Raw genomic sequence first — 57,671 nt, 5'->3', positions numbered from 1 at the left:
CGGAGAGCTCCATCTGGGCGTCGTCGGCCTTCGCTGCCGGGCGGCGCTCGGCCTTGACGGTGAGCATGTTCCGCTCGACGTCGATATCGATCGCGTCCTTCGCCACGCCGGGCAGGTCGAGGGCGATCACATACTCCTCGCCCTCCCTGTAGGCGTCCATCGGCATGGCCGAGGGCCTGGACCAGGTGCCGGTCACACCTGTCAGCTGCTGGGCGAGCCGGTCGAGTTCGCGGAACGGGTCGGTGCGCATCAACATCGCGAATACACCTCCACAGGTCTGGCAGGAACTGCCAATGCGCTTCGTCTGACACCGTTGTAACATGTCATCCAAACGATGACAACCCAGGTGTCGTCCAAACGGTGACACCCCCGGTGAGGATCTCCATGAACGCTTCCCCCACTCCCCGCGACCCCACGTCGTTCTTCGCCGCGGCGGCGGCGCTGAACGCGATCGACGAAGCCGTCCGCACCGCCCGGACCCCGCAGAGCGGCCCCCTCCCCGAGGACGGGCAGGAGGCCGGCGCGGACCAGGCCCTGGCAGCGCTCCTGCTGCTGCGTGAGCTGCGCGACCAGCTCGCTGCCTGGGAGCCCGGACTGATCGAGGCGGCCCGGGCCGCCGGTTCCAGCTGGGCGGATCTGGCCCACCCCCTGGGCGTCGCCAGCCGCCAGGCCGCCGAGCGGCGCTATCTGCGCGTACGCCCGGGGTCGCCCGGCACCACCGGCGAGCAGCGCGTCCAGGCCACCCGCAGCCGCCGTGCCGCCGACCGCAGCGTCACGGCCTGGGCCCGGACCAATGCCGCGGTCCTGCGCCAGCTGGCCGGGCAGATCACCGCACTCACCGACCTCCCCGTCCAGGCCGACACCCCCGTGGCCCGGCTGGCCGAGGCGCTGGCCGACGACGACGCGTCCGGTCTCGTCGGACGGCTCGCGGACACCCGCGTCCATCTGGAGGCCGGCCACCCCGACCTCGCGGCCCGCGTCGACTCCGTCAGCGACACCACAGCCCGCCTGCGCGCGGGAGGCGGCGACGAGGGCGAGGCCGGCTGACGTGTACGGGCCCCGGCGATCGGGTCCGCGTGAGTCCGGCCGGTCCGCCGGGTCCGCGTCAGGCCGGCCGGTCCGCCGGTTCCGGGGAGTCCGGCACGGCTCGCTGGGCCGGGGCCGCGTCGGCCGGGTCCGGCGCGGGGCCGGGATGGTCCGGCGAGGCGGCGGGCGGTCCGGCCGCCCAGCGGGTGCCGGCCAGGGCGAGGCAGCCGCCCGCGATCAGCCCGAACCCCTGTGCGGTCAGGAGCGGGATGATGCCCAGCGTCCCGGCGCAGGTGGCGCCGATCGCGATGCCCGCGAGCATCGAGGCGGCCTCGGCCGCACCCAGCACGCCGAAGACGCGCCCGCGCACCGCGTCGTCCGTCGCGTCCTGGATGGCGGTCATCAGTCCGGTGAACATCAGCGAGGCGGGCAGGCCGACCAGGACCACGCAGACGATCGCGGGCCCGACTCCGGCACCGTCGAGGACCAGCGGGTAGCAGAAGATGACCAGATCGATCGCGCCCGTCAGCAGCGCGCCGCAGATCCAGAGGCGGACGGCGCGGAAGCGTCCGCCGATCACGGCCGTCGCCAGGCCGCCCGCGATGCCGCCGACCGCCTGCGCGGACACGACCGTTCCGTAGGCGGCGCCGCTGCCGTGCAGCACATCGACCACGAACGGCGCGAACAGCGTGCTCATGATGCCCTGTCCGATGCCGGTGATCACGATGAACCCGAGGACGACGCGCAGCGGCCGGTGGTGCCAGGTGGGGCCGAGGGCGGCGGAGCCCAGGGCCCGCAGCCGGCGGACGGGGCCCGTGACGGTGCGCCGGGGAACCGCGGCGGACGGGCGTGCCTGCTTGTCGTGGCGGGCGGCCACCCGGGTCAGGAGGAACGCCGACAGGGCGAAGGTCGCCACATTGACCAGCGTGACCGCGCCGATGCCGCCCCACGCGGCGGTGGCTCCGCCGACCGCGCCGCCGATCAGCCGCGCCACGTCCGCGTTCTGGGCGTTGAGGGCGTTGGCCGTGATCAGCTGACGGGGGTCCACCAGCAGGGGGACCAGGGCCTTCTCGGCGGGTTCGAAGAAGATCTGGACGGTGCCTTCCCAGAACATCACCGTGTACACGATCCAGATGCGGCCCGGCCCGTCCACCAGCAGCAGGGGCAGCAGTCCGGCCGCCAGCAGCACGTTCGCGGCGATCATCGTGCGGAGCCGGTCCCACCGGTCGACCAGCGCGCCGGCCAGTGAGCCGAGCAGCACCTGCGGCAGGAACGACGCCAGCAGCATGCCGCCGGAGGCGAGCGTGGAACCGGTCAGCGCGAAGACCTGGTACGCGAGCCCCGTGCGCAGGATCCAGTCCCCGGTGAGGGAGATCAGTCCGGCGGACAGGACGAGGCGGTAGTCACGGTGCTGGAGCAGGAGTTGCCGTAAGGCACCCATGTCACCCTTCCGGGGGTTCGTCGGCGTCTGCCGAGGGGGGTTCCACCGAGACCAGATACGTCAGATCGACGAGCCTGCCGCCCTCGGGGCGCGTGGCCGGGTCGTCGGCCGGTCGCGCCTCGACGTACGGCTTGATCAGCGCGTCGATCGCGCCGACGAGGCCTTCGAGCTCTTCGGTGGTCAGATACACGCTGTTGAAGCCGACGCCTGCCGTGTCGCGCCAGCCCGGCTCCGCCTCCCCGCGCGCCTGCTGCCAGGCGAGGTAGCGGTTGACGGCGGATTCGAGGAAGACCTGTTCCAGGAGGTCCGCGGCCGCGGCGCCCTCCCGGGTCGACCCGGCGCCCCGCCAGCTCATGGAATGCGACGCGGCCTGCCAGGGGTGCTCCCGGTTGTCGCGGCCGGGGGCGCGGGTGAGGAAGCCGTGCCGGGCCAGCTGGCGGATGTGGTGGGAGGCCAGGGCCTGGCTGATGCCGAGCCTGCGCCCGGCCTCGGCCGAAGTGAGCGGCCCCGCCCGGCCGATGAGCGCGTACAGCTCCACCCGCAGGGGGTGGGCCAGGGCGCGGATGGCGCTGGGGTCGCTCAGGACCCGCGTCCTCGGATCCGGCGTGGGACCGGGCGTCGGTTCGGGCGGCGTCGGTTCAAAGGACATGCTTTGAACATGGCGGGCGGCCCCGCCCGATGTCAAGCGTCTGCTTTGGATCCGTACGGCGAGCGGGCCCGCGCACCCGGGGCGATAGGGGCGGGAAGCCCGGCCGATAGCAGCCGGGGGGATGGTCACGCCACATCAACTGCGCACCGAGGGAGGTCCTGGTGGACGTAGGCCGTGACACGACGGACGGGCCTCGAAGGCACCGCGCCGTGCCCGGGGAACAGGGCGGCGTCGGCGCCCTGTTCGAGGCATGGGCGCGGCGGACCCCCGAGGCCGTGGCGCTCGTACGGGAGCGGCGCTCGCTCACGTACCGCGAACTCAACGCCCTGGCCAACCGGTTGGCGCACCTCCTGATCGACCGGGGCATCGGTCCCGGCGACCGGGTGGGGCTCGCCGTGCCCCGGTCCGTGGAGTTCGTGGTGGCGATGCTCGCCGTCGCGAAGACGGGCGCGGCGTACGTACCGCTGGACGCCGGGCAGGCACCGGACCGGCTGCGCCTGATGGCCGCCGAGAACCGGATCGCGCTCGTGCTCGCACCCCCGTCCGGCACCGGAGCCCACGGGAGTGCCGGCCTGTCCGGCCTTCCCGTACTCGACGCGCGGGCGGCCGAGTCGGGCGCCTGGCCCAGCGAGAACCCCGGCATCCCGGTCGGCTCCGAGGACGTCCTGTACGTGCCCTACACCTCCGGGTCCACCGGCGCGCCCAAGGGGACCGAGGTCCCGCACCGGGCGGTCACCGGCTTCTTCGCCGGTGAGGACTACGCCTACTGGGGCCCGGGCGCCGTCGCCGTGCACCACTCGGCCCTCTCCTGGGACGGCCACATCCTGGACCTCCTGCCCGCCCTGCTGAGCGGCGGAACGGTCGTCGTCTTCGCGGGCGACGCGGGCGACCCCTGGGCCGTCGCCCGGGACGCCGCGGCCCACGGAGCCACCGTGCTCTGGCTGACGGCCGCCGCCTTCAACACGATCGTCGACATCGACGCCGAGCCGCTGCGCGGGCTGAAACACCTGCTGACCGGCGGGGAGGCGCTGTCCCCCGAACACGTGGCCCGCGCGCTGCGGGCCCTGCCCGGGACCCGGATCGTCAACGGCTACGGGCCCTCGGAATGCACGGTCTTCAGCACGGTGCACCCGGTCACCGCCCAGGACACCGAACGCCCGGACGGCATCCCGATCGGGCGCCCGGTCGGCGACCGCACGGTCCATCTGCTGGACGAGGACGGCGTCCCGGTCCCCGACGGCACGCCGGGGGAGCTGTACGTCGGCGGGCCGGGCGTGGCGCACGGCTATCTGGCCCGCCCGGCGCTCACCGCCGAGAAGTTCGTACCGGACCCCTTCAGCGGGGTTCCCGGGGCGCGCCTGTACCGGACCGGCGACCTGGCGGCGAAGGGGCCGGACGGGCTGCTCGCCTTCGCCGGACGCATCGACGACCAGGTGAAGATCCGCGGCTTCCGCGTCGAACCGGGCGAGGTGGCCCAGCGGTTGCGCCGCCACCCCGAGGTCCGGGACGCGGTCGTGGTGCCGCGCCGGGACGGCCGGGGCCAGTGCCTCGGGCTCACCGCGTACGCCGTGCCGCTCACCCCGGACGCCCCGCCGTCGCCGGCCGGACTGCGCGCGTCCCTGCGGCGCGAACTGCCGTCCGTCATGGTGCCCGACGCCGTCGTCCTGCTGGAGCGCCTGCCGCTGACGCCGAACGGCAAGGTCGACAAGAAGGCGCTGCCCGCCCCCGCCGGAGCCGGCCACGACCCCGACCGCGCCCACGCCGCGCCGGAGACCGAGACGGAACGCTTCCTCGCCGCCGTCTGGGAGGAGCTGCTGGACACCGAGCAAGTCGGCCGGGACCACGGCTTCTTCGATCTGGGCGGGCAGTCCCTCCTGGCCACCCGGATGACCGCCCGCATCCGGGGCCGCTGGGGCGTCGAACTCCCGCTCCCCTTCCTCTACCAGCGCTCGTCCACGCTCGCCGGGGTCGCGGCCGAGGTGGACCGCATCAGAGCCGAGGAACCCGCGGCCGCGCCGGTGCAGGCCATCACCCGGGTGCGCCGCGTCGCCCGCACCCCGCGCACCGGCCCCTCCGCGACCCGCTGACCCGACCGTCCCCAAGGAGGCACCATGCCCACCCAGACGCAGCCCGACGCACCCGAGACCCACACCGCACTCCCCGACGAGGACGCCGCGCTGGACCGGATCCGGGCGTACTACAGGAGCGTCGACGCGGGCGACGTCGACGGTCTGCTCGCCCTGTTCGCGCCGGACGCCCGCTATCGGCGCCCCGGCTACGAGCCCCTGGTGGGCCACGGCGATCTGCGGCGCTTCTACCAGGGCGAGCGGATCATCGCCGAGGGCGCCCACACCCTGACCGAGACCGTGGTGGACGGCGAACGCGTCGCCGTGCACGGCGAGTTCCACGGGCTGCTGCGCACGGGGGAGCGGGTGGGGCTGCGGTTCGCCGACTTCTTCACGCTGACGCCCGAACTCACCTTCGCCACCCGGGACACGTTCTTCTTCACCCCGCTCGTCTAGGGCGTGTCGTCCGTCCACCCGCCCGCATCCCCGCGGCCCGGCCGCCGAACCGAGGAGTCGCCATGACCACCGAGTCCGCCGTGGAGCCCGCCGGGAGCCCGACCGCCCGGCCGGCCCCGGGACCCGCCCGCTTCGCCTTCGGCGAGACCTTCACCGACCACATGGTCACCGCCGCCTGGGCCGCGGACCGGGGCTGGGAGCAGGGCGCCCTCGAAAAGCGCGGCCCGCTGGCCATGGACCCGGCGATGGTGGGCCTGCACTACGGGCAGGTGGTCTTCGAAGGGCTGAAGGCGTACCGCCAGGCCGACGGCAGCGTCGGCGTCTTCCGGCCGGTGGACCACGCGCTGCGTTTCCAGCGCTCGGCCCGCCGGCTGGCGATGCCCGAGATGCCGGTGGCGACCTTCCTGCGGGCGGTGGACGACCTCGTGGCCGCCGACGCGGACCTGCTGCCCGACGACCCCGCGCTCAGCCTGTATCTGCGCCCGGTGCTCTACGCCTCCGAACCGGTGCTGGCCCTGCGCCCGGCCCGGGAGTACCGGTTCGTGCTGATCGCCTTCCTGACCGGAGGGTTCTTCGCCGACCGCCCCGACCCGGTCTCCGTGTGGATCAGCCGGGACCGCAGCCGGGCCGCACCCGGCGGCACCGGCGACGTCAAGTGCGCCGGCAACTACGCCCCCGGATACCTGGCCCAGCAGCAGGCCGCGCTCGCCGGCTGCCACCAGGTCATCTGGCTCGACGCGGCCGAACGGCGGTGGGTGGAGGAGATGGGCGGCATGAACATCTTCTTCGTACGGGGCACCGGCCCGGCCGCCCGTCTCGTCACCCCGCCGCGCGGCGGCACGATCCTGCCCGGCGTCACCCGGGACAGCGTCTTCGGCCTGGCGGAGCGGCACGGGCTGCACACGGGCGAGGAGCGGCTGTCCGTCGACGCCTGGCGCGAGGCCTGCCGCAGCGGCGACCTCACCGAGGCCTTCGCCTGCGGGACCGCGGCGGGGATCACCCCCATCGGCACGGTGCACGACGGCGACGACCGCTGGAGCGTCGGCACCGGCGAGCCCGGACCGGTGACCCTGGCCCTGCGCACCGCGCTGACCGCCGCCCAGCAGGGCAGGAGCCCCCACTTCGCCCCCTGGATCCGGCGCGTGGCCGGTACCGCCCGAGCCCACTGACCCCGCCAACGCCGAACAGGAGACCTCACATGACCACCGTCAACGCCGCCGTGCCGTCGCCCGCACCCACCGAGCCCGCCGGGGCGCCCGCGCCGGCCGGCGGGGAGGAGTTCGTCGCCGCGGCATCCTTCGCCCAGCAGCGGCTGTGGGTCATGGAGCAGATGGAGGACGGCGCCGCGACGTACAACATCCAGATGGGTCTGCGCCTCCAGGGAGCCCTGGACGTCCCGGTGCTGCGCCGCGTCCTCACCGAGATCCTGCGGCGCCACGAGGTGCTGCGCACCCGGCTGGCCCTGGAGGACGGTGAGCTGGTCCAGCTCATCTCCGCCGAGGCGACGCTGCCCCTGCGCGAGGTGGACCTGCGCGGCAGCGCCGACCCGGAGGGCGCCTGGCAGGTCGAGGCCGAACGCGACCTGCACGCCCCGTTCGACGTGTCGGTGCAACTGCCGCTGCGCGCCGTGCTGTTCCGGCCCGCCGACGACGGATACGTCCTGCTGCTCACCCTCGACCACCTGGTCTGCGACGCCCGCTCCCTCCAGGTCCTGCACACCGAACTGATCTCGCTGTACCCGGCCCTCGCCGCCGGATCGGCCTCGCCGCTGCCCGAACTTCCGGTGCAGTACGCGGACTACGCCGACTGGCAGCGCGAGTGGCTGGAGGGCGAGGCGCAGCGCCGCCAACTCGCCTACTGGCGGGGCCGGCTCGGGGGCGAGACGCCCCGGCTCACCTTCCACCGCCGCCAGGACGCCGAGGGCGCCCCCGCCAACGACTCCCGGTCGCACCCGCTTCCCGACGGGCTGGTCCGCGAACTGGAGGAGCTGGCCCGGCGCGAGGGCGCGTCGCTGTTCTCCGTGCTCCTGTCGGCCTTCGGCGTCCTGATCGGCCGCTACGGGCGCCAGGACGACTTCGTGGTCGGATCGCTGCTGTCGGGCCGCACCCGGCCCGAGCTGGAGGACCTGATCGGGTTCTTCGTCAACACCGTGGGCCTGCGCCTCGACCTGACCGGGCGTCCGTCCTTCGGTGAACTGCTCGCCCGGGTCCACGAGACGACCCTGGAGGCGTACGCGCACCAGGACGTGCCGTTCGAGCAGGTCGCCCGGGACCTGGCCCCGGACTACGAACAGGGCCGCGGCCAGCCGTTCTTCGACGTGATGTTCCAGCTCGCGGACCTGAACCGGCAGTCGCTGCGGACGCCGGACCTGGCGTTCGAGCCGCTGGTCATGGCCAGCGCGCCGGCGCCGGTCGACCTCGTGGTGGCGGTCCTGCGCGAGGAGGACGCGTACACCTGTGTCTGGGACTTCCGCACCGACCTCTTCGGGCCCGCCGGGATCGAACGGATGCAGCGCCAGTACATCGACCTGCTGCACGCCGTCGTGGCCGACCCGGACCGCGCCGTCGCCGAACTGGCCAGGACCGCGCCGCCCGGGACCGACGGCGCCCGTGAAGCCGCTCCCGCCCCCGCACCGGGGGACGGCGACGACTGGAACTTCGTCCGCCACTTCGACGCCGTGGCCCGCCGCACCCCGGACGCCCCGGCTCTGGCGGCCGGGGGAGAGACCCTGACATACCGCGAACTCGCCGGGCGCGCGGACCGGTTGGCCCACGTCCTCGCCGCCCGGGGAATCGGTCCCGAGAGCATCGTCGGCATCCACCTCGAACGCGGCGTCGACCAGATCGTCTCCGTGCTCGCCACCCTCAAGGCGGGCGGCGCCTACCTGCCCCTCGACCCGTCCTACCCCGCCGAGCGGATCGGCTACATGGTCGACGACGCCGCCCCCGGGCTGGTCATCACCTCCCGCGCCCTGCCCGGCCCCGCCGCGCAGTGGCAGGACACGGCCGTTCCGGTCGAGGAGCTGACCGCCGAGGCGGAGAAGGCACCCGGCACCCCGCCGGCGGCCCCGGAGACGCGGGACGGCCACCTCGCCTACGTCATCTACACCTCCGGCTCCACCGGCCGGCCCAAGGGCACCGGCGTACCCCACCGGGGCCTGCGCGTCGTCCTCGACGCGATGGACTCGGTGCTCGGACTGACCGCCGGCGACCGGGTGCTGCACTTCGCCTCCGCGAGCTTCGACGCGTCCGTCTTCGAGATGCTGATGGCCTTCGGCGCCGGAGCGGCCCTGCACCTGGCCCCCATGGACCGGGGCGTGCCCGTGGACCTGACCGCCTTCCTCCGGGAGCGGGCGATCACCGCGCTGGTGCTCCCGCCGTCCGCGCTGGCCGCCCTCGTCGAGGACGCCGGACTGCCGGCGCTGCGGACGGTCTCGGTCGCCGGCGAGGCGTGCCCGCCCGCCCTGGCCGCCCGCTGGGCCGGAGGCGACCGGCGCTTCTTCAACCTGTACGGGCCGACCGAGGCGACCATCTGGTCGGCCTGGCACCGGGTCACCCCGCAGGACACGGCGGGCGTGCCCATCGGCCGCCCGGTGCCCGGCACGGCGGTGTACGTCCTCGACGAGGAGCTGCGCCCCGTGCCCGAAGGGGCGCCCGGCGAACTGTGCGTCGCGGGACCGACGGTCGTACGCGGCTACCTCGGCCGGCCCGCGCTGACCGCCGAACGCTTCGTCCCCGACCCCTTCGGCGGGGCGCCGGGCGGGCGGCTCTACCGGACCGGGGACCTGGCCCGCCGGAACGGGACGGGCGGCCTGGAGTTCCTGGGCCGCCTGGACGACCAGGTCAAGGTCCGCGGGTTCCGGATCGAGCTCGGCGAGATCGAGAGGACAGTCGCCGCGCACCCCGGGGTCCGGGAAGCGGTGGCCCTCGTCCGGGAGGACACCCCCGGAGCACCGGCCGTCGTCGCCTACGCGGTCGCCCGGCCCGGTGCGGCACCCGGCCCGGAGGAACTGCGCGAGCTGTGCGGGCGCACCCTGCCGCACTACATGGTGCCGTCCCAGGTGGTGCTGCTCGACCGGCTGCCGGTGTCCGGGGCGGGCAAGGTCGACCGCAAGGCGCTGCCCGCGCCGGAGCGGGCCGGCACCACCGACGCGGCGCAGGCCCCGGACGGGCCCCTGGAAGAGGCGATCGCCGAGATCTGGGCCGAGGTGCTGGGTGCCGGCTCCATCGCCAGGAGCGACGACTTCTTCGCGCTCGGCGGCAATTCGCTGAGCGCCACCCAGGTGATCGTCCGCCTCCGCCAGGACTTCGACCTCGCGCTGCCCGTCCGGGCGCTCTTCGACAGCACCCGGCTCGGCGACTTCACCGAGGCGGTACGGGTCGCCGCGGCCGCCCAGGACTGAGCGCCCGCCCGGGCCCACTGCCGGTCGTGCGGCTGTGGGCCCGGGCCCATCGCATCTTTCCCTGGAGGGTGGGTAGGGTCTCGCTGGTTCACTCTGACCTCAGGGGAACCAGGCAAGTGGGTGCCGGGCTGAGATCCAGCCCGGTCCGAACTCCTGCCGCTGTCCCATCGGCCGGGCAGGAGAGCGAGTCGCGGTGCGGGGGGAACTTTGTCTGCCTTGGTCAACGAGGGTGACGGGGAAGCGCCGTCGGTCCGGTTCCGTGTTCTGGGGCCCGTCGAGATCCTGATCGGGGACCGTCCGGTCCCCTTACGGGCGGGGCGCCAGCAGACCGTCCTGTCGATGCTGCTCCTGGAGGCCAATCACGTCGTCGGCACGGACCGCCTGATCGACGCGATCTGGGGGGACGACCCGCCGACGACGGCGGGCAGCCAGATCCAGATATGCGTGTCGGCGTTACGCCGCATCCTGGCCGACGCCGGCGGGATCATCGAGACCCGCGCGCCGGGCTATCTGATCCGGGTCCGGCCGGACCAGCTCGACATGCAGGTCTTCGAGGACACGGTGGCCGAGGCCGGCCGGGTCTTCCGCGCCGGCTCCGTCGCGGAGGCCGCCGCCCTGCTGCGCGACGCACTCGCGCTCTGGTCGGGCAACGCGCTGGCCAGCGTCACCAGCCGGCTCGTCCGGGCGAAGGCGGCCCGGCTCGACCAGACCCGCCTGAGCGTCTACGAGGAGTGCGTCGACCGCGAACTCCAGCTGGGCCGGCACCGCGAGCTGGTCAGCGAGCTGATGACCCTCGTCTCCCAGAACCCCCTGCGCGAGCGGCTGTGCGGCCAGCTCATGCTGGCCCTCTACCGCTCCGGCCGACAGGCCGAGGCTCTGGAGGCGTACCGCACCGCCCGCTCCGAACTCGTCGACCAGCTGGGCATCGAACCGGGCGAGGAGCTGCGGCGGCTGGAAAGCGCCATCCTGACCCAGGAACCCGGCCTCGACTGGTCCGGCGCCGCCGAGCCCGCCGCGAACGCGGGCGGACCCCGCCAGCTCATCGCGGCCACCAGCGACTTCACCGGACGCGCGGAACACGTCGAGGCCATGGAGCGCGCGCTGACGCCCTCCGACCTCGCGGCCGGACCCTGCGGCGTGGTGCCCATCGTCGTCGTCGCGGGCAAGAACGGGGTGGGCAAGAGCGCCCTGGCCATCCATGTGGCGCACCGGCTCGCCGCCACCCACTTCCCCGACACACAGCTCTACGCCGACTTACGGGGGACCAGGTCCGACCCGCTGTCCAGCGAGGACCTGCTGATGTCCTTCCTGCGGGCCCTGAGCCCGCCCGGCACCAAGTTCCCCGACACCGTGGAGGAGCGCGCCCGGCTCTACCGCAGCCGCCTCGCCGCCCGGAAGGCACTGATCGTCCTCGACGACGTCGCCGACGAGGCCCAGGTACGGATGCTGCTGCCGGGGAGCGCGGGCTGCGCCGTGATCATCACCAGCAGGGTGCGGCTGACCGGCTTCCCCGGCTGCCGGCTCGTCAACCTCGGGCAGTTCGACCAGAGCGAGGCCATCGAACTGCTCGGCCGGGTCGTCGGCGAGGACCGGGTGCGCGCCGAGCCGGCCGCCGCCCGTACCCTCTCCGAGCTGGTGGGCGGCCTGCCGCTGGCGCTGCGCGTCGCCGGGGCCCGGCTCGCCGCACGCCCGCACTGGACGCTGGAGACCATGGTGCGGCGGCTCGCCGACGAGCACCGCCGGCTGGACGAACTGGTCCACGGCGACCTCGCGGTGCGCGCCAGCATCTCGCTGACGTACGGCAGCCTGCCGCCCCGGGTGCGGCTGCTCTTCCGGGCCCTGAGCGACCTGCCGTGGGACACCTTCCCCAGCTGGGTGGCGGCCGCCGTGCTCGACATCCCGGTCCGGGAGGCGGAGGACCTGCTCGACGAACTGGTCGACGCCCACCTCCTCGACTACATCGCCGGCGGCGCCTCCGGCAGCATCTCCTACCGGTTCCATGTGCTGATCCGTATCTTCGCGCGGGAGCAGTCCCCCGAGGGCCCCGAGCGCGAGGCCGACTCCCGGCGCCTCCTCGAACGGGTCTGCGGCGGCTGGCTGTTCCTCGCCGAGCATGCCCACGGACTGCTCTACGGCGGCCAGTTCACCCTGCTGCACGGCTCGGCCCCGCGCTGGGAACCCCGCGGCGGGTTCCACGAGACCCCGCTGCGCGACGCCCTGGGCTGGCTGGAGAGCGAACGCCTCAACCTGACGGCCGCGGTGCGCCACAGCGCCGGCGCGGGTCTGGACGAGCTGTGCTGGGACCTCGCCAGCACCCTGGTGACCCTTTTCGAGGCCAGGGGCTACTACGACGACTGGACCGAGACGCACAAGTTCGCGCTGGCCGCCGTCCGTGAGAGCGGCAACCGCCGGGGCACCGCCGCGATCCTGTCCTCCCTCGGCTCCCTGCACGTCACCCGCCGCCAGACCGGCACGGCGCCGGCACTGCTCGACGGGGCCATGGAGCTCTTCGAGGAGCTGGACGACCGCCACGGACGGGCCCTCGTCCTGCGCAGCCAGGCCTCCCTGGACTACCACATGGGCGAGACACGGCTCTCGCTGGCGCGGTACGAGGCGGCCCTGAACGAACTCCGGCAGGTCGGCGACCGGATCGGCGTGGCCCACGTCCTCGTCAACATCGCCCAGCACCAGCTGGACGCCGACGCGCCGGACGAAGCGGTCAAGCAGCTGGACGAGGCGCTCGACATCTGCCGGTCCGTCGGCAGCCGGCGCACCGAGGCCCAGGTCCTGTACCGCCTCGGCCTCGCCCAGCTGGAGCAGGACCGGGTCGACGCGGCCCGCGAGGCGTTCACCACGGTGCTGCTGCTGGTGCGCCAGAACGACGACCTTGCGGGCGAGAGCTACGCCCGGCTCGGGATGAGCGCGGTGCATCTGAGGCTAGGCAACTTCCAGACGGCCGAGACCATGCTGCGCCGGACCCTGGAGATCAGCGAGGAGCTGGCCGACACCGTCGGCCAGGGCCGGGCCCTGTTCGAACTCGGCAGCCTGCTCACCAAGGGGTCCGACCTGGCCGGAGCCCGCCGGCATCTGGAACGGGCCCTGGCCATCTTCCGGGAGCAGAGCCTGCGCCTGTGGGAGGACCGGACTCTGGAGGCCCTGGACGCACTGCCCGGCTGAGCCGGACGGACGGGCCGGGCCGGCCCCGGTCAGGTCCAGGGGGTGTCCTCGTCCGGGTGCTCGGACGGCGGCGGGGTCGCGCCGTTGTCCGGACCCCCGGCCACGTGCCGCGTCACCGCGGTGGCCGGCGCGACCGCGGCGGCCACCGCCGGGGCACCCGCCGCCAGGACGGTCGCGGCCAGCAGAACGGACAGAATGCGCGGGGTACCAGGCATCGTTCGATCCCCTCCAGGTCAGTCAGGTCGGTGGTACGCGTCGATCGGATGCCCCGGACGCTAGGCGGCCGCCGTATCGCGGCCGTATTCATGCCCTGTCGCCCGCCCATCGCCCAGGGCCCCCGGCGGCGATCGGCCACCGATAGGGGAGCGATAGCCGCACCCGAAGAATCGGAGAGTCAATCACTGGGATTCACGACAGGGGACACCGTGGACACTGCTCTTTCGGATCCTTCTGCGGCGGCGCGGAAGACGGAACGCCTCTCGGTCTGCGTGTTCTGCGGAGCGCGCCCGGGGACGTCGCCCGAGGCCGCCCGGCTGGCCCGTGAGGCCGGCGCCACACTGGGACTGCACGGACACGACCTGATCTACGGCTCCGGCGGCGCCGGCCTGATGGGCGAGGTGGCGCGCGCCGCGAGGTCTGCCGGATCGCGGGTCACCGGCATCGCGCCGCGCTTCCTCTACGAGCTGGAACGCGCCGACCAGGCCGACGTCGACGAGATGCTCGTCACCGAGGACATGTTCGACCGGAAGCGGGAGATGATCCGCCGCTCGGACGCCTTCATCGCCCTGCCCGGCGGCTACGGGACCCTCGACGAGATCCTGGAGGTCGTCTCGCTGAACTACCTCGGTCAGAGCCCCAAGCCGCTCGTGCTCGTCGACCACGACGGCATCTGGGCGCCGCTGACCGCGCTGTTCGACGCGATCCACGCCGGCGGCTTCACCCGGCGGACCACCCGGGCGCCCTTCCACCTGGCCGGCTCGGCCGCCGAGGCCGTCGCGTTCGTGGAGCACCACGCGCGGTCCGCCGCGGACCCGGTGCGGGTGGGCGCATGACACCCCCGCGGCCGGCCGCACACCCCGCTCCGGGGGCCGTAGACAGGAAGGCGGACCAGTGACCACCACCGCGCAGATCGGGACCGAGGCGTCCCGCGCCCTGCGGATCGACGGGGCGCGGCTGCTGCGCCGGATCGACGAACTCGGCAGGATCGGGGCCGACCCGCTGGGCGGGGTCACCCGCCCGGCGTTCAGCGCCGAGGACCGCCAGGCCCAGCAGTACGTACGGGCCGAGGCCGCCGGTGCCGGACTGCGCACCGAGGTCGACCAGGCGGGCAACGTGATCATCCGGCGGGCGCACGGCACGGTCCCCGGACCCGTGGTCCTCATGGGGTCGCACCTGGACACCGTTCTCAACGGCGGTCGGCTGGACGGGGCGTACGGCGTGCTGGCCGCGCTGGAGGTGATGCAGACCGTCGCCGAGGCGGGCATCGTGCTCGTCCACGAGCCCGTGGCGGTGGCCTTCGCCAACGAGGAGGGCGCCCTGTTCCCCCAGCCCTTCTGGGGGTCCATGGCGCTGACCGGCCAGACCGGCCGGCTCCCCGACGACCCCCGCGACCGGCACGGCAACGCGCTGGCCGGCCCGCTGCGCCAGGCCGGCGGCGACCTCGCGCAGCTGGCCCGGGCCGCCTGGCCGCCCCGCTCGGTCCGGGCCTATCTCGAACTGCACATCGAACAGGGCCCGGTCCTGGAGGAGTCGAACCTGCCGATCGGCGTGGTCACGGACATCGTCGGCCGGGTGGTCTACGACGTCCGGGTGCACGGCCGGGCGGGGCACGCCGGCACCACCCCGATGGGCCGGCGCCGGGACGCGGCGGTCGCGATGAGCCATGTCGTCATCGCGGCCGAGCGGACCGCGACCACCGCAGGCCGGTGCCGGGTGGCGACCGCGGGATGTGTGACGGTGTCGCCCGGTGCCACCAACGTGATCCCCAGCGAGGCCTGTATCTCCGTGGAGTTCCGCGACGAGTCGTCGGCCCGGCTCGCCGACGCCGCGGCGTCCTTCGTCGCCGAGCTCCGGGCGGTCTCCGAGCTCACCGGCTGCGAGATCCGGGCCGAGGAGACCCTGCGCACCGTGCCGGTGCCCACGGACCCCGGGCTGCGCGACCTCATCGCCGCCTGCGCGGACGACCTCGGCCATGGCCACACCCGGCTGCCGAGCGGCGCGGGCCACGACGCGCAGATCGTCGCGGCCGTCGCCCCGACCGGGATGATCTTCGTGCCGAGCCTGAAGGGGCTCAGCCACACCCCTGAGGAGGACACCGCCCCGGCCGACCTCGTGGCCGGCGCGGACGTCCTCCTCCAGGCCGCCCTGGCCCTCGGGACGGGGGACCGGTGAGAGCGGCAGCCGCCTCCGAACTGCTCCATGTCCCGCTGCCGTTGCCGGACGCCCCCGTACGGCTGATCGCCGTGCCCTACGCGGGCGGCGGGGCGAGCGTCTTCCGGGGGTGGCACACCGGCCTCCCGGACATCGAGATCGCGGCGGTCCGGCTGCCGGGGCGCGAGTCCCGCTTCACCGATCCGCCCCACACGCGCATGGAGCCGCTCGTGGCCGAGCTCGCGGACAAGATCGCGGCGACCGCCGACCGCCCGTACGCCCTGTTCGGCCACAGCATGGGCGCACGCGTCGCCTTCGAGACCGCGCGCCGGCTGCGTACCCTCGGCGGCCCGCAGCCCCGGCACCTCTTCGTCTCCGGCTGCCGGGCGCCCCACCTGCCCCTGCGGCCGCCGACCGGTCATCTGACGGACCCGCAGTTCGTCCGGGAGCTGCGGGAACTGGGCGGGGCGCCACCGGAGTTCTTCGCCGAACCGGAGCTCGTCGCGCTGCTGCTGCCCATGCTGCGCGCCGACTTCGCCGTCCTGGAGTCGTACACGTACACCCCCGCGCCGGCCCTGGACCTCCCGGTCCGGGCGTTCTGCGGGGACGCCGACCCGCACATCTCGCCGGCCCAGGCCGACGCCTGGCGTGAGCACACGTCCGCGCGTTTCGCGCTCACCACCGTGACGGGCGGCCACTTCTATCTCGACGAGCGGCGCGCCGAACTCCTCGCCGCGATCCGCGACGACCTCCTGCCCTGATAGCCCACCGAAGGAGCGGCGATAGACACCCCCGCCACGCTCCCACCACACACAGGCTCCCCGCCCCATCGCTGACTGGAGGGACATGCCCAGCTCTGCGGAAACCGCCGACGAACGGCGCCGGTCCCTGGACGCGCGGCTGCTGCGCCGCCGGTCCGAACGGGCCGCCGGCGCCCAGCCCGTCCGCACCATCCCGCGCGCCCCGCGCACCGGACCGCTGCCCGCCTCCTCGGGACAGCGCCGCTTCCTGCTGCTGAACGACCTCGACACCGCCGCCGACAGTGCCGCAGGCACCGGGAACTTCGCCTTCTGGCTCCGGCTGCGCGGCGCTCTGGACCGGGAGGCGCTGGAGGGCGCCCTGAACGAGCTGTGCCACCGCCACGAGGTGCTGCGCACCGTCTTCGCCACAAAGGACGGCGCACCCGTGCAGATCGTGCGGGACCATGTGCCCGCGCCCCTGCCCCTGCACGACCTCGGCGGTGCGGACGACCCGGCCGGCCGGGCGCGGACCCTCGCGGCGGCCTGGGCGCGGGAGGTGTTCCGGCTCGACACCGACGCGCCCTTCCGCAGGGACCTGATCCGGCTGGGCGAGCGGGACCACGTCCTGCTGCTGCGGATCCACCACATCGCCGCCGACGGCTGGTCCGAGAGCGTGCTCAACCGCGAACTCTCCGCGCTCTACGGGGCGTTCCGCCGGGGCGAGCCCTCCCCGCTGCCGCCGCTCCCCATCCAGTACGCCGACTTCGCGGCCTGGCAGCAGGAGCAGCTCACCGGCGGGGTGCTCGACCGGGAGACCGGCCACTGGGCCCGGCTGCTGGAGCGCCCGCCCGCCGCCACCGAACTGCCCTTCGACCGGCCGCCGGCCGCCGGCACCGGTACGGCCGGCGCGGTGCTGCGGATCCCCGTCGACCGGTCCGCGCACGAGCGGATCGCCGCCCTGTGCACGGCCCACGGCGTCTCGCTGTTCCACGCGCTGCTCGGCGGCTACGCGGCCCTGCTCACCCGCTACTCGGGCCGCACCGACCTCGTGATCGGCGCCCCCGTCGCCAACCGCCGGCACGCCGAGACCGCCGGCCTGATCGGCTTCTTCGTCAACACCGTCGCCCTGCGGATCGACACGTCCGGCAACCCGGTCTTCGGCGAGCTGCTGCGCCGGGTCAAGGACGTCGCCCTCGACGCCGCCGACCACGAGACCGCACCCTTCGACCAGGTCGTCCAGCGGGTCGCCCCGCCCCGCGAGCCGGGCCGCCAGCCCCTGGTGCAGACGATGCTCCAGGTGCACAACACCCCGCAGGAGACCGTCGAACTCGACGGCCTGCACGTCGAGTACGAGCAGCTGTTCACCGACAGCACCTCCTCGGACCTGGCCGTGAGCTTCGTCGAGACGGACGGGGAACTTGAGGCGCTGTGGGAGTACCGGTCGGAGCTGTTCGACCCCGCGACCGTACGCCGCGTCCACCAGGACCTCTTCGCACTGATCGACGCTGCCGCGGCCCAACCCGCGCGGGGCGTCGCCGAGCTGGACCTGCTGCCGGAGGCGGAGCGGGAGTGGCTGCGCCGCCGGTCCAGGGGCCCGCGCAGGCCCGCGCCGGACGGCGTCCTGGAGCTGTTCGCGGCCCAGGCGCTGCGCACCCCGAAGGACCCGGCCGTGCTCTGCGGGACCGACAGCCTCGACTACGCCGGACTGGCGGACCGGTCCGACGCCCTGGCCCACCACCTGGGCACCCTCGGTGTCGCCGCCGGCGACCTCGTCGGGATCTGCCTGGAGCGCGGTGCCGACATGGTGGTCGCGGTCCTGGCCGTCCTCAAGGCCGGGGCCGCCTATCTGCCGCTCGACCCCGGATATCCGGCCGGCCGGCTGCGGCTCATGGTCGAGGACGCGGCGCCGGCGCTGGTCCTCACCCACGCCGCCACGGCGCACGCCCTCGGCCCGCACCCGGCCCGCACCGTACGGCTGGACCTGGCCCGGGAAACGCTCGCGGCCCTGTCCGGCCGCACGCCGCAGGGCACGCCGCCCGGCCCGCAGGACCTGGCCTACGTCATCTACACCTCCGGCTCGACCGGCCGGCCCAAGGGCGTCGCCGTCCCGCACGGCGGCCTCGCCAACTACCTCGCCTGGGCCGGGGACCTCTACCGCGCCTCCGGCGGGGGCTCGGTCCTGCACTCCTCGCTGAGCTTCGACCTCACGGTCACCTCGCTGTTCCTGCCGCTCCTGTCGGGCGAACCCGTCCTCGCGGTCCCCGACGAGCAGCCCCTGCCCCGACTCGCCGCTCTCCTGACCGACCCTCGCCGGGAGCCGGCCATGGTCAAACTGACGCCTTCCCATCTGCGTGCCCTGCGCGGCGAGGCCGCCGAGGGCGGTCCGGCCGATGCTGTCGCCGCCTTCGTGATCGGCGGGGAGGTGCTGCCCGCCGACCTGGTCGCGGTGTGGCGCCTGCTCGCCCCGCGCGCCCGGTTCTTCAACGAGTACGGGCCGACGGAGGCCGTGGTCGGCTGCTGTGTGCACGAGGCGGCGGCCGGGGACGCGGACACCGGCGGGGCCGTGCCGATCGGCGTCCCCGTCGACAACACCGAGCTCTATGTGCTGGACCGGGCCGGGAACCAGGTCCGTCCCGGCACCCTGGGCGAGCTGTACATCGGCGGTTCGCAGGTGGTGCGCGGCTACCTCAACCGGCCCGCGCTCACCGCCGAGCGCTTCGTCCCCGACCCCTTCAGCGGCGTACCCGGCAGCCGCCTCTACCGCACCGGGGACCTCGTCCGGTATCTGCCGGACGGGGCCCTGGAGCTGATCGGGCGTTCCGACGACCAGGTCAAGATCCGCGGCCGGCGGGTGGAGACCGGCGAGGTCGAGTTCGCCCTGCGGCGCTGCGAGGGCGTGGCCGACGCGGTCGTGGTCGCCGGCGGCGCCCCCGGCTCGGCCACCCTCGTCGGCTACTACGTCGCCGAGGCCGAACCCGGCCCGTCCCCCGAGGAACTGCGCGACGCCCTTGCCGAGACCCTGCCCCGGCACATGGTCCCGGCGGTCCTCATGCCGCTCGGCACCATGCCGCTGACGGAGAACGGGAAGGTGGACCGGGCCGCGCTGCCCGACCCGGGCGCCGTCACCGGGCCGGAGCCGGAGACCCGCACCGCCCCCGCCGACCCGGTCGAGGAGCGGCTCGCGGAGATCTGGGCCCGGACCCTGGGCCGTCAACGGGTCGGCGTCCTCGACGACTTCTTCGACATCGGCGGGCACTCCCTGCTCGCCGCCGAGGTGATCGAGGCGATCGGCCGGGCCTGGCCCGGACTGCCCGTCCGGGGCCTGCTGCGCGAGATCTTCCTGCGCCCGACGGTCCGCGGTCTCGCCCCCGCGGTCAGGACGGCACTCGCCGCCCCGGCCGCCGCGCCCGGCCCCGTACCGTACGAGCGCCCCGCGCGGCCCGGACCGCTGCCGCTGTCACCCGCCCAGGAGAGCCTGCTCGTCCAGGTCGAGCTGTCCGGGAGCCCGCACGAATACCTCGTCCCGCAGGCCCTGCGCCTGCACGGCCCGCTCGACGTCCCCGCGCTCCGGGCGGCCCTGACCGCCATCGTGGACCGGCACGAGGTACTGCGCTGTCGCTTCCTCCGGGACGCCTCGGACCACTGCCACGCGCTGCCGCCCGGTACGGAACCCGTGCTGGAGGAGCACGACCTGCGCCCCCTGCCGGCCGGCGAACATCCGGCGGCGGTCTCGGCGCTGCTGCACACCGAGGTCACCACCCCGCTGGACCTCGCGGCCGGCCCGCTGCTGCGGGCCCTGCTGGTCCGCGAGGCCGACGAGCGGCACCTGCTCTGCCTGACCACCCATCACCTCGTCTTCGACGGCCGGTCGCAGCAGATCCTCTTCACCGCCCTCACCGCCGAGTACACCCGGGCACTGGGCGGCGGCCGGCCCGCGCCGCACGACCCGGCCCCGCAGTACGCCGACCTCGTCGGGGCCCTGCGCCGGCAGGCCGAGAACCCGGCGGAGGAGGACCTGGCGTACTGGCGCGACACCCTCGCCGGGACGCCCGTCCTCGCCCTGCCCACCGACCGGCCGCGCGGGACCTCCCGCGCCGGGGCCGGGCGGGCCGTCGAGTTCACCGTGTCCGCCGCCACCGTCACCGCGCTGCGGCGCCTGGCGAAGGACCGCTCGGCCACGCTCTTCATGACCCTGCTCGCCGGACTGCAGTGCCTGCTCTCCCGGCACACCGGACAGCGGGACTTCGCCGTCGGCACCTCCGTCGCGGGACGGGGCGTGCCCGGCAGCGGCGATCTGATCGGTCTGTTCATCAACCAGGTCGCCCTGCGCGCCGACCTCGCCGGCGACCCCGGCTTCGACGACGTCGTGGGACGCGTCCGGCAGCGCTGCGCGGACGCGTTCGACCGCGCCGACGTCCCGTTCGACCGGGTGGTCCGCGAGGTGGGCCCCGCCCGCGTCGCGGGCGCCAACCCGCTGTTCCAGGTGGCCTTCGAGCTGGCCGACGGCCCGTGGAGCGGCGCGACGGAGAGCGGACTGCGGCTGCGGGAGCACCCCGTGCCGGTGACCGTATCCAAGTTCGACCTGACGGTGGCATTCCGCCCCGACGGAGACCGGCTCCTTGGCGAAGTGGAGTACGACATGGCGCTCTTCGACGAACAGCGGGTGCGCGGCCTGGCCGACGGCCTGGTCCAGGTCCTGGACGCGGCGGCGGCCGATCCGGCGGCCCCGGTCAGCGCCCTGCCGGTCCCCCTGCCCGACGCGGCGGACGAACGGACGCACCCCGACGCGGACACCCCGGCGCAGACCGCGCCCGCCGAGGAGCCCACCCACGCCGAACTGCTGGTGGCCGACGCCTACCGCGCCGTGCTGCCGACGGCCGAATTCGGGCCCGACGACGACTTCTTCGCGCTCGGCGGCCACTCGGTGCTCGCCCTGCGCGTCGTCTCACGGCTGCGCAAGGCCCTCGACCTGGACATCCCGCTCGACCTGATGTTCCACCATCCGACCGTACGGACACTGGCCGAGCAGCTGGAGATCCTGCTGCTCGCCGAGATCGAGGCCCTGCCCGAGCACGAGGCTGCCGAGACCCTGGCGGACGGCCGGCCCTGACCGGTGTCCTGCCCGACCCATCCGAGAACTCAAGGAGGCGACCATGTCCGAGACCGGCCCCGTCGAGCACTACAAGGTGGTCCTCAACCATGAGGAGCAGTACTCCATCTGGTCCGCCACCCGGCCCAACCCGGCGGGGTGGACCGACGAAGGCACGAGCGGATCCCGCCAGGAGTGCCTGGACCGGATCGAGAAGATCTGGGTCGACATGCGGCCGCTGAGCATCCGTACCCGCGGCGGGCGATGAGATGACGACACTGCGGGACGCGGAGACCGTCCGGGACCTGTCGGACCCGGAGCTGTACCGCACCGGAGACCCCGAGGCGGTCTGGGCGCGGCTGCGCGCCCGCACCCCGGTCTGCTGGACCGAGCGGGCCCACGCACCCGGCTACTGGTCGGTGACCAGCCACGCCCTGGTGTCGCAGGTCCTCAAGAACGCCGCCGTGTACAGCTCCGAGAAGGGCATGCGGCTGGACGCCGACCCGGCGGCGACGGCGGCCAGCGCCGGCAAGATGCTGATCGTCACCGACCCGCCCCGGCACGGGGCGATCCGGCGGATCATCAACTCCAGCTTCACCCCGGCGATGGTGCGCCGGCTGACGGACACCATGCGCGAGACCGCGCGCGGTGTGGTGACCGGGGCCGTCGAGGCGGGGGAGTGCGACCTCGTCGACCTGGCGTCCCGGCTCCCGCTGTCCGTCATCTGCGACATGCTCGGCGTGCCGAAGGCCGACTGGAACCAGATGCTCGCCCTCACCCGCACCGCCTTCGGCACCAGCGACACCGAGGGCGACGCCCTGCGCCGCAGCGAGGCCCACACCGAGATCCTCGTGTACTACTTTGAGCTCATCAGGCGCCGCCGCAAGGAGCCCGGTGAGGACATCGTCTCCGCCCTGGTGAACGGCACCGTCGACGGCCGGCCCCTGACCGACACCGAGGTCTACCTCAACTGCGACGGGCTCATCTCCGGCGGCAACGAGACCACCCGGCACGCCACGGTGGGCGGGGTGCTGGCCCTGATGGCCGACCCGGGCGAGTTCGGCCGGCTCCGCGCCCGCCCCGAACTCGTCGACAGCGCGGTGCAGGAGATCCTGCGCTTCACCAGCCCCGCCCTGCACGTGCTGCGTACCGCCACCCGGGACACCGAGCTGGGCGGGCAGCACATCCGCGAGGGCGACCGGCTCGCCCTGTGGCTGCCGTCGGCCAACCGTGACGAGCAGGTCTTCCCCGACAGCGCCCGCTTCGACGTGGGCCGCACCCCCAACCGGCACCTGGCCTTCGCCGCCGGCACCCACTTCTGCCTCGGCGCGGCCCTGGCCGGACAGGAACTGCGGGTGCTGTTCGAGGAGATCGTCCGATCCGTCGGCCAGGTCGAGCCGGCCGGCCCGGTCCGCCGGCTGGCATCCAACCTCGTCTGGGGATACGAGTCCGTACCCGTGCGCATGGAAGGGAAGCAATGAGCGACATCGCCCCGCCGGCCGACCGCACCGGCCGGCTGTCCCCGGCCAAGAGGGCGCTGCTCCAGCGCCGGCTGGCCGGCGGCCGCAGCCGTGCCGACGCGGACCTGAACGCCATCGAGCAGGTGGATCCCGCGCTGCCCGTGCCCGTCTCGCCCGCACAGCGCGGCCTGTGGATCCAGGACCGCTACCTGGAGGGCAACGCCCTCTACAGCGCCAACGAGGCCATGTGGCTGCACGGCCCGCTCCACCTCCCGGCCCTGCGCACCGCCGTGGACCGCCTGGTGGAACGGCACGAGGCCCTGCGCACGATCTTCCCCGGCACCTCCGAGCCGCTGCAGATGGTCCGGCCCCCGAGGCCCGGCAGCCTGAAGCTCCTCACCCTGGGCGGCAAGGACCGCGCCGCGTGCCGCGAGAGCGCGCTGGAACTGGCCAGGCAGGAGGTGGCGACCCCGTTCGACCTGGCCGCCGGGCCCCTGTTCCGGGTGCTGCTGGTCACCGTCGCCGACGACGAACACCTGCTGGTGCTCAACATGCACCACATCGTCACCGACGGCTGGTCCTTCGACGTCCTCGCCCGCGACCTCGCCGAGTTCTACACCGCAGCCGCCGAGCGGCGCGAGGCCGTCCTGCCCGACCTGCGCGTCAACTACCGCAGCTTCAGCAGCTGGCAGCTCGCCCGGCAGGACCCGGCCCGGCTGGCCGGCCAACTGGACCACTGGCGCCGCGCGCTCCAGGACATCGCGCCGGTGCTCGACCTGCCCACCGACCGGCCCCGGCCGCCCCGGCAGTCCCACCGGGGCGCGGCCGTCACCGGACGGATCGCGCCGGAGACGGCCGAGGGGATACGCGCCCTCGCGGCGGCCCAGGGGACGACCGTCTTCGCCACTTTGCTGGCCGCCTTCCAGGTCCTGCTGTACCGCTACACCGGTCAGGACAGGTTCGCCGTCGGGACGCTGCTGCACGGCCGGGACCACGCGGACCCCGGCGAACTGGACGACATGGTGGGCCTGTTCGCCTCCACCGCGGCCCTGCCGGCCGACCTCGGCGACCGCCCCCGCTTCGACGCCTTCCTGGCCCGGACGCGCCGCACCGTCATCGAGGCCATCGCCCACCAGGACGTGCCCTTCGACCGGGTCGTCGAGGAGCTGGCACCCCCGCGCGACCTCAGCCGCAACCCGCTCTTCCAGACGCTCTACCAGCACCTGGAACCCGGCGAGAAGCCGTGGACGCTGAGCGGACTGACCGTCGAGCCGACCCACCTCGGGACCGCCACCTCCAAGGTCGACCTGGGCCTGTTCACCACGGACCGGGGCGCGGACGGCATGCGCGTCGACCTGGTCTTCGCCACGGACCTCTTCGACACCGCGACGGCCGAGCGGATGCTGGGCCACTTCCTCCACCTCGTGACCGGCATCGTCGCCGACCCGCACGCCCCGGTGGACACCCTGGACCTCCTGCCCGCCGACGAGTCGCGCACGATCCTGCGGGAGTGGAACGCCACCGAGGCCGACTACCCCACCGACCGCTGCCTGCACGAACTCTTCGAGGAGCAGGTGGCCCGCACCCCGGACGCGACCGCCGTCGTCGCCCCGGACGGGAACGTCAGCTACGCCCGGCTGAACGCACGGGCCAACCAGGTCGCCCACCTGCTGCGCGAACTGGGTGTGGGACCCGATGTGTTCGTCGGCCTGTGCGTCCGGCACAGCGTGGAGATGTTCGTCGGCATCCTCGGCATCCTCAAGGCGGGCGGCGCCTACGTACCGCTGGATCCCGACCATCCGGCCGACCGCCTCGCGTACGTCCTGGAGGACTCCGCGGCCCCGATCGTCCTGACCCAGCGGGCCGTCCGCGACCGGCTGCCCGAGACGGCCGCGCAGGTCGTCCTCCTCGACGGCGGCCGGCCGGCGGAACAGCCGGAGCACAACCCGGGACGCACCGCGCAGCCCGGCGACCTCGTCTACGCCATCTACACCTCCGGCTCCACCGGGCGCCCCAAGGGCGTCCTCATCACCCACCGGGGGCTGAACAACTACCTGGTCTGGGCGGTGCGCGGCTACGGCCTCGACGGCAGCTCCGGCGCGCCGATGCTGGGCTCGATCGCCTTCGACCTGTCCGTTCCCAACTTCCTGCTGCCGTTCATCGGAGGCCGCGACGTCACCCTGCTGCCCGAGGACCGCAGCCTCGAAGGGCTCGCCGAACTGCTGCGCCGGCCGGGCGACTTCAGCCTGCTGAAGATCACCCCCGCCCACCTCGACGTGCTGCGGGCCCAGCTCGACGGCGCGCACCGCGCCGAGGACCCGGTCACCTCCGTACGGACCTTCGTGGTCGGTGCCGACGAGGTGAAGCCGGAGACGGCGGCGGCCTGGCAGCGGATAGCCCCGGGCGCCCGGATGATCAACGAGTACGGCCCCACCGAGACGGTCGTCGGCTGCTCCGTCTACGAGATCCCGGCCGACGGCGCCCCGCGCTCGGTCGTGCCGATCGGGAAGCCGATCGCCAACACCCAGATGTACGTCCTGGACGACCACCTCAACCCCGTACCCCCCGGCGTGACCGGCGAGCTGTACATCGGCGGCGACGGCGTGGCCCGGGGCTATCTGAACCGCCCGGCGCTCACCGCCGAGAAGTTCCTGCCCGACCCGTACAGCGCCACCCCCGGCGCCCGCTTCTACCGGACCGGCGACCGGGCGCGCTTCCGCCCCGACGGAAATCTGGAGTTCCTCGGCCGGTTCGACCACCAGGTCAAGATCCGCGGCTACCGGATCGAACCGGGCGAGGTGGAGACCGCGCTGCTGCTGCACCCCTCGATCGCCGAAGCCGTCGTGGCCGTCCGGGAGGACAACCCGGGCGAGCGGCGGCTCGTGGGCTATGTCGTACCGGCCGGAAACGACCGGCCCGACCCCGCCGCGCTGCGGGACTTCCTGCGCCGGTCGCTGCCCGGCTACCTGGTGCCCGCCGTCATCGTGATCCTCGACGAACTCCCGCTGAGCAACGGCGGAAAGGTCGACCGGCGCCTCCTGCCGCCGCCCTCCGGCCTCCGCGCCGAGACGGCCGCGCCCGCCGTGGCACCGAGGGAGGGACCGGAACGGATCCTCGCCGGGATCTGGGCCGATGTCCTCGGCCTGGACCACGTCGGCGCGCACGACAACTTCTTCGACGCCGGCGGTGACTCGCTGCTGGCCCTGCGGGTCGTCGCCCGCGCCAGGGAGGCCGGCCTCGCCCTGCGGCCCCGGACCCTCTTCGAGTGTCAGACCCTCGCCCGGCTGGCGGAGGCCGCCACCCCCTGCGACCCGGCCGAGCCCCTGTCCGGGACGGGCGACGCCGCCTCTGCGGAGAGCGGCGAGACGGGTTTCACCCCGCTGCAACGCTGGTTCCTCGAAGCACCGCTCGACCACGCCGCCCATGTGGCCACCGAACTCGTCGAGCTCGACCGGACCCCGCCGGCGGCGGACCTGGAAGCCCTGCTCCACCGGATCACCGCCCACCACGAGGCCCTGCGCCTGCGGCTGGACCACGGACCGGACGGCGCGCCGCGCCTGCGCACGGCGGCGCGCGAAGAGGCCCCCCTGCTGCGGGAGACCGACCTGACCGGGACCGCCCCCGAGGAGTGGACCGCCGCGACCCGCCGGACGGCCGCCGAACTGGCCGCCGCCATCGACCCCGCCCACGGCCCCCTGCTCCAGGCGGCGCTGCTGCGCACCGGCACGGGCACCGACCGGCTGCTCCTGGCCGTCCACCACCTGGGCACCGACGGGATGTCGTGGCGGATCCTCATGGACGACCTGTCCGACGGATGGCAGCGGCTGTGCGACGGGGCACCGCCCGAACCTCCGGCACCCGCCGTGCCCGTGTCCGTGTGGACCCGCGCCCTGGCCGGACTCGCGGCCTGCGACGCCGTCGCCGCCGAGGCGGAGTTCTGGGAACGGCAGGACGCCGGACCCGTACTGCCGCCCGACGTGCCCCGCGGCCCGCTCGGACCGAACAGCACCGCCTCGTCCCGGACCGTCACCCACCGCCTGCCGGTCGAGCGGACCGAGACCCTGGTCGCCCGCACTGGACGGGGCGAGGGCACCGTGGCCCAGCAGCTGCTGGCCGCGCTGGCCCTGGCGGTAGCCGAGGAGGGCACCGGCGACGACGTCCTCGTCGAGGTCAACGGGCACGGCCGGGACGGAGACCACACCGGCCTCGACCTGTCCCGCACGGTGGGCTGGCTCGCCGTCCGCCACCCGCTGCGTCTGACCGTGCCGCCGGGACCGGGCAGCCCGGACGCGCGGCGCGCGGCCCTGGTCGCCCAGGCGGCCCGCGTCCCCGGTGACGGACTCGGTTACGGGCTGCTGCGGTACCTCGGTCCCGACGCCGCCGTCCGGGAGCGGCTGGCCCGCGCCCGGCGCCCGGAGATCGCCTTCAACTACCTGGGGCGGTACCGCTCGGAGAGCGCGGCCGCCCCTGGCTGGCGCTGGCTGACGGACACCCCGGAGCTGACGGACGCCGACGAGGAGCGCGCCCACCTGCTGGAGCTCGTCGCCGCCGTGGTGGACGGGGAACTGCGGCTGAACTGGACCTACTCGGCCCACCACCACCAGGAGTCCACGGTCCGCCGGATCGCCCGCGCCCAGCTGCGCCACCTGTTCGGCTCGGCCACCGACTGACCACGACCGATCACACCGGCGAAAGGCGGCGTCATCATGGAGAGGGACCCGGGCGGCGGACGGCACCAGGTGCTCGCGCTGGAATTCACCGGACTGCCGGAGGACCAGAAGCTCGACCGCCTCACCAAGGAGACGGACTGCGTACGCGTCGACCCCCTGACCGTGGACCGCACCGGCTCCCTCGGCCTGCCGGCACTGGCGGCCCGGGTCCGGGACGGCCTCGCGGACGGTCCGCCCGGATTCGTGCTGGCGTACTGCACGGCCGCCCCGCTGGCGCTGCATCTGGCCGAGGCCTGCCGGCAGCGGTTCGGGGCGGCCCCGCACGCCGTGCTGTTCGACCCGGACCCCGGCTCGTCGGCGTATCTCCTCCAGGAGTTCGCCGTGCTCTGCGGGAACCTCGGCGTCGACCCGGGCGCGGCGACGGCCCGTGCCGCCGGACTGCGGGGCGACGCCCTGCTGACCGCGCTGCGGGCCGAACTCCTGGCGCTGAAGGACGATCTGACGGAGGCGTACGGCGGTGACGAGGACGCCGAGGAGCTCGTCGAGCACCTCCTCACCCGCTACTGCGTCTGGCTGGCCTTCCTCGCCGCGGGGCCGGCGGCCGGCCCGGTGCCCGCCGCCGGACCCGTCTCGGTGATCACCGGCAGGGACGCCGTCGACCTCGCCGCACTGGTGAGCGACCCGTCCCGGGTGACCGTCCACCGCTGCGAGACGGCCGGCCGGCCGCTGCTGCTGAGCGAGGCGGCGGACACCACCCTGCGCGCCGTCCTGGCCGAAGCGCTGTAGTACGCGAACCACAGGAAGGGGGCTGCCGGCCGGCAGCCCCCTTCCTGTGCGCGCCACGGATCAGAGCGGGGCCGCCGCGCAGCGGGCCGCCAGCCCGGCCACCGTCGGGGACTCGAAGACGGTCGCGGGATCCAGCCGGATCCCCTGGCTGCGCAGCCTCTTGACCATCGTCATGGCCAGCAGCGATGTGCCGCCGATGGTGAAGAAGTCCTCCTCGGCGCCGATGTGCGTCAGCCCCAGCACCGACGCCCACACCTCCGCGAGCTGCTTCTCCACCGGCGACTCGGGCAGCCGTCCGGCCGGCACCCGGCCGCCGAGCCGCTCCTCGGCCAGGGCGGCGAGGCCGGCGCGGTCGAGCTTGCCGTTGCGGGTCAGCGGAAAGCCGTCCAGCCGCAGGTAGAGGTTGGGCACCTGGTACGCGGCGAGCAGCCGGGCCACATGGGCCCTGACCGCCGCCGGATCGGGGTCGCCGTCCGCGACGAAGCAGCACACCAGCTGGTCGGGCGGGGTGCCGCGCACGAGCACGGCGGCGTCGCGCACCTGCGGACAGCTCTTCGCGGCGCCCTCCACCTCCTCCAGCTCGATGCGGAACCCGCGTATCTTCACCTGGCTGTCGACCCGCCCCTGGAACTCCAGCATCCAGCCGTGCGACGGTACGTCGATGAGCCGGGCCAGGTCCCCGGACCGGTACACCCGCTCCACCGTGCCGTCGGGCAGGGTCAGTTCGGCGAACGCCCGCTCGGTGGCGGCGGCCGACTGGTAGCGCTGGGCCAGCCCGTCCCCAGCGATCAGCAGCTCACCCGTGACGCCCGGTGCGCACAGCGCGCCCTCGCCGTCGACGACGTACATCCGGTAGTTGGGCAGCGGCACACCGATGGGGATCTGGCCGGAGTCCGCCGCCGGGTCGACCACGACCTCCGTGGCGTTGACGGTGGCCTCCGTCGGTCCGTAGATGTTGTTGAGCAGCGCGGGGGAGCGCACGATCCGGTGCCAGTGGCGGGTGTGGTGGTAATGCAGTGTCTCGCCGCCGATGATGATCCACCGCAGGTCCGGCAGCTCGCGCAGGGCCGGCTCCTGGTCGGCGGCCTCCCGCAGGTGGTGCCAGTGGGCGGTGACCACGTCCAGGTGCGTGATCCGCTCCCGGCGCAGCCACGCCATCATCGCGAACGGGTCCTGCAACTCCGCCGGGGGCACGGGCAGCAGACAGGCACCGGTCACCCAGGCGGGGAAGATCTGCTGCACCGACGGGTCGAAGGTGAGCGGCGCGTTCTGGCAGAGCCGGTCCGAGGCCAGCACCTCGTGCCGGGAGACGAACCAGTGCACGAAGTTCAGCAGGCTGTGCTCGCTGATGCGTACGCCCTTGGGGCGGCCGGTCGTCCCCGAGGTGTAGATGATGTAGCAGGTGCGGTCGGGGTCGTACGGAGCGACCGGGCCGGCGGGCCCCTGCTCACCGGGCCCCAGGGCGCCGGCCCACCGCACACCGCCCCGGCCGTCGTCTCCGTCACCGTCCAGGACACCGCGTACGGAGACCGCCTCCGGCAGCCAGTCCAGCGCGCCGAGTTCGTCCGACGCGGCGAGCACCGCGGCGACCCCGGCGTCCTGGACGATGAACTCCAGCCGGGACACCGGGTCGGTGACGTCGACCGGGACATAGCCGCAGCCGGACTTGAGCACGGCGAGCATCCCCACATAGGGATGCACGGTCCGGCCGGCGGTGACCGCCACGATGCTGCCGGGCGCCACCCCCGAACGCCGCAGGAAGCCGCTGACCCGGTCCGACCTCTCGTCCAGCTCCCGGTAGGTCAGCTCCACTCCGTCGGCGGACACGGCGGGCCGGTCCGGATGGGCCGCGGCGGCCGCGCCGATCCACGCCGTCAGCCCTCCCTCGAACGGGAAGCGGCGGTCCGTGCGGTTGAACTCCGACCAGGCGGACCAGGACGGAACGGGGTGGGCGGGGACGGGCGGTGAGGCGTTCATCGTGAGGAACCTCCTTGGACCGGCACGGTGAGGGACGCGTCACCGAGCACCTGGGCGACCCGTTCGAGACCGGCGGTGAACTCCTCGGCGTCCCCGCCGAATCCGATCCGCATCCGGTCCGGACGGCCGAAGCACCGGCCCGGCACGACCAGGACACCGTGGTGCCGGAGCAGCGACTCGCAGGCGTCCGTGACATCGGGAACCCCGGGGAACCGGGGGAAGGCGGAGACGCCGCCGACCGGCACCGGGCAGGTGACCAGGCCGTCGTGGACGGCCGCCCACTCCAGCAGCGCCGCGCGGTTCTTCCGGGCGAGATCCAGCCGGGGCAGCAGCACCCGGTCGGCGTCCCGCAGCACACGCAGGGCGAGCAGTTCGTTCAGCGGTGAGGTGGAGATCGTGGTGTAGTCGCGGATCCGGACCATCTCGGTGAGCAGCCGCGCCTCGGCGACGCACCAGCCGACCCGTATCCCCGGCAGGCCGTAGGCCTTGGAGAGCGTGCCCGTCAGCACGACCCGGTCCTGCGGGAGTCCTTCGGCCTCGGTCGGCGCCGTGACGGCGGGACCGTCGTGGATCAGCTCGCCGAACGCCGCGTCCCAGAAGAGGTGGCAGTCGTGACGGGCCAGCATCCCGGCGAGCCGGCGCCGTCCCGCCGCGTCCAGGCAGGCGCCGGTGGGGTTGTGCGGGAAGTTGACCACGACGGCCCGGGTACGGGGCGTCAACTGCCGCTCCAGCAGGTCGAGATCGGGCCGGAAGTCGTCCTCCTCCCGCAGTTCCCACACCCGCAGCCGCGCACCGGCGGCCTCCGCCACGGCGGACAGGGCGTGGTAGACGGGATCCAGGACGACGACCTCGTCGCCCGGACGCAGCAGCGCCGACAGGGCGAGGAAGATCCCCTCCGTCGAGCCGTGCGTCACCATCACCTCCCCGGCCCGGCCCGGAGCGAACCGCGCGGCGACGGTCTCGCGCAGTTCCTCGCAGCCGGTCGACGGGCTGTCCCGGAAGATGACGTCGTCCAGCTCGGACGTCTCCAGGCCGAGCAGTGCGCGCAGTTCGCCGAGGGTGTAGTTGAGAACACCGGAGCTGGAGATGTCGATGGAGGCGGCGAAGTACCGCTCACGCAGCCAGTCCTCCAGGGGGGCCGCGGAAATGTCACCCAGGCTCATGGCTCAGCCGACCACCCTGCTCGTCGCCGACGGCCTCTCGGCCCGGGTGCGCCGCAGGTCGGTGACGACGTTGACCCGCTTCAGCCAGCGGTCCTTCCCGTCGAACCGCGCGCGGAAGGGCCGACGGCCGTGGACGACATTGCGGTTGTCGATGAAGCACACGTCACCGGCGCCGAGAACCACCTCGTACGTGTTGCCGTCCAGGTGCTCGATCAGCGCCTCCATGGCCCGCACCGCCTCGGGGTCGTCCTCGTCGGCCACGGTGAAGTCGCGGTCGATCCGCAGCACCGGAGCGTCCCCGGGCCCGCTCAGCAGCGCGACCTTCTCTCGGTTGTGCCGGGTGTCCGCGGCGGAGCTGTGCGACGGATCGGGATGGATGGTGAACCGCTTCTGCGCCAGGACGCGCACGACGTCCTGCGGCAGCGACGCGGGGTCGGCGCACGACAGGGTCGTCGGGATGTCACCGCGGTCGCGCAGGCAGAACAGCCCGACGTGGTCGGCCCTGCTCTCCGAGAACGCGTCCTCCGTGTGCCATCCCAGCTCCCGTTCGCTGCTGGCGCTCACCAGGCTGTGCTCCAGCCCGCGCACCGGCAGCACGTCGGTGACGATCCGGCCGTCCTGCTGGGTCCCCCACCCGATCGGGTCGCCGAGCAGGGCCGCGTACAGCACGAGCAGGAAGCCGTACGGGCCGCTGGCCGCGGTGTCCGCCTCCCGCCAGATGGCCGGCGTGGGCTCCAGCCACGGTTCGACGGTGTTGCCGGACACGACGAAGGCGTGCTTGCGGTCGTCGAGCCGGGCGGCGTTCGCCGCCCGGCGCACGGAGGGCGGCAGATCGTGGGCCAGCACCGGCACATCGGCGAGAAACCCCTCGTCGTGCGCGTTCGGGTAGGCCTCGGCGCAGGCCTTCGCCAGCGCGAACGCCCCGGCCGCCTCGGCCGGGGTGAGACGGTGCCGCACGACACGGCCCCGGTCGGCGGACGGTCCGGACGATGACGTCGAGTCCTCCGTGCCCCGGTCCTCAAAGACATCGACATGACTCACCATCTGGCAACTCCTCGGCTCGGCTGACACGGGCGGAGCCAGCGTGGCGACGGCGACTATCGATGTCCCTTCCGGCGCATATCGAACCGCCACCACGCAGGGCGGGCCGCGTACGATCAGTGGGTTCGTGGTACTGCCGATCGGTTCGGGCCTTGGGGGGTCGGATGCGGGACCTGCTCTACTTCTCGCCGTTGAAACTCAGGCATTTCCACGGCGGCGCCCGGCCACCCCTCCTCGGGGGCCGCTCCGTCGAGGTCGAGACGACGGCGTTCGGCGCCGGGGCGCGCGTGGCGCTCGGCGGGGCCGAACCGCCCGGCGCCGGTGAGCCCGAGGGCCCGGATCTGGAAACGGCCATCGCGCACCTGGAGAAGACCTGCACCGCGCACACGGCGGTCCCGGCCTCGTGCCGCTCCGTCGGAATGGACGAGTGGGTGGAGTTCTCGGGCCCCTTCCACCGAGGACCCCGCCTCCGTGACTGGGGCCTGCACGACAAGGGCGTGTACACCTTCACCTCGCGCGAAAACCCCCTGCTGTGCCCCCGGTTCACCGACGGAACCGACTGCCCGGGCGTCGAGGTGCTGCTGTGCGGTTCCGCCCGGCACGTCTTCGGCCAGGAGGACCAGCCCCCGACCCGGATGGGGTCCGGGTCGGACTGGCTGCACGACATGGCCGCCGAACTGGTGGCCATGGAGGAGCGCGGCGAGACCACGCTCCCCGAGTCCCTCGTACGCACGCGGCCCGGGATGCAGGAGTACGCGGCCCGGGTGGCCCACGACATGATGATCTCCTGGCGCCAGGGCCCCTCCCATGTGCACGGCCACGCCCGGGTCCTGTGCAATTTCGAACCCGTGGACGGACAGCACCGCCTGATCGTGGCGAGCCCGCTGTACGTCGAGACCGCGCCGCCGCCGAGAGAGGGAGCCCTGACCCCGCAGCCGACGCGGCGCCGACGGCCCTGGAACTTCCGGGTCTACCCGCCGGCGCGCTGATCCGGTCCGAGGCGGGCCACGAGCGCCCTGACGGCCGCCGGAACGCGTGAAGCGGCTCCGCCCTCTCCGGGCGGAGCCGCTTCACGCGTTCCGGGGGTACGACGGGTCAGGCGTGGCGGCGGTTGCCGGTGAAGACGCGGTAGAGCGCGAGCAGAATCATCGAGCCGACGATGGCGGCGATCCAGGTGGAGATGTCGAAGAACCCGTCGATGGAGTCGACGCCGAAGATCACCTTGCCGAGCCAGCCGCCGAGCAGACCGCCCGCGATACCGATGAGCATCGTGATGATGATGCCCCCGGGGTCCTTGCCCGGCATGAGTGCCTTGGCGATGAGGCCCGCGAGCAGCCCGATGAGAATCCAAGCAATGATGCCCATAATGCCTCTCCTACCTGGTGGTTTAAAGACGGTGTCAAGGACCGTGTTTACCGTGCCGGGGCTTTCAAACACGCATTGCTCGGTCACTTGTGCGAGGCATGGGCGGCGGTCGCGTACGCGCCGCCCGGGAAGACCGAGGGGCCGCGCCGGGAACAGCGAGTGCGACCGGTGCGGTTGCATGGACGGCATCGCCCACGCGTATGCGACCAGACATATTTCTGCAGGAGGACCTTTCATGACTGACCGGCCGTTGACCCTCATGGCAGTGCACGCCCACCCCGACGACGAGGCGACCGGGACCGGAGGAGTCCTCGCGCGGTATGCGGCGGAAGGAATCCGCACGGTGCTCGTGACCTGTACCGACGGCGGTTGCGGTGACGGGCCGGGGGGCGTCAAGCCGGGCGAACCCGGGCACGATCCGGCGGCCGTCGCCGCGATGCGCCGCCGGGAACTAGAGGCGAGCTGCGAGGTCCTCAAGATCAGCGACCTGGAACTGCTGGACTACGCCGACTCCGGGATGATCGGCTGGGCGAGCAACGACGCCTCCGGATCCTTCTGGCAGACCCCCGTGGCAGAGGGCGCCGCCCGGCTCGCGGACCTCATGCGCCACTACCGGCCCGATGTCGTCGTCACCTACGACGAGAACGGCTTCTACGGCCATCCCGACCACATCCAGGCCCACCGCATCACGATGGCGGCGCTGGAGATGACCGACCTGACACCGAAGGTGTACTGGACGACGATGCCCCGGTCGATGATGCAGCGGTTCGGGGAGACCATGCGCGAGTTCCACGAGGACATGCCCGAGCCGGACCCCGCCGAGGCCGCCGCGATGGCCGAGATCGGCCTCCCCGACGAGGAGGTCACCACCTGGGTGGACACCACCCCGTTCAGCGGCCAGAAGTTCGACGCCCTGGCAGCGCACGCCAGTCAGGGCGAGAACATCTTCTTCCTCAAGATGGGCAGGGAGCGATTCGCCTCGTTCATGGGCATGGAGACCTTCGTCCGGGTGAAGGACACCACCGGCGCTCCCGTACCCGAGAACGACCTCTTCGCCGGCCTGCGCTGACCCGCAGCGGGCCGGGCCGGGCCGGGCCGGGGCACACCTGCGTAAAAAATACCCGCGGCGCGTTGTCGGATTCCGCGCAGGCCGTTCGTCGTCCTCATGAAGCGTCCGAAAGGAGAACGGTCATGAAGTACGTGTTGTTCATCGCCACGGACCCCGCGGGGGAGCCGACCGACGAGAACCCGGAGGCATGGGTCGAGAAGTGGAACGGCCGCGGCGTCCGGGTGGAGGGCATGCCGCTGAAGCCGCCCGCCGGGACCAGGACGGTCCGGGTGCGCGGTGACGAGGTCCTGGTCACCGACGGCCCGTTCGCGGAGATGGCCGAGTGGATCGCCGGGTATGACCTCGTGGAGGCCGCCGACCTCGACGAGGCGATCGAGGTCGCCGCCTCGCACCCGATGGCCACCGCCGGACGCATCGAGGTCCGGCCGGTCGAACCGGTCGATCTCGGACCGGGCACCGGGAACGTCCCGCACGAGGGCGACGCACCCGCATCCCGCTTCCTCGCGATCCTGCGGACGGACCCGGACGCGCCGGCCCTCACCCCCGAACCCGCCGAGGTGGCCGCCTGGATCCGCGACGGCCTCGCCTCCGGGCGCTACCTCGGCGGGGAGCACCTGCGTCCCGTCCGGGACGCCACCCTCGTACGCCGCCGCGAGGGGGAGCTGCTGATCACCGACGGCGCGTACACGGACACGCCGGCAGGGGTGACCGGGATCGTGTTCGTGGACGGCGAGTGGGAGGAGGCGACCGGCTACCTCGCCCGCTGTCCCATGGCCCGCTCCGGAAGCGTCGAACTGCGCGAGTTCTGGACGGACTTCTCGTGAGCACCGGGCCGGCGGAGGTGCGGGCGGCGCTCGCCGATGCGTACCGGGGCGAGTGGGGCGTCGTGTTCGGCACGATCGTGCGCCTGACCGGCGACTGGGAGCTGGCCGAGGACTGCGCACAGGAGGCGTTCGCCCGCGCCCTGCCGGCCTGGGAGCGGGACGGGGTCCCGCGAAAGCCGGGGGCCTGGCTGGTGACCGCCGCGCGGCACCGCGCCTTCGACACGCTGCGGCGCGGGACGACCGAGCGCGACAAGCTGGCCGAGGCCGCCGCGCTCGAGGCGGCCCGCGAACCGCAGCCGCCCGGGGACGAGCGCCTGCGGCTGGTGTTCACCTGCTGCCACCCGGCGCTCCCGCCGGAGTCCCGGGTCGCGCTCACCCTGCGCGCGGTCAGCGGTCTGACCACGCGGGAGATCGCCCGCGCGTTCCTGGTGGGTGAGGACACCGTGTCGCAACGCATCCTGCGGGCGAAACGCAAGATCGCGTCGGCGGGCATCCCGTACCGGGTGCCACCGCCCGGCGCCCGCGCCGAACGGCTGGGCGGGGTACTCGCCGTCATCTACCTCATGTTCACCGAGGGGTACGCGCCGAGCGACGGCACCACCCAGCGCGACACCCTCACCGACGAGGCCGTACGGCTCGCCCGGCTCGTCGCCGCCGAGGCACCGGACGAGCCGGAGGCGCGCGGCCTGCTCGCCCTCCTGCTGCTCCAGCACGCGCGGCGCGCCGCCCGGCTCGACGCCGACGGCGAACTGGTCACGCTGGACCGGCAGGACCGCACGCGATGGGACCACGCGCTCATCGCCGAGGGCGCGGCCCTGGCCCGCGAGGCCGTCGGGGCGGGCGGCCCCTACGCCCTCCAGGCGGCCATCGCCGCCCAGCACGCCCTCGCCCCGACCGCGGCGGCGACCGACTGGGCGGCGATCGTGACGTGGTACGACCGGCTCCTCGCGCTGCGCGCGAACCCGGTCGTGGAGCTGAACCGCGCGGTGGCGGTCGGGATGCACAAGGGGCCCCAGGCGCAGTTGGACGCGGTCGATGCCCTCGGCGCGTCCAAGGAACTGGCCGGCAACCACGCCGTCCCCGCGGTCCGCGCGGACGCGCTGCGCCGCCTCGGCCGCTCACGCGAGGCGGCCGAGGCGTACCGCACGGCGGGGTCGATCGCCCCGAGCCGGGCGATCGCCCGGGAGTACGCGAAGCGGATCGAGGAAATGGAACAGACCGACGAAGGGAGCGCCCCCCTGTGACGCACGCGCCTGATGAAGAAGTGCTTGCCCGGATCGCCGGAGGACTCGTCTACACCGAGTCGGAAGCGGCTTCCCTGGACAACGAACGCCGGACGGAGCAGATCTTCGACTACAACCACACACCTCCGCGCGAGGAGGCGCGGCGCCGGGAGCTGCTCGTCGGCATTCTCGGCTCGGTCGGGGAACGTACGGTCCTGCTGCCGCCGTTCCACGCGGCGTTCGGCAGCAACGTCCACATCGGCGACGACTTCTTCGGCAACGTGAATCTGACGTTCGTCGACGACGTGGACATCCGCGTGGGCGACGGCGTCATGATCGCTCCCGGCGTGACGCTGACCACGACAGGCCACCCGGTGCATCCCGCGCGCCGGGTCGACTTCGCCCGGTTCTCCGAGCCGATCGTCATCGAGGACAAGGTGTGGATCGGCAGCAACGCGGTGGTCCTGCCGGGCGTGCGCATCGGCTACGGGTCGGTCATCGGCGCCGGCAGCGTCGTCAGCCGCGACATCCCTCCGATGACGGTCGCTCTCGGGACCCCCTGTCGCGTGGTCCGCGAGATCACGGACAAGGACCTGACCACGCGCCTGGCGGCCCAATAGCGCGAAACGCCCGGCGGGACGCCGCTCTTGGCCTTCGAGAGGTGCGGAGATCCGAGGAGGCCCCGTCCTCCTGACCGGAGGGCAAGCGGGCAAGTGGGCCACGCTATCTTGGGCCGGATGCAGCCACACCAGTCTCCCGCCCCTTCCGCCCCGCCGGCTCCCGTGCGCCCCATCAACCGCACCAGAACCGTCGTGCTCTCACTCATAGCCGGGCTCGTGCTCGGTGCCGCGGGGGCCAGTGCCGTCTGGGCGCTGCGTGCTGACTCCACCCCCGCCGACGCGAGCCCCGCAGCGGACGCCCGCGCCGCGTGCCAGGCGCTCGACGGGTTCGACCCGGACAAGTACACGGCGAAGGGGTCCGCCGGCGAGATCGCCCTCAACCGCTACGCGGCGGCCGGCGCGTTCTCCGCGTCGGCCGCCGCCGGCGACGCGCAGTACAAGCCGCTCGCCGACGCCATCCGCCGCTCCCAGGACCGTCACGCCCGGGTCTTCGACTTCGACGCGACGGCGAAGAAGGACCTGGACCGCGCCCGCTCGTTCTGCGACGGCCTGTAGCTCGCCCCGGGGCGGCGCCCGGCGCGGGCCCGCACGGTGAAGCGGAGGGCCCGAACCCCCGTTGTCACTGCCGCCGCCTAGAGTCTCTCCCACTCGTCACGGTGCGTTGCCGCGACGGGTTTCATCAGCGTGCCGCCGGTGCGGCGGCCGTCCGTGACAACGGGGAGAACAGCGCATGGGGTGGGTTCAGGCGGGCGACTACGAAGTCGCTCTGGAGGCGGGCAAGGTGGTCTGCCGCAACGGGAAGGGCCGGCGGCTGAAGTCCGTTCCGGCCACATTGAAGGAGGACCCGGCGGTCGTCGGGCTCCGGCAGCTGACCGAGTGGCTTGACCGGCACGAGCAGCAGTGCCTGACCGACGTCGAGCAGTGGATGGTGCGTTCGCTGCCCGTCCCCACGGCCGTGCTCGCCCGGGTCTGGCCCGACCCGGCCTGGCAGGCGGCCCTGCGCGACGTCGTGGTCACCGGCGCGGACGGCGGCGTCGCCGGCTTCCTGCGCGATGTCGACCCCGAGCGCGGCCTCGGCCTCGTCGACCTGGACGGCGACACGGTCCGCATCACCCCGGACGTCGTCAGCGTGCCCCACCCCGTCCTCCTCGACGACCTCGACGAGCTGCGCGAGTTCGCCGTCGAACTGGGCGTGGGCCAGAACGTGGAGCAGCTGTTCCGCGAGGTGTGGCGCCGCCCGGCGGACCTCACCCCGGACACCACGTCCGTGGACACCTACGCCGGCGGTGTGTTCAAGGAACTGCGCTTCCTGCACGGCCGCGTCACCCAGCTCGGATACCGGTCGCGCGGTGGATACGCGGTCTGCCCAGTTGTCGAGGACGGCGCCACCACCGAGGCGCGCATCTGGATCGGCGAGCACGACGGATACGACGCGTACGACACCGAGACGGGCCCGCTGGGCTGGACCGACCCCGCGGGGCGCGCGCTGACGGCCGCCGAGGTCGGCCCGGTCGCGTGGTCCGAGGGCATGCGCATGGCGGCGGCGCTCTACGCCGGCCGCGACGTGGAGGACGAGGAGCGGGCGGCATGAGCACCACGACGACGAACACCCACACGAACACGACGGCGGCGGGCGAGGCGTTCCTCCCCGCCCAGGCCCGGAGCACCACCGGCCCCCTCACCGAGGCCCGCGCGGCGGCCCTCCTGGACGCGGGCACGATCCTCCCCGTCGGCAGCACCGACCGGGACGACGCCGACACGCTGACCGCCCGCACCTACACGCACACCGCCCTCGGCGACCGCCCCGTGGTCCGGCTCGTGCCCGGCACCCTCGGCGAAGCCGAGGACCTGGCCCTGGAGTTCCTCGGGCTGGAGCGGACCGCCGAGGCCCCCGTCGTGGGCCAGGTGCGCCGCGAGACCCTGGGCTTCCCGGCCTGGGCGCTGGTCAACGACCCGGCCAACGGACACCACGCCCTGGCCCTGGTCAAGGACATCGAACGGCTGGGCCGGCAGGCCAGGACCCGCGCCGGAGCCGCCAAGGAGGGCTTCGACGCACTCGGCACCCGCCTCGGCCGGGCCGTACCCCACTTCCTTCCCACCTACTACGAGCAGGTGGCGCGCCTCTTCCTCCAGGCCGAGAACACCACCTACGCCGCCTCCTTCTTCGGCAAGGCCCGCGAGGCCGAGCGGGTGCACGGACTGGAGGTGGACGAGGACCGGCAGCGGGCCGTCTTCCTGGAGTTCGCCTTCGCCGGCGCGCTGACCGTCAAGGCCCTGCGGCAGTACGTGCGCGACCTGGTGGCCCGGCTCGCACCGGAGGACGCCTGGGCGCAGTTCCGCCGGCTGCTGGTCGAGCGCTGCGCGGCCGGCATGCCGCCGTACGCGGCGCTGCCGCAGGACGTGCGCGTGCTCGTCAAGGCCGCCGGACTCGACCGCGAGGCCGCCGAGAGCGAGCTGGTGGTCGATCTGATCGGCTCCCCGGGAGTCGTCCGCGCCCCCGCCTCGTTCTGGACGGCCTACCGCTCCTCGCTCGTCGCCCTCGCGCTGCGCGACACGGCCGTGCGAACCCGGCTCCTCGGCTTCTTCCCGGAGAACTTCAGCGAGAGCGGCCGGGACACCGACGGCGAACGCGACTGGCTCGCGCTGCTGGCCGAGTCCGGCGCCGAGGAACTGCTGACCGCCCTCCCGGACACGTCCGACAGCGCCGCCGCTGCGACCGCCGCCCCCGCCGAACCGTCCGTCTCCCCGGCCGACTGGCTGGCCCGCTGGGAGGCACACCGCCGGCGCAACCGGGTCACCTCGGGCCGCAGCCCGCAGACCCTCGGCCTGGCCGCCCGGATGGCGGACCGGCTGCGTGCCGACGGGCGCTCCGTCGAACTGTTCCAGGGCCGCTGGCAGCGCACCGCCGACCTGGACCTCCTCGACCTCTGCCTCGCCTCGGGCGTCCCCGTCGCCGAACCGGACGACCAGGGCCCGGACACCACGCAGAGCCCCGGCCTCCCGCTCGGCTCCTGGCTCACCGAGACCGTCCCCGGCGCCCGGGACCTCACCGCCCTCGCCGAACGGCCGTTCTTCCGCGCCCTGCTGCGCCGGACCGTCGGCGCCCTCGGCAGCGGACGCGGCCAGGGGATGGGCGACGCCGGCATGGCGAAGCTGGCCGCCCACCCCGTGCTCTCCGGAATCCTGCGGGAGTGGCTGACCGACTGCGCCGAGGAGTACGCCGCCGCGCGTGGCCTCCCCGGGCTGCACACCGCTCTCAACCGGCTCTCGGCGTTCCGCTCCGTGGCCGCTGACGTCGCCCCGGACGCCGTGCGCCTCCTGGAGAAGCACGATGTCGTGCCGCTGCTCGCCGCCACCCTGCGTACCGGCGTCCTCGATGAACTGGGCTGGCCCGCGCTCGACGAGACCTATGCCGAACTGGCCGCCGAGGCCGAGTCGGGCGCGCGTCAGCGGCACCACCGCTCGGAGGGCGTCGGTGTCACCGGCGCCTGGCCCGCGCTGATCCTGAACACTCCCGAACGGGCCGTCGTCGTCGGCCCGGAAGGCGTTCTGCTGCGGCACACCCTGCGGCTGCCCGCCACCATCGACCAGTGGCGCACCCTCGCCTTCCGCTACGTCGACGGCGAGTTGCTGGTCATCTGGTGGGAGGACGGCAAGCAGCGCGGCTACTGGTCGCACCGCCCCGCCGAGGTGTTCGCCGTCGGCGGCGAGCAGATCCCCCGCTGGGGCGGCTCCGGCCCCTCGGACGAGGTCTGCCTCCCGCTGCCCGGCGGCGGCCGCGCCACCGGCGGCAAGGCCCTGCACGCGGGCGACACCTCCCTCCCGCCGCAGCGCGCCGTCATCTCCGACGGCACCGGTTACTGGCGGGAGGGCCGCCAGGGCACGCAGACGGTGTGGCTGGAGTACGACCCGGCCGGCGGCACGCACGGCCGCGCGTCCCTCCCCGCCTTCCTCCGCTCCGGAGTGCGGGACGGCAGCCGGCTGCTCACCGAGCACTGCCAGGTGCTGCCCCTCCAGCCCGGTCTGGAGACCACCCCGTTCGGCACGGACGGCAAGGTACTCGGCCGCTGGGTCCGCCGTACGGTCACCGAGCCCGGCACGGCCGCCCCCGCCGACGGGCACCGGACCGCCGTCGGCACCCCCGACGGCCACACCGTCACCCTGCCCTACCCGCTGCCCGGCAACGGGACCCCGGTGCCGCTCGGTGCCCTCACCCTGCCCGGCGGGTCACGGCCGGTCGCGGTCCTGCGCCACCGCTCCGTCGACGCGCACCCTGCGGACACGGACGGCACCGGCGGCAGCCTGTGGTCCGTCACCCCCGACTCCTCCGGCGGGAACGACGCGGCGGGCACCCCCTATGTGCCGCCCGTCGCCTACTGGCACGCCCTGCGCCCGAGGGACCAGCGGGGCTCCACCGCCCTGCGGAACCTGACGGACTCCCGGGCGCGGGAGCTGTTCGAGGTGGTCGCCACCGAGGTCGCCCGGCACCTGGAGGCGTTCCGCGCCGTCGAGGAGTACACCGGGCCCTCGGCGCGTGAGCTGAGCGAGAAGGCCGTCGCCCGCGCGCTGCCCGAGGTGTCCGACGTACGGCTCCTCGCGGGCGTCACCGCCCTCGTCCGGGAAGCGGTGGACCGGGCCGCCTCGGTCGCCCGGTACCTGGCACCGCCCAAGCCCGCGCAGCCGGCCACCCCCCGCAACACCGCACGCACCCAGGGCATGTTCTTCGACCAGGAGCCCGAGCACGGCGACGACACGACCCTGCAGACCGCATCGGCCCTGCACTCCGAGCGGATGCGCGGCGGCTGGTGGGGAGGCGGGAAGCGGTGGACCGCGATCCGGCAGATCCTCGCCGTCAACCACGTCCTCGGCGGCGAGCCGGCATTCGGCCCGCCCATCGCGTCCACGACCCCGTTCACCTCCGTGGACGGCTGGCAGCGGGACGAGTACACCGTGCCCGGTGACTCCCTGACCTGGGCCTCCCACCTCGACTACCTGCCCGAACTGGCCTACCGGGCCGCCTCGGAGGCCACCTCCGCCGAGCACCGCGCCGCGCTCCTCGTGTTCCTGGAGACCCTCGCCGCAGGGCCGCTGGCCGACCCGGCGGGCACGGTACGACAGGTGGAGCTCGTCGAGCCGTACAGCACGGGGACGGCCCCGGGACGCCCCGAGTCCGTGCACCGGGTCGGGCATGTGCTGCGCAAGGGCACCCGCACCGTTGTGATCATCGCCAACCGGGGCCGCAACTACCAGAACGACGTGGCACGCTGGCTCGCCCTGGACCACGACCCGACCGGCGCGTTCGGCCCCGTCCCCGGCTTCACCCTGGACTGGGAGTACGTGCACCGGCACGGAATCGATCCCGGCCGGCTCACCCGGCTCACCGCCCTGGTACGGGAACAGGGCCCGGCACCCTGGCGCCCGGAGGCCGCCGAGGCGTTCGACACGGCCACCGGAATAGGCCCGCTCCAGTCCGTCGCCCTGCTGTCGGCGGCCGTCGAGGAGCCCGGCGCCGACGTGCTCGCGCTGCTCGGGGCGAAGACGCGTGCCTTCGAGGCGGCCCAGGCCAGGCTGGACGCCCTGCCCCGCGAAGACCGGCACGCCGTGCAGCGGGCACTGCTGCCCGCCGACCCGGCCGAGCTGTGGTCCACGGGCCCCGACGTCGTGGCCGCCGCCGAGGTCTGGAAGCAGCGGCTGGGCTCCCTCGTCCGCGTACCGGAGGAACTGGACCTGGACCTGTCGGGCACCGGCCCGGGAGCCGTCGACCTGATCCTCAACACCGACTCCCGCACCTGGCTCGCCCACGGCACCGATGTCCCGGACGGCACCGGCCGCCCGAGCCTGCGCCGGGTGAGCGCGCGCGGAGCGGTTTCCTCGGCGCTCACCGCCCTGCGCACCCTCGCCTACACGCTGCCGTACGGGCATCCGCTGCGGGCGCACCTGCCCGTGGGGCTCGCGGCCCTGCGGACACGCCTCGCCGACCCGGGCCTGGTGCTGGACCTCGGTCTGGACTGGACCGAGTCGGGGCACTCGATCGGCCCCGTGATCCGCGCCGCCCACGGACTCCCCGAGTCCGGCGGCGCCGGCCCCGACGGCCTGGTCCGGGCCGGCTCGGCGCTGCTCCTCGCCCCCGGCCACGGCACCAGCGAGAAGGTGCTGATCCGCCCGGCCGGCCTGACGGGCCCCGAGGACCCGGCGTTCGGCCTCGTCGAGGGCACCGTCGCCCCGCACAGCACCGGCGACCTCCTCGCCCTGAGCGCACTGCTGAGCGAGGAGACCGACGCGCTGGTCACGGCGGGCGCCCCCGACGGCTCCCCGCAGTATCCGGCCCAGGACCCGGCGCGTGCGGTGCCGGACCTGGTGGCCGAGGCCGCCGGCACCCTGGGCCTGGGGGCGGACGCCGCCGTCCTGTACCTGATGCTGCTCGCCCTGCCCGACCCGACGGACCGCAACTGCGTCCGCTGGACCGAGTGGAAGCCGGCCCGGGTCAAGAAGGCCCGCGCCGAACTCGCGGCCACCGGCCCGGTCGTGGAGGCGAAGCGCTCGCGTGCCGGCCGCACCCTGTTCCTCCCCTGCGGCTGGCTCGAACGCGGAGCCCCCGGACTGCCGCTGGAGACATGGAAGGAACGCCTGTATCCCGTGGCGGGGTCCACCCGGACCCTCCCGCACCTCCCCGTGCCCGCGCTGTTCGCAGCCGCCTGGGACCGGGTCCGCGGCGGCGACGCCCCCGGCTTCGAGGAACTGGACACCCGCGCGACCAGGAAGGGCCGCCGCCGATGACGAACGACACCACCACCGCGGAGAGCACCACCACGGGCGGCGTGCCGGACCGGGCGACGGCGCCCGGCCGGGAGCACCGCCAGATCACGCCGCCCGAGGACCGGTACGCCACCGAGCTGGCTTTCCTCGCCGTGCATGACTCCGGCCCCCGCCCGCCCGGCTGGCTGCTCACCCCGCGTGCCGTCGTCACCTTCGTGATGGGCAGTGCGGGCGAGGCACTGGGGCTGCCGAAGGGCGCCCGCCCCGGGGAGGGGGTGCCGTCCCGCCTGGTGATCGAGCAGAAGTTCGTCGGCGAGCGCGCTCTGGTCGAACGGTGCGTCGTCACCCTTGCCGGCGAGCGCGGGCTCCTCCTCGTGGGCGAGCCCGGTACGGCCAAGTCCATGCTCTCCGAGCTGCTGTCGGCGGCCGTCTGCGGGACCAGCGGGCTCACCGTGCAGGGCACTGCGGGCACCACCGAGGACCAGCTCAAGTACGGCTGGAACTACGCGCTGCTGCTCGCCCAGGGCCCCACCGAACAGGCCCTGGTGCCCTCTCCGGTCCTCGCGGCCATGACCCGGGGGGCCGTCGCCCGCGTCGAGGAGGTCACCCGCTGCCTGCCCGAGGTCCAGGACGCCCTTGTGTCACTGCTCTCGGAACGCCGGATCGCGGTCCCCGAACTCGCGGGCGGCGAGGGCTCCCAGGTGCACGCCGCCCCCGGGTTCACCCTCATCGCCACCGCCAACCTGCGGGACAAGGGCGTCTCGGAGATGTCCGCCGCGCTGAAGCGGCGCTTCAACTTCGAGACCGTGGGCCCCATCGGGGACATCGACGCCGAGACCGCGCTCGTCCGGCGCCAGTCGCGGGCAGCCGTCGAACGCGTGGGCGCCGCCTTCCAGGTGGACGACGCGGTCCTCGAAGCCCTGGTCACCGCCTTCCGGGACCTGCGCGAGGGCCGCTCCGCAGAGGGCTGGGAGGTCGAGCGGCCCTCCACGGTGATGAGCACGGCGGAGGCCGTCTCCGTGGCGGGCGCCCTGGGCCTGGCCGCCGCCTACTTCCCCGGCGACCGGGACGTCCTCTCCCTCCTGCCCGGCCATCTGCTCGGGGTCGTCCGGAAGGACGACCCCGCCGACGCGGCACGGCTGCTGGGGTACTGGGACGGGCCGGTGCGCAGGCGTGCGGAGCAGGGCGCGGCCACCTGGCGTGCCCTGTGGGACCTGCGCGCGGTGCTGGAGAACTGACGGATGACCGAGTCGACCCTCCCCCAGACGCGGCCCGCCGCCGAGGTGCCGTCCGCCGCCGGGGCACCGGTCGCTGCCCCGGCACCCGACCCGGCGTCCGGGGCCGCAGCCCCGGACGCCGCGCTGGCGGCCCTCGCGGCGAGCGGACCGGGAGAGCTGTTCCTGATCGGGGTGCGCCACCACGCGCCCTCGCTGGCGGCCGCCCTGCCGGCCCTGCTGGACGCGGCGGCCCCCGACGTCCTCCTCGTGGAACTGCCCGCAGAGTTCCAGCCTTGGCTGGGCTGGCTGGCCCACGAGGAGACCGAGGCCCCGGTGGCGCTGGCCGCCGTGCCCGCCGACGGGGCCGGTCCCGGCTCGGCAGGCGAACGGGGCCCGGCCTTCTACCCGTTCGCGGACTTCTCGCCCGAACTGGTCGCCCTGCGCTGGGCGGCGCGCAACGGCGTCCCGGCCGTGGCCTGCGACCTCCCGCTGGCCGACCGGGCGTGGTCGGGGAACGGCGGTCCGGACACCCCCGCCCCCGGCCCGGGCGCCGACTCCGAACCCACGCCCGGGGAGGGGCTCGGGCTGTCCGACGCGCTCAGGTCCAGGCTCACCGGCCGGGACGGTGACGACCTGTGGGACAGGCTGGTGGAGGCCCTCGCGCCCGGTTCGACACCCGAGGCACTGCGCCGTGCCGCCCTGCTCACCGGCTGGGCGCTGCGCCGGGAGGCCGAGGCGCGGGGAGGGGTGGAGCGTACGGACCTGGCGCGCGAGGCGTGGATGCGCGGCCATGTCGCCGAGGCACTGGCGAGCGGGCGGCGGCCCGCCGTGGTGGTGGGAGCCTTCCACACCCCTGCGCTGCTGCCACGGGACGCCGGGGCCACCGGCGACCCCGCGCCGGAGGCGCCGGGCGCGCCGGAAGCCACCGCCCCCGAGCCGGGCGGGGACCGTCGCGCGAACGGCGGGGGCCGCCACGCCGACGGCCACGCGGTCGGCCGCGCCGACAACAGCCCCGGCACCGACGCATGCACGGTCTCCCTCGTCCCGTACACGTACCCGCTGCTCGACTCGCGGTCCGGCTACCCGGCCGGCATCCGGGACCCGGAGTGGCAGCACATCGTCCTGGACGCCGCCGGGGACCCGGCCGCGCTGCACGAGGCGCTGATCCGCACCGCGGTCCGCGTCTGCGCCGCGCTGCGCGAACAGGGGCACCCCTACGGCCCGGCGGACGGCCGGGAGGTCGTCCGGGTGGCCGCCGACCTGGCCCGTCTGCGCGATCTGCCCGCCCCCGGCCGCGGTGAACTCCTGGAGGCCGTGCAGACGGTGCTGGGGCGCGGCGAGACCTATGGCACGGGCCGCGCCGTCGCCCAGGCCCTCGAACGCGTACTCGTCGGAGCCCGCACCGGACGGCCCGCGCCCGCCGCCCCGCGCAGCGGACTCGGCCCCGCCGTCGAGGCCGAGACCGCGGCGCTCTCCCTCCCCGGTCCCGAGGGCACGCACGAGAAGGCGCCGCGCGATCTCCGGCTCGACCCGGCGCGCTCCGCCCTGGACCGGCGCCGTGAACTGCTGCTGCGCAGGCTGACGGTGTGCGGCATTCCGTACGCGCAGGAGCAAGGGGTGACCGGCGCGGCGGGTACGGAAGGACTCACGACGCGCTGGCAGGTGCGGTGGACCCCGGCGACGGCCGCGATGCTCACCGCGGCCGGGGCCCGTGGTGTGACCCCGGCCCAGGCGGCCGAGGGCGTGCTGCGGCAGCGGCACGCGGCCGAGCGCGCGGAGGGCGGCCCGACGGCCGCCCAGGTCGTCCGCGGCCTCACGGAGGCCGCCGAGTGCGGGCTCCCCACTCTGGCCGACGAACGGCTCACCGAGCTGGCGGCCGTACTTCCCGCGAGCGGCACCCTTCCCGAACTCCTCGCCGGGCTCGACCTGCTGGACCGCATCGACGCCGGCCACCTGCCGGGCCTGACCGCGCCCGCGGACACCTCGCCCGCGGACGCCTTGCCCGCCGACGCCCCGCCCGCAGGCACCTCGGCCCCCGGCACCGCCGCCTCCGCCCGGGCCGCCGACACCGCGCACGCGGCCGAACTCCTGACCTCGGCCGCGGTCCGCCAGGTCGACGGCCTGACCGGCTCCGAGGAGCCCGAGGACGCCCGGGCGCTCCTCGAACTGTCCCAGCGGGCCGACCGGGTGGGCGGCATCCGGCTCACCGCCGCACTCGCCCGGCTGGCCGCCGACGGCACCCCGTTGATCGCCGCGGCCGCCGGAGCGGTCAGAGTGCTCACGGGCCACGAGGAGGCCGAGAGCTTCGGCGGACGGGTCGCCTCCTGGGTGGACGGAGCCGTGGACAGCGCCTCACGGGCCGCGCTCACCGCCCGTCTCACCGGCGTCCTGACGGTGGCGGGCCCGCTCCTGACCGTCGGCGTCGGCGCCCTTGACCCGTTGCTGCGCCGGGTCGTCGAGCTGGACGACACCGCGTTCCTGGCCCGGCTGCCGGCCCTGCGCGGCGGCTTCGACACGCTGAGCCCGGCCGCCCGGGACCGCCTGCTGGACACCGTCGAGGAGCGGCTCGGGACACGGGTGGACGGCCTCGACGCGGACGATCCGGCCGAGCTGGCCCGTCGTACGGCGGCCGACCTCGCCGCCCGCGAGCTCCTGGCCGCCCTCGGCCTGCGCGTCCCGCCGTCCGCGCCCGACGACCGGAATCCTGCGCTGTCCGGCCGCCCCGCCGCGCAGCCCGTCACCGCGCCCTCCACCGAGGCCGCCCCCGCGCGGACCCTGGCACCCGCCGACCGGTGGCGGCTCGTGCTCGGCCGGCGCCCCGACCAGCTGCCGTCCGGCGCCGCCCGGCTGGCGACCGCTCTGGACGAGCTCTACGGCGCCGGACACGGCGAGGGGTCCCGGGGCGGGCTGCCCGGACCCGGTGGCGCAGGGCGCGGCGGTCGGGAACCCTCGTACCCCGGTGTCCGCGAGTGGTCCGAGGAACTGGCCGCGCTGTTCGGCCCGGGAGTCCGCGAGGAGGTCCTCGCCGCCGCAGCCGGAACAGGCAGGCAGGACGTCCTCACCGCACTCGACCCGGCGGCCGCCACCCCCTCCGTGGAACTGCTCCGGACGATCCTCCGGTACGCGGGCGGCCTGCCCGAGGCCCGCCTCGCTGCGCTCCGGCCCCTGGTCCGCCGCCTCGTCGACGAACTCACCCGGCAGCTCGCCACCCGGCTGCGCCCGGCGCTCACCGGCGCCATGTCGGCCCGGCCCACCCGCCGCCCCGGGGGCAGGCTGGACCTGCCGCGCACGCTGCGCGCCAACCTGGCCACCGCCCGGCGGACGGCCGACGGCACGGTCCGGGTGATCCCCGAGAGACCGGTGTTCCGCAGTCGGGTCCGCCGGTCGGCCGACTGGCGCCTGATCCTGGTCACCGACGTCTCCGGATCCATGGAGGCGTCCACGATCTGGTCCGCGCTGACCGCCTCCGTGCTCGCCGGGGTGCCGACCCTGAGCACCCACTTCCTGGCCTTCTCCACGGAGGTCGTCGACCTCACCGGCCATGTGCACGACCCCCTCTCCCTCCTGCTGGAGGTCAGCGTCGGCGGGGGCACGCACATCGCTGCCGGGCTGCGGCACGCCCGCGGCCTGATCGAGGTGCCCAGCCGCACCCTCGTCGTCGTCATCAGCGACTTCGAGGAGGGCGCGCCGCTCGGCGGGCTGCTCGCCGAAGTGCGGGCCCTGGTGAACACCGGCTGCCACGTCCTCGGGTGCGCGAGTCTCGACGACGCCGGCCGGCCGCGCTACTCGACGGGCGTCGCCGGGCAGCTCGTGGCCGCCGGCATGCCCGTGGCGGCCCTCAGCCCACTCGAACTGGCCCGCTGGATAGGGGAGAAGACCGCATGACCGCAGACCGGTTGCCATCCGTCGCACCGGAGGTCACGGCGACGCTCGTGGAGGATCTCTCGCCCCGGCTGCGCAAGCGGCTGGACGCGATGGTCACCAAGCTCGGCGCCCGTCCGACGCACCGCGACGGGGACACGGTGACGATCGAGGTCGACGACGAGACCGCGTTGCGCCTGCACGCCCCGGGGGGCGTGGTGGCGACGGCGGACGCCATCACCTGCGGTTGCCTCCTCGCCCCGGCCTGCGTCCACCGCGCGGCCGCCGCCTGCGCCGCGCCCATGGCGGACGCGGTCCCCGAGCCCGCCGACCAGCCGATCCCGGCTGCCCCGGAACGCGCCCCCGCAACGGCCTCCGCAACCGCAACGGATCCCACCACCGCAACGGACCCCGCACCGGCCCAGGACTCCGCCTCCGCGACGGACCCTGCGCCCCTGGCGACCCCCGCCTCCGCGACGGCCCCCGCCCCCGTAACGAACACCGTGCCCGCCCAGGCCCCCGCCCCCGAGGTGGCGGGTCCGGCTCAGCGGGCCGCGGCCGAGGCGCTGTGGTCGGCGGGCGCCGCCGTGCTGGAGGCCGGCGCCGACGGAGCGGGAGCCGTCACCCAGTCGGTCCTTCTCCGTGCCGCGCACACCGCACGGCTCCGGCACCTGCCGCGCCCGGCGGCCGCCGCGCTGTCCGTCGTCACACTGCTGCGCGCGGCCCGCGCCGGGGACCCGTCCTACCGCACCGCCGACCTCGTCACGGCCCTGGCCGAACTCCTCGGCACCGCGCACCGGGTGGGGACGGCGTCCGGGGCGGAGCTGGCCGCCGTCTGCGGCAGCGCGCGCCGCCCGTACAGCCCGGACGGCTCGCTGCGCCTGTACGGCCTGTTCACCGAGCCCGTGGTCACCGACTCGGGACACGGCGGCGTCCGCACCTGGGTCGCCGGCTCCGACGGCCGTCTCTGCACGGTCGGCGACGTGGCACCCGGTGGTGTCGGGCGCGCCCTGGGCGTGGCCGACCGGGCCGTGCGGCTGGGGGACAGCGCGCTCACCCACCGGGAGCTGGGCAGGGCGGGCCTCGCGGTCTCGGGGGCGACGGTCTCCCCGGACGGCAGGCTGGGCGCCGGCAAGGGCGTCAAGGCCGTGACCGCGCGGGGCGCGGCGTGGACGGAGCCGCCGCTCGCCGCCCTGTGGGAGACGCCGCCGGCCGCACAGGCCGCCCGCGCCCTGCGGTCCGTCGCCCGCTACGCGGACCCGGTCGGCGGCGGTGGCGACCTGCTCTTCCTGGACGTCGAACTCCTCGGAGCCGTACGGGAGTCGGGCGGCACCTGCCTGCTCGCGCTGTGCCGGGGAGGCATCCCCGTACGGCTCGCCGTGGCCGACGACGATCCCGCGCTCGCCCACCGCGACAATCTGATGCTGCTGGCCGCGGCGCCCGGGACACGGCTGAGGATCATCGGCCGCATGGTGCCCGCCCTCCACCCCCGGCTCACCCTCCTCGCCTGCTCGCACCCCACCGGCGAGGGCACGGTCGACCTCGGCTTCGACCGCCTGCGCCGCGCCGACCTCCCGGACGCGACGGCCCCCGTGCACGTCGCCCCGCCGGAGTCCGGAGCATCCGGCGCGCACTCGCCCCTGTATCTCCTGGAGCGCCGGGTCGAACAGGCGGTCACGGCGGGCCGCGCGGCTCTCGGCATGCTCGGTGACGTCACAGCCGAGACCCTTCGCATCCGGCGCGCGGGCCTTCCCACGGCCGCCGGGCTCCTCACCACCCTGTGCGCCTCGGCCGCCCAGCGCGAGCGCGACCTCTTCGGCCGCCTCCTCCCCGCCGACACCGACGGCTTCGCCGCCCACTGGCTCGCCGGCGCCCGTTACACGGCGGCGGTGTCCGAGTCCCTGTGCGCGGCGGCCTGGGAACCGGCAGGGGCTCTGGAGACGGGCACCTGAGCCCATACCCGGAGCCCGTAGCCCCGGAGGTCAGCGAGAGTGGAGAATGGGAGGGCTTCCAAAAATCTTGCTGGGAAGGACCAGGGCCGTATGAATGACGTTCCGCCGCCCCGAAAGATGACGCTCGACCAGGTGGCTGAGCGGGCCGGGGTCTCTCGTTCGGTCGCCTCCCGGGCGCTGAACAACGCACCTCATGTCAGCCGCGCCAAGCGCGACGCCGTCGAGCGGGCCGTGCGTGAACTGGGCTTCGTCGCGAACTCCAAGGCGCGGGCGCTGGCGACCAGCCAGTCCGGGGTGGCCGCGCTCGTCATCTCCCGCCAGGACCCCTCGGTGCTGGCCGATCCGTTCTACGCGCAGGTCATCGTGGGGATCTCGGCCGCGCTGGAGGACGCCGACCTGCATCTGATGCTGTGCCTGGCCGAATCCGACCGGGGCCGGGCGAGGGTGGAGAAGCTGCTCCGCTCCGGCGGTGTGGACGGGGTGATGATGATGGCGCTGCACGAGGACGATCCGCTGGCCGGGCTCGCCGACAAGACGTCGACCCCGGTGGTCTTCGGCGGCCGGCCCGGCGGAACGACACCGCAGTGGTACGTCGACATCGACAACACGGCCGGCGCACGTGCCGCGACCGAGCACCTCCTGTCGAGGGGGCGGCGCGACATCGTGACGATCACCGGCCCCCTGGACACCGAGGTGGGGCATGCCCGGCACCGCGGCTACCAGGAGGCGCTGCTGCTGGCCGGACTGAAGGCCCTGGACCCCGAGACGGGTGATTTCACCGAGGCGAGCGGGGCCGCCGCGATGACCCGTCTGCTGGAGCGCCACCCCGACCTGGACGGTGTGTTCGCCGCCAACGACAACATGGCCGCCGGGGCGCTGCGGGTGCTGCGCGGCGCGGGCCGGTCGGTGCCGCAGGACGTGTCCGTGGTGGGGTTCGACGACCTGGCGATCGCCCAGGTCGCCGAACCCGCGCTGACCACGATCCATCAGCCCATAAGGGATCTCGGCCGGGAGATGGCCCGCATGCTGATCGCTCTGATCGGCGGCAGGAGCCCCAGCCCGATTCTCCTTCCGTCGCACTTGGTGGTGCGCGGGAGCAGCTGAGCGCGCGAGCGGACGCCAGCCCTTGACGGCTCCGCCATCTGACCGCTGGACACGTCGACGGGGTGCTGGCATGTTCCGTCCGCACCGACGACCCGCTGCCGCCCATCATGCGCCGCATCGGGCTGCCCGCGGTCTATTGCGGCAGACCCGACTGGCCGTCGGCACCGCACGAGCGGCCACCCGCGTTCGTGGACGCGGACAACCGGGGCGGGGCGCGTCAGGCCGTGGACCATCTGACGGCATCGGGGCGGCGGCGCGTCGCACACATCGCGGGGCCGCTGGGGCCGGCGGCGGGAGTGGACCGGCTCGCGGGGTACCGCGACGCGTGTGGCTCCACCGACCCGGCGCTCGTCGAGCACGGCGACTTCACCGCCGAGAGCGGCGAACGGGCCATGGCCGCACTGCTGGACCGCCGGCCGGGGATCGATGCCGTGTTCGTGGCCGGGGACCTCATGGCCAAGGGCGCCCTGCGTGCCCTGCGCGAACGGGGACGCCGCGTCCCGGACGACATCGCGGTGATCGGCTTCGACAACCACACCAGCGTGGCCGAGTCGACCGATCCGCCGCTCACGACCGTCCACCAGGACATCGACGGCATGGGACGTGCCATGGCCCGGCTCCTCCTGCGCCGAATCGGCACCCCCGCTCCCGCAGACGGACCACCGGACCATGTCATCGTCCCCACCGCATTGGTCCTGCGCGGTTCCGCCTGAGCGGTGGGGCGGGTACGGCGATGCGCGCGTCCGGCCGCGGGACCGTCTCCGGGGGTCTGCTCACGTGAGCCGTCGCCTCGTCCGCCCTCGCCGACTTCCTTGACACGCTCAACCCTTCGCCCCATCATCGAGCCCACGACTGGAAGCGCTCCCAAAAATTGGCCCGGTCGGGCTCCTCACCGGAAGCCACCGCTGATCGGGGCCCGCACATGCCCCGCTCCGAACCTGCCGCCAGGTCGCCGTGGACGGCACCCTCCCCCCTCTTCCTGGTCCCGCCACGCCGTCCCGCTCCGGGGCGGCGGGCACCACCCCGACAAGGAGAAGCACCTTCATGAGCCGCGTCGCATCCCTCCGCCGCATGGCCGTGCTGGCCTGCGCGGCCGTCACGATGGCGGGCCTGGCACCACAGGCCACCGCCACGCCACGGCCTTCAGGCAGTCACCAACTGCCCCATGACACACGCTTCTACGTCGATCCGGCAGGCAAGGCGGCCAAGCAGGCCGTCGCCGACCTGCGTGCCGGCCGCCTCGCCGACGCGCTGAACATGGCCAAGCTCGCCTCGTGGCCCGAGTCCTTCTGGCTGACCGAGGGCACACCCGACCAGGTGCGTACCAAGGTCGAGGGCATCATGCGCGCGGCAAAGGCGACCCGCACGGTGCCGGTCCTCGTCCTGTACAACGTCCCGGGCCGCGACTGCAGCAATTACTCCAGCGGAGGCGCGGCCGACGCCGCGGCCTACGACGCCTGGGTGAAGGCGGTCGCCCGGGGAATCGGCAGCGGCAAGGCGCTGACGGTCGTCGAGCCCGACGGGCTCGCCCTGCTGCCCCAGGACTGCGGAGCGGACGTCGATCCCGACGGCACCCGGACCGCCGAACGGTTCGCCTCGGTCAAGTCGGCGATCGAGACCCTCGAACAGCAGCCGTCCACCTCGGTCTACGTCGACGGCGGCACCAGCAACTGGCAGCCGCCGGGCGTCATCACCCAGCGCCTGCTGGCGGCGGGCGTGCAGAAGGCGCAGGGCATCGCGCTCAACGTCTCCAACTACCAGCCCACCGACCAGCTCAACCGCTACGCCACCTGGGTCTCGCAGTGCATCCACTACGCCACCCACGGCTCCGGTCCGGTGGAGAGCCGGGCGTCCGAGTGCGCGAGTCAGTACTACTCGGCGTCGGCACCCAACGACGGCGCGCCCGGCAATTCGGTGACGTTCGAGGACCCCGCCACCTGGCACTGGACCGACGCCTGGTACGACAAGAACGTCGGAACCGTCCCGGCCGACCGGCTCACTCACTACGTCCTCGACACCAGTCGCAACGGGCTGGGCGCGTGGACGGCGCCCGACAAGTACACCGACGACGAACACTGGTGCAATGCCCCTGGACGTGGCGTCGGAGTGCACCCCACGGCCGACACCGGCCTGCCGCTGGCGGACGCGTATCTCTACGTCAAGATCATCGGTGAGTCCGACGGGACGTGCCACCGCGGAACCCCGGGACCCGGCGATCCCGAGTACGGCGGCGGCGAGGACCCGCCGGCAGGCGCCTGGTGGCCCGACTTCGCGCACACCCTGGCGCGCAACGCGCGGCCGGGGCTGACCTGGAACCTGCCCCACTGACGACCGCCGGTCACGGAGACCGCGGCGGCCCCGGCCCCCACGGACGCACAGGCGTTCATGGGGGCCGGGGCTCTGTGCCGAGGTTCGCCCCGGGGAGCCCGGTGCCGGCGGGCCGGGCGGCTGCCGGCACCGGGCACCGTTCGGCTAGGGGTAGTACGGCGTGTAGGTGATCGAGGAGACCTTGAGGTACCGGGCCCCGTCCGCGGTCGCCCACGTCGAGTCGTTCGGGTTGCCGGGCCAGTCGCCGCCCACCGCCGTGTTGACGATGAAGCGCATCCCCACGCCCGGTGCGGTGGAGTACCACTTCGTTCCGGTGATGGTCCCGTCCACGGTGAAGTCGATGTGGTCGGGGAACCAGGTGAAGGAGTACGTGTGGTAGGCGTTGGTCCAGCCCGAGGAGTTGGCCTTCGAGAACTGGGTCTGCGCGTTGTTCGGGTCGTGGAAGGTCTGGTAGACGGTGTTCGGGTTCTGGCCCACGATCTCCGCGGCGTCGAACTCCGGCAGCCACGGGTTCAGGTAGGCCGCCCACACGGCGGGGAGCAGGCCCTGCCCGTTCGGCATGTTCGCCGTGAAGCTGTAGGTGCCGTAGCCGTAGAGCGCCTTGGACTCCACGCGGCCCGAGTAGTACTGGCCGTCGCTGCCCTTGTAGGTCTTGATGACGAGCGTGTTGCCCTCGTACCAGACGCAGCTCGGCGTGTAGGTCTCCAGTTCGTTGTTGGCGGTCCACCGCTGGTTGATGGTGTTCCAGGAGTTCACGGTCTGCGGCGCCCCCCAGGACGCCGCGTGCGCCGGACGGGCGGTCAGGGGGATGAACAGGCAGACCGCCAGGAGTGCGATGAGGGCTCGGAAGGATCTTGCGAGGGGGACGGGCACGAGAGCTCCTTTGCTCAGCCGATGAAGACTGGTAGCGCTTCCAGTTCTGTGCGCGGGATCGACGGCGCCAGTGGCCGATCGAGGAGGGCGGCCGCCGATGTCGTTCATCGTGAACATGACACTGTCGTAACGTGCTGTCAATGCTCTCGACTTCATGTGTTGAACAGGAACCCATCACCTTGTGGCTGTTGAGTCGCCCAACTTCGCGTGCTCATTCGGAGCTTGAATCAGTCGTGAGGGGCCGGCTCCCTGCGGGTACGCCCAGGGGGGCGCCGCCGCTGACCTCGCCTAAGCGTCGGTCGCACGAAAAAAATACTGGAAGCGCTACCAGAAAAAGGCGGTATTCAGGTGGAGGCTTGAGTGGTCGTCGTCCCCCGGGTTCAGACGATCGGGCCGGGGCGGCCGGGGGGATGGGGCACGGCGGTCCAGGTCCACGGCCGGGGCCCGTTGAGGCTGCGCAGGCACGCCACGCGGTGGCGCGCCTCGGGGGCCGTGTGCGGATGGTCGACGGCGGTCTGGATCGCGTAGACGGCCATGTGGAGTTCGCGGATGTCGCGCATGACCTCGAATCCGTCGTACGTGCGGACGTCGTAGCCGCCGTACGCGGCGACGAACCGTTCGTACTCGGCCGGCGGAATGGTGGCGGTGGTGGAGACCTTCACGGCGGTCGAGGTCAGGTCCCACTCGGGCGGCCCGACGGCGGCGGAGTCGAGGTCGAGGAGGAACGCCCGCCCATCGGCGGTGCGGGCCACGTTCCCGGCCCAGGCGTCCCCATGGAGCGGGGCGGGGGAGAGGCCGGCGGCGAGAATGCGCCAGGCGTCGGCGAGGTCATCGGCACGGTCGGCGAGCCGGCCCATGTCGGCGTGGTCGATGACGGAGCTGTGTCGGACGGCTTCGATACGGGCGCGGGCCCTGCCGGCGGGGTCGGCCAGGGGCGGGAGGTGGTCGGGAAGCGGAAGCCGGTGGAGCAGGCGCAGGAGGCCGGCGACGTCTTCGTGACGGCCCGGGGTGTGGTCCGGCAGCCTCCGCCAGAACGTGGCGGCCCGTTCCCCGGGCAGCTCCACGACTCCGGGCAGCGCCGGGCGGACGGCGGGAACGCCGTGGTCGGCGAGCCACTGGGCGGTGCGAAGTTCCGTGTGGGCGGCGGCCCTGCGGCCGGGGCGGGTGAGGCGCACGACGACCTCGCCGGATATCGCCCAGATGGCGTGGTCGGCGATCCTGACCGGCTCGGCGCCTTCCGGGTCCAGCCCGGCGGCGTGGCAGGCGGCGACGACGAACGGCCAAGTGGCGCGTGCCGCCTCGTCGTTGATGGTCCCTGTCATGGACTCCCCCTGCCGGCGGTGCGGGGGAAGAGTTCTACCAGCCCGGTGCCGGCCCGGCCAGAGGGGCCATGGGTGGAAACGGGTCCGGACACACGTCGGGGGCGGCATGGGCCGCCCCCGACGTGTGTCCGGACCCCTCAGCACTGGGGGCGGCTGCCGTGGTTCGCGCCGTTCTTGCGGCGGGCCTTCTTCTTACGACGTCGCTTCGAGGACATCGAACCCTCCTTGCTCTGCTCTTTTACCTAGTATCCACCGGATTGTCGCCTGCGGCGATCACAGTGCTCCCTACCCACCGGCCCGGCGCCAAACACCCGGGACAGATGCATATGGGTGGTCTGTGTCACGGCGGCCGACAGCGGTCGAGCCGGGCCGGAACGATCATGCGACGAACCCTGTGACAAGGTCTTTGCTTGATCCTTGTGATGGAAGTTTGCGTTCCGCCCGGCAGATCAACCAAGCTCCCGCTGCGTTACTTCGGAGGTTCCTGAGGCTCCTGAGGTTTCGAGGTGCCGGACGGGCCACGGTCAACGAGGGAGATTGTGATGCGTAAGCGTTCGGCAGTTCTGACCCTGGGTGCCGCCCTGCTCGCGGCCACCGCCGTCAGCGCCCCCGCCCAGGCGGCCCCGACGGCGTCGTGGCTTCTG

39 protein-coding genes and 1 pseudogene (2 of these 40 only partly in view) are annotated in these 57,671 nt (G+C 74.0%); 29 read left to right on the top strand and 11 right to left on the bottom strand.

Annotated features, from left to right (window positions below):
• A protein-coding gene (locus tag RLT58_RS06045) for an Hsp20/alpha crystallin family protein (RefSeq protein ID WP_311309352.1) crosses the window boundary here: on the bottom strand, nucleotides 1-256 show its 5' portion. 179 nt of this gene lie to the left of the window's left edge; the window shows 256 of its 435 coding nt (coding positions 1-256); it begins with the start codon at nucleotides 254-256; its stop codon lies beyond the left edge, outside the window.
• 128 nt (nucleotides 257-384) lie between these two features.
• Between RLT58_RS06045 and RLT58_RS06040 the strand changes: the two genes are divergently transcribed.
• Entirely contained in the window at nucleotides 385-1,047 is a 663-nt protein-coding gene (locus tag RLT58_RS06040) for a type III effector protein (RefSeq protein ID WP_311309351.1), read from the top strand.
• 58 nt (nucleotides 1,048-1,105) lie between these two features.
• On the opposite strand, the gene RLT58_RS06035 is transcribed toward RLT58_RS06040, so the two are convergent.
• Together RLT58_RS06035 and RLT58_RS06030 are read right to left on the bottom strand one after the other, a co-directional pair.
• Complete coding sequence (locus RLT58_RS06035) at nucleotides 1,106-2,467, bottom strand: MFS transporter (RefSeq protein WP_311309350.1); 1,362 nt, start codon at nucleotides 2,465-2,467, stop codon at nucleotides 1,106-1,108.
• A gap of 1 nt (nucleotide 2,468) precedes the next feature.
• Nucleotides 2,469-3,116, bottom strand: coding sequence for a helix-turn-helix domain-containing protein (locus tag RLT58_RS06030; protein ID WP_311309349.1), 648 nt, complete (start codon nucleotides 3,114-3,116; stop codon nucleotides 2,469-2,471).
• Nucleotides 3,117-3,325: 209 nt separating this feature from the next.
• Between RLT58_RS06030 and RLT58_RS06025 the strand changes: the two genes are divergently transcribed.
• The 5 genes from RLT58_RS06025 (at nucleotide 3,326) to RLT58_RS06005 (ending at nucleotide 13,217) form a co-directional block, all read left to right on the top strand.
• On the top strand, nucleotides 3,326-5,203 hold the full coding sequence (locus RLT58_RS06025; protein ID WP_311309348.1) for an amino acid adenylation domain-containing protein: 1,878 nt from the start codon (nucleotides 3,326-3,328) through the stop codon (nucleotides 5,201-5,203).
• A gap of 24 nt (nucleotides 5,204-5,227) precedes the next feature.
• Nucleotides 5,228-5,638, top strand: coding sequence for a nuclear transport factor 2 family protein (locus tag RLT58_RS06020; protein WP_311309347.1), 411 nt, complete (start codon nucleotides 5,228-5,230; stop codon nucleotides 5,636-5,638).
• A 62-nt stretch (nucleotides 5,639-5,700) separates the two neighbouring features.
• The gene (locus RLT58_RS06015; RefSeq protein ID WP_311309346.1) at nucleotides 5,701-6,807 is read left to right on the top strand and encodes a branched-chain amino acid aminotransferase; all 1,107 of its coding nucleotides are present in this window, start codon (nucleotides 5,701-5,703) and stop codon (nucleotides 6,805-6,807) included.
• A gap of 29 nt (nucleotides 6,808-6,836) precedes the next feature.
• On the top strand, nucleotides 6,837-10,040 hold the full coding sequence (locus tag RLT58_RS06010) for a non-ribosomal peptide synthetase (protein WP_311309345.1): 3,204 nt from the start codon (nucleotides 6,837-6,839) through the stop codon (nucleotides 10,038-10,040).
• 216 nt (nucleotides 10,041-10,256) lie between these two features.
• Nucleotides 10,257-13,217, top strand: a complete 2,961-nt coding sequence (locus RLT58_RS06005) for an AfsR/SARP family transcriptional regulator (protein ID WP_311309344.1) — start codon at nucleotides 10,257-10,259, stop codon at nucleotides 13,215-13,217.
• A gap of 29 nt (nucleotides 13,218-13,246) precedes the next feature.
• On the opposite strand, the gene RLT58_RS06000 is transcribed toward RLT58_RS06005, so the two are convergent.
• The gene (locus tag RLT58_RS06000; RefSeq protein WP_311309343.1) at nucleotides 13,247-13,432 is read right to left on the bottom strand and encodes a hypothetical protein; all 186 of its coding nucleotides are present in this window, start codon (nucleotides 13,430-13,432) and stop codon (nucleotides 13,247-13,249) included.
• A 210-nt stretch (nucleotides 13,433-13,642) separates the two neighbouring features.
• Here RLT58_RS06000 and RLT58_RS05995 point away from each other — a divergent pair, with 210 nt between their 5' ends.
• From RLT58_RS05995 to RLT58_RS05960, 8 genes are all read left to right on the top strand, one after another.
• Complete coding sequence (locus tag RLT58_RS05995; RefSeq protein WP_311309342.1) at nucleotides 13,643-14,269, top strand: LOG family protein; 627 nt, start codon at nucleotides 13,643-13,645, stop codon at nucleotides 14,267-14,269.
• 58 nt (nucleotides 14,270-14,327) lie between these two features.
• Nucleotides 14,328-15,608: a Zn-dependent hydrolase gene (locus RLT58_RS05990; protein WP_311309341.1), complete on the top strand. Its 1,281-nt coding sequence runs from the start codon at nucleotides 14,328-14,330 to the stop codon at nucleotides 15,606-15,608.
• The gene (locus RLT58_RS05985; protein WP_311309340.1) at nucleotides 15,605-16,348 is read left to right on the top strand and encodes a thioesterase II family protein; all 744 of its coding nucleotides are present in this window, start codon (nucleotides 15,605-15,607) and stop codon (nucleotides 16,346-16,348) included. Before RLT58_RS05990 ends, RLT58_RS05985 begins: the two co-directional genes overlap by 4 nt.
• Nucleotides 16,349-16,433: 85 nt before the next feature.
• Nucleotides 16,434-21,437, top strand: coding sequence for a non-ribosomal peptide synthetase (locus tag RLT58_RS05980; protein ID WP_311309339.1), 5,004 nt, complete (start codon nucleotides 16,434-16,436; stop codon nucleotides 21,435-21,437).
• A gap of 43 nt (nucleotides 21,438-21,480) precedes the next feature.
• A complete protein-coding gene (locus RLT58_RS05975) occupies nucleotides 21,481-21,684 on the top strand; it encodes an MbtH family protein (RefSeq protein ID WP_311309338.1) in 204 nt (67 codons plus the stop codon).
• 1 nt (nucleotide 21,685) lies between these two features.
• Nucleotides 21,686-22,897 (top strand): cytochrome P450, encoded by a 1,212-nt coding sequence (locus RLT58_RS05970; protein ID WP_311309337.1) that lies wholly within the window; start codon nucleotides 21,686-21,688, stop codon nucleotides 22,895-22,897.
• A complete protein-coding gene (locus RLT58_RS05965) occupies nucleotides 22,894-27,546 on the top strand; it encodes a non-ribosomal peptide synthetase (protein WP_311309336.1) in 4,653 nt (1,550 codons plus the stop codon). Before RLT58_RS05970 ends, RLT58_RS05965 begins: the two co-directional genes overlap by 4 nt.
• Nucleotides 27,547-27,582: 36 nt before the next feature.
• The gene (locus RLT58_RS05960; protein ID WP_311309335.1) at nucleotides 27,583-28,332 is read left to right on the top strand and encodes a hypothetical protein; all 750 of its coding nucleotides are present in this window, start codon (nucleotides 27,583-27,585) and stop codon (nucleotides 28,330-28,332) included.
• Between the two features lie 60 nt (nucleotides 28,333-28,392).
• Here RLT58_RS05960 and RLT58_RS05955 read toward each other — a convergent pair whose 3' ends face one another.
• From RLT58_RS05955 to RLT58_RS05945, 3 genes are read right to left on the bottom strand one after another with little or no spacing between them, the layout of a single operon-like run.
• The gene (locus RLT58_RS05955; protein WP_311309334.1) at nucleotides 28,393-30,309 is read right to left on the bottom strand and encodes a non-ribosomal peptide synthetase; all 1,917 of its coding nucleotides are present in this window, start codon (nucleotides 30,307-30,309) and stop codon (nucleotides 28,393-28,395) included.
• Nucleotides 30,306-31,472, bottom strand: a complete 1,167-nt coding sequence (vioD, locus tag RLT58_RS05950) for a capreomycidine synthase (RefSeq protein ID WP_311309333.1) — start codon at nucleotides 31,470-31,472, stop codon at nucleotides 30,306-30,308. Before vioD ends, RLT58_RS05955 begins: the two co-directional genes overlap by 4 nt.
• A 3-nt stretch (nucleotides 31,473-31,475) precedes the next feature.
• Complete coding sequence (locus RLT58_RS05945) at nucleotides 31,476-32,516, bottom strand: TauD/TfdA family dioxygenase (RefSeq protein WP_311309332.1); 1,041 nt, start codon at nucleotides 32,514-32,516, stop codon at nucleotides 31,476-31,478.
• A gap of 161 nt (nucleotides 32,517-32,677) precedes the next feature.
• Between RLT58_RS05945 and RLT58_RS05940 the strand changes: the two genes are divergently transcribed.
• Nucleotides 32,678-33,502 (top strand): SAVMC3_10250 family protein, encoded by an 825-nt coding sequence (locus RLT58_RS05940; protein ID WP_311309331.1) that lies wholly within the window; start codon nucleotides 32,678-32,680, stop codon nucleotides 33,500-33,502.
• 106 nt (nucleotides 33,503-33,608) lie between these two features.
• On the opposite strand, the gene RLT58_RS05935 is transcribed toward RLT58_RS05940, so the two are convergent.
• Nucleotides 33,609-33,878 (bottom strand): GlsB/YeaQ/YmgE family stress response membrane protein, encoded by a 270-nt coding sequence (locus RLT58_RS05935; RefSeq protein ID WP_311309330.1) that lies wholly within the window; start codon nucleotides 33,876-33,878, stop codon nucleotides 33,609-33,611.
• 235 nt (nucleotides 33,879-34,113) lie between these two features.
• Between RLT58_RS05935 and RLT58_RS05930 the strand changes: the two genes are divergently transcribed.
• From RLT58_RS05930 to RLT58_RS05870, 13 genes and pseudogenes are all read left to right on the top strand, one after another.
• Nucleotides 34,114-34,947 (top strand): PIG-L family deacetylase, encoded by an 834-nt coding sequence (locus RLT58_RS05930; RefSeq protein WP_311309329.1) that lies wholly within the window; start codon nucleotides 34,114-34,116, stop codon nucleotides 34,945-34,947.
• 122 nt (nucleotides 34,948-35,069) lie between these two features.
• On the top strand, nucleotides 35,070-35,771 hold the full coding sequence (locus tag RLT58_RS05925; protein ID WP_311309328.1) for a YciI family protein: 702 nt from the start codon (nucleotides 35,070-35,072) through the stop codon (nucleotides 35,769-35,771).
• Nucleotides 35,768-37,015 (top strand): RNA polymerase sigma factor, encoded by a 1,248-nt coding sequence (locus RLT58_RS05920; RefSeq protein ID WP_311309327.1) that lies wholly within the window; start codon nucleotides 35,768-35,770, stop codon nucleotides 37,013-37,015. Before RLT58_RS05925 ends, RLT58_RS05920 begins: the two co-directional genes overlap by 4 nt.
• Nucleotides 37,012-37,614 (top strand): sugar O-acetyltransferase, encoded by a 603-nt coding sequence (locus RLT58_RS05915; protein WP_311309326.1) that lies wholly within the window; start codon nucleotides 37,012-37,014, stop codon nucleotides 37,612-37,614. Before RLT58_RS05920 ends, RLT58_RS05915 begins: the two co-directional genes overlap by 4 nt.
• Before the next feature lie 192 nt (nucleotides 37,615-37,806).
• A complete protein-coding gene (locus tag RLT58_RS05910) occupies nucleotides 37,807-38,169 on the top strand; it encodes a hypothetical protein (protein ID WP_311309325.1) in 363 nt (120 codons plus the stop codon).
• Between the two features lie 175 nt (nucleotides 38,170-38,344).
• Nucleotides 38,345-39,205: a DUF4132 domain-containing protein gene (locus tag RLT58_RS05905; protein ID WP_311309324.1), complete on the top strand. Its 861-nt coding sequence runs from the start codon at nucleotides 38,345-38,347 to the stop codon at nucleotides 39,203-39,205.
• Nucleotides 39,202-44,391: a hypothetical protein gene (locus RLT58_RS05900; protein ID WP_311309323.1), complete on the top strand. Its 5,190-nt coding sequence runs from the start codon at nucleotides 39,202-39,204 to the stop codon at nucleotides 44,389-44,391. Before RLT58_RS05905 ends, RLT58_RS05900 begins: the two co-directional genes overlap by 4 nt.
• On the top strand, nucleotides 44,388-45,608 hold the full coding sequence (locus RLT58_RS05895; RefSeq protein ID WP_311309322.1) for an ATP-binding protein: 1,221 nt from the start codon (nucleotides 44,388-44,390) through the stop codon (nucleotides 45,606-45,608). The genes RLT58_RS05900 and RLT58_RS05895 overlap by 4 nt, the downstream gene beginning before the upstream one ends.
• A gap of 3 nt (nucleotides 45,609-45,611) precedes the next feature.
• Nucleotides 45,612-49,472 (top strand): vWA domain-containing protein, encoded by a 3,861-nt coding sequence (locus tag RLT58_RS05890; RefSeq protein WP_311309321.1) that lies wholly within the window; start codon nucleotides 45,612-45,614, stop codon nucleotides 49,470-49,472.
• Nucleotides 49,469-51,400, top strand: a complete 1,932-nt coding sequence (locus RLT58_RS05885) for a hypothetical protein (RefSeq protein ID WP_311309320.1) — start codon at nucleotides 49,469-49,471, stop codon at nucleotides 51,398-51,400. The genes RLT58_RS05890 and RLT58_RS05885 overlap by 4 nt, the downstream gene beginning before the upstream one ends.
• Before the next feature lie 90 nt (nucleotides 51,401-51,490).
• Entirely contained in the window at nucleotides 51,491-52,504 is a 1,014-nt protein-coding gene (locus RLT58_RS05880) for a LacI family DNA-binding transcriptional regulator (protein WP_311309319.1), read from the top strand.
• A gap of 32 nt (nucleotides 52,505-52,536) precedes the next feature.
• Nucleotides 52,537-53,217 (top strand): annotated as a pseudogene (locus tag RLT58_RS05875) (substrate-binding domain-containing protein); the annotation flags it as partial.
• 331 nt (nucleotides 53,218-53,548) lie between these two features.
• Complete coding sequence (locus tag RLT58_RS05870) at nucleotides 53,549-54,832, top strand: glycoside hydrolase family 6 protein (protein WP_311309318.1); 1,284 nt, start codon at nucleotides 53,549-53,551, stop codon at nucleotides 54,830-54,832.
• Nucleotides 54,833-54,976: 144 nt separating this feature from the next.
• Here RLT58_RS05870 and RLT58_RS05865 read toward each other — a convergent pair whose 3' ends face one another.
• The 3 genes from RLT58_RS05865 to RLT58_RS36075 form a co-directional block, all read right to left on the bottom strand.
• A complete protein-coding gene (locus RLT58_RS05865) occupies nucleotides 54,977-55,705 on the bottom strand; it encodes a glycoside hydrolase family 16 protein (RefSeq protein WP_311309317.1) in 729 nt (242 codons plus the stop codon).
• 380 nt (nucleotides 55,706-56,085) lie between these two features.
• The gene (locus RLT58_RS05860; protein ID WP_311309316.1) at nucleotides 56,086-57,027 is read right to left on the bottom strand and encodes a phosphotransferase; all 942 of its coding nucleotides are present in this window, start codon (nucleotides 57,025-57,027) and stop codon (nucleotides 56,086-56,088) included.
• A gap of 137 nt (nucleotides 57,028-57,164) precedes the next feature.
• A complete protein-coding gene (locus RLT58_RS36075; RefSeq protein WP_389253020.1) occupies nucleotides 57,165-57,242 on the bottom strand; it encodes a 50S ribosomal protein L37 in 78 nt (25 codons plus the stop codon).
• 327 nt (nucleotides 57,243-57,569) lie between these two features.
• Here RLT58_RS36075 and RLT58_RS05855 point away from each other — a divergent pair, with 327 nt between their 5' ends.
• Nucleotides 57,570-57,671, top strand: the beginning of a protein-coding gene (locus RLT58_RS05855; RefSeq protein WP_311309315.1) for a hypothetical protein. Its footprint extends 129 nt past the window's final position; 102 of the gene's 231 nt are visible here — the first part of the coding sequence; its start codon is at nucleotides 57,570-57,572; its stop codon lies beyond the right edge, outside the window.

The organism is Streptomyces sp. ITFR-16, assembly GCF_031844705.1.
In the GTDB taxonomy this organism is placed as follows: Bacteria; Actinomycetota; Actinomycetes; order Streptomycetales; family Streptomycetaceae; genus Streptomyces.
This window is presented reverse-complemented; position numbering and strand designations above follow the sequence as displayed.

Coding starts and splice junctions, on each gene's coding strand:
- RLT58_RS36075 (WP_389253020.1), bottom strand. CDS start 57,242: ATGTCCTCGAAGCGACGTCGTAAGAAGAAGGCCCGCCGCAAGAACGGC.
- RLT58_RS06010 (WP_311309345.1), top strand. CDS start 6,837: ATGACCACCGTCAACGCCGCCGTGCCGTCGCCCGCACCCACCGAGCCC.
- RLT58_RS06000 (WP_311309343.1), bottom strand. CDS start 13,432: ATGCCTGGTACCCCGCGCATTCTGTCCGTTCTGCTGGCCGCGACCGTC.
- RLT58_RS05955 (WP_311309334.1), bottom strand. CDS start 30,309: ATGAACGCCTCACCGCCCGTCCCCGCCCACCCCGTTCCGTCCTGGTCC.
- RLT58_RS05925 (WP_311309328.1), top strand. CDS start 35,070: ATGAAGTACGTGTTGTTCATCGCCACGGACCCCGCGGGGGAGCCGACC.
- RLT58_RS06040 (WP_311309351.1), top strand. CDS start 385: ATGAACGCTTCCCCCACTCCCCGCGACCCCACGTCGTTCTTCGCCGCG.
- RLT58_RS05900 (WP_311309323.1), top strand. CDS start 39,202: ATGAGCACCACGACGACGAACACCCACACGAACACGACGGCGGCGGGC.
- RLT58_RS05860 (WP_311309316.1), bottom strand. CDS start 57,027: ATGACAGGGACCATCAACGACGAGGCGGCACGCGCCACTTGGCCGTTC.
- RLT58_RS05965 (WP_311309336.1), top strand. CDS start 22,894: ATGAGCGACATCGCCCCGCCGGCCGACCGCACCGGCCGGCTGTCCCCG.
- RLT58_RS05890 (WP_311309321.1), top strand. CDS start 45,612: ATGACCGAGTCGACCCTCCCCCAGACGCGGCCCGCCGCCGAGGTGCCG.
- RLT58_RS05905 (WP_311309324.1), top strand. CDS start 38,345: ATGGGGTGGGTTCAGGCGGGCGACTACGAAGTCGCTCTGGAGGCGGGC.
- RLT58_RS05960 (WP_311309335.1), top strand. CDS start 27,583: ATGGAGAGGGACCCGGGCGGCGGACGGCACCAGGTGCTCGCGCTGGAA.
- RLT58_RS05975 (WP_311309338.1), top strand. CDS start 21,481: ATGTCCGAGACCGGCCCCGTCGAGCACTACAAGGTGGTCCTCAACCAT.
- RLT58_RS05980 (WP_311309339.1), top strand. CDS start 16,434: ATGCCCAGCTCTGCGGAAACCGCCGACGAACGGCGCCGGTCCCTGGAC.
- RLT58_RS05870 (WP_311309318.1), top strand. CDS start 53,549: ATGAGCCGCGTCGCATCCCTCCGCCGCATGGCCGTGCTGGCCTGCGCG.
- RLT58_RS05885 (WP_311309320.1), top strand. CDS start 49,469: ATGACCGCAGACCGGTTGCCATCCGTCGCACCGGAGGTCACGGCGACG.
- RLT58_RS05935 (WP_311309330.1), bottom strand. CDS start 33,878: ATGGGCATCATTGCTTGGATTCTCATCGGGCTGCTCGCGGGCCTCATC.
- RLT58_RS06030 (WP_311309349.1), bottom strand. CDS start 3,116: ATGTCCTTTGAACCGACGCCGCCCGAACCGACGCCCGGTCCCACGCCG.
- RLT58_RS06020 (WP_311309347.1), top strand. CDS start 5,228: ATGCCCACCCAGACGCAGCCCGACGCACCCGAGACCCACACCGCACTC.
- RLT58_RS05945 (WP_311309332.1), bottom strand. CDS start 32,516: ATGGTGAGTCATGTCGATGTCTTTGAGGACCGGGGCACGGAGGACTCG.
- vioD (WP_311309333.1), bottom strand. CDS start 31,472: ATGAGCCTGGGTGACATTTCCGCGGCCCCCCTGGAGGACTGGCTGCGT.
- RLT58_RS05940 (WP_311309331.1), top strand. CDS start 32,678: ATGCGGGACCTGCTCTACTTCTCGCCGTTGAAACTCAGGCATTTCCAC.
- RLT58_RS05895 (WP_311309322.1), top strand. CDS start 44,388: ATGACGAACGACACCACCACCGCGGAGAGCACCACCACGGGCGGCGTG.
- RLT58_RS06015 (WP_311309346.1), top strand. CDS start 5,701: ATGACCACCGAGTCCGCCGTGGAGCCCGCCGGGAGCCCGACCGCCCGG.
- RLT58_RS05970 (WP_311309337.1), top strand. CDS start 21,686: ATGACGACACTGCGGGACGCGGAGACCGTCCGGGACCTGTCGGACCCG.
- RLT58_RS05880 (WP_311309319.1), top strand. CDS start 51,491: ATGAATGACGTTCCGCCGCCCCGAAAGATGACGCTCGACCAGGTGGCT.
- RLT58_RS05930 (WP_311309329.1), top strand. CDS start 34,114: ATGACTGACCGGCCGTTGACCCTCATGGCAGTGCACGCCCACCCCGAC.
- RLT58_RS06035 (WP_311309350.1), bottom strand. CDS start 2,467: ATGGGTGCCTTACGGCAACTCCTGCTCCAGCACCGTGACTACCGCCTC.